The organism is Bradyrhizobium sp. CCBAU 53421 (genome assembly GCF_015291625.1).
Taxonomy (GTDB): domain Bacteria; phylum Pseudomonadota; class Alphaproteobacteria; order Rhizobiales; family Xanthobacteraceae; genus Bradyrhizobium.
Window position 1 is genome coordinate 7,664,423 of the sequence record NZ_CP030047.1, and the last position, 57,671, is coordinate 7,722,093.

Sequence of the window (57,671 nt, forward strand, 5' to 3'; positions counted from 1 at the left end):
CTGCGAAGGCCTTGTCGATGCCGTTCCCAAACAGGTTGTTGCAGGCTGAACAGTCGACGGTCCTGGTCGTCATCCGCCCGCCCACCGCGTCGAGCAGAATATGTTCCGGCTTCGTATCGGGACCGAGGGGTTCGCCGCAGAATATGCAGGAAGGCATTCGCATTCTTTCGTTAAGGCAATCGCCTCTCATATAGGCACCTATCGCAAATTAGCTACCGCCGACTTGAATCAAACGAACCGCAACGCTCGCCACCTTGGCGTGCCTATCGAAGGCGGCTCCATGCGCGAGGCCGACGAGCCGCCGGCTGCTGTTCACGCCGCGAGCAAGATAGCCGGTGACGGGGACAACGACCACGCAGGTGCTGCCCGCCCCCAACGACTGTTCACCCAGCTGACCGCGCAGCGGGCGGTTGCGTTGCGCGAGGCGGTCGCCACTACCAGGCCCGACGTTGCCTTCGTGGCGGTGGTCCATGTCTCGGCTAGGTCGTCCTTCTATGTTGTGCAGCGTTGTTTTGTGTCTGGATATCAACACCTGGCGCCAGTATCTTTCGGGCTTTGCATACGGTATCGACGACAGCCCGAAGGTTAGGCGCCATGGCAGCCTGCCAAGCCGCACTTGCGGCGCTGTCGTCCCCGATGTGATGGACTTGTTGGATGTGTTGTGGCTGCTGACCCGCGACCACTTGAACGACCCGCTGGCGATTGCGCGGCGCTGACGATCGATAGCCTCGTCCGGAAAGCTGGAAGTCGTCGCCAGCCCTGCAACACGCCGAGCGCTCGCCCTGGCGGTCTCGCTGGATATGACGCAGCACTGGGTACCCACCAGGGCCACCTACCTCGGACAAGTCGCCAAGGCGGTGATCATGGACGCCGTCCGCGACGGCGTATCGCCGCGGGCGGCGGACAACATCGTCAACCTGAAGAAGCCCGCGATGGCCGAGGCTGCCGAGCGGCGCTCGCCGAGAGCTAGCTACCGAACGTGCTGCGATTGCCGATCAGCTGCGGACGAACGGCGCGGTCAGACGTCCATACGGACAAATTTGCCGGGCCGTTTTGCGCCCGTCGCTTTGTTCTCTGGCGGCGCCAACCTATCCCGGAATGTAAACGCAGCCGGGATCATCGGGCGGGCAATCACAGTCACTGATCGTCTCGGCCAGATCGGAGAGCTCGGGCTTCTTCTTCACAAAATTCTTGATCGCGGTCAGGCTCTTTCGGCTGACCTTGACGAATTGTCCGGAATCCTCGAGGTGAGCGTTGAGCTCATCACCCAGACCCGCATTGTGGACCGCCGCCATGATTTTTCCCAAGCCGTGGACACCGAAATCGACGTGGGTGCCGCCTGGCCGGGCGGGCTTCGGCGCAGCGGCCTTGTTGGTGACTTTTCGCGCTCTCCGGGTTGGCGATGCTTTGCCCGTTTTCGCTTTCTTAGCTTTTGCCATATCTAGGCTCCCCCTCAAATTGCCGGTTTGAAAATCTTCAGTGCTAGAAACTGCTGAACCGCCATTGCCGCGCCCAGTTCAGCCCTCCCGCCTGACGCGGTGATAAGCGATCCCTCATAGATCGGGCCTCGCGCCGCATCGAGCAGCTTGGCCTCGCCCTTATCCAGATAAAGCCCTACCGTGAGTTGGTGGGTATCCTTGCGCGACGCGGTCACCGGAAAGCTCACGTTGGTGGCCTGCAAATTCGGGCCCGTCGGCGCAAAGACGATCGTGGGCGTAGCGCCCCCACCGATGGTTGTCGTGAACTGGAGCTGCTGCACCATGCTCGGCGGCCCTTTCTTGACCGTCGTTACGTCCTTGTTGAGCTCGTCGAGGTTCTCGAAAAGGCTCATCAAGGTGAACTCCTTGATCAGTTTCGCGATGCCGACCTTGCCCGCGATCGGATAGGCATAGTCTTCGGTTCGCGCCAAGTGGTTCTCGCAGTAGCTCTCACTGGTCTTCTGAACGAGGTTTCCGAAGTTGTCGGTGATCGTGAACGACCATTCGTTTTGCCTCTGCCGATCGAAATTGCCCGAGAGGCCAAGGGTCACCAGTGACGTGATCGGCGTCGGCCTGATAAGGTTCGCCGTCGGATCGACATTGTTCGTTTCCAGGCCGGTCAGATCGTAGTAGTAGGCGATGCCGGTGCCGTAGAGGAGTTTGGTCACCGTGCGGGCAAAACCGGTCACCTGCGACGGATCAAAGGCCCTTATCGACTCGGGATCGTCGCGATAGGCCTGTTTCAGTGCATTGCCGATGGCAAAGGAATAGTCGTCGAGTTTCTTCTTATTCCGGTTGTTGTCGGGGCTCGCCAGATAGCCGATCAAAGCCTCGATGACGGCATGCCGCGTCTCACAGCGGACCTGGCGTGCAATATTCGACGCTGAGATGTGCGCAACGTCATCCGTGACGGGCGCGATGGCGCATCCGCCCAATACAAATACTGCACTAACTAAAGCAAGGTGACTGCCTTTCGCAAACGTTCGCATTATGTTTTTCCCCATAAGACATCATCGAAAACTCGTCACTCCTGAACAAGCGCCTGCCTCGAATCAGAGCTAAAGAACTCGACCACGTGGCGCTGGATCGATCCTCTGGCAGGGAAGCCGCAGGCTGAATGTGACGTTCTGCAAAACTTCAATCCGGTCCGCAACGGGTGGATGGGTCGAAGACCAATCGCTGCGGTATGGCTGAGGGACGCGCCCGACGACCCGGCGCGTCCAAGTCCTTTGGATTTGGGCGGATCATCAACCTTGCATAGGCGAGCTTGGAACGGCGGAGGCTCAACGGGGTCGCCGTCAAGCCCGCGCCGCGTTTCAATCACGGACTCGCGTCCCAGCAAGGCGGCGGCCGCCGCATCCGCCCAGAATTCCCGCTTACGGGGCTGCTTCAGGACGGGGAGCTCGGCAGCCCAGCTGACGGTCCAGCGCGTGAAGGCAAGCGCCCGCTCGAAGAGCATGTACCGGGTCAGCGCGTCCTTGAATGACCACGCGTACTGTGTGCGCCGGATGTCATTGTTGGCGATATGGGCGACCTCGTGGGCCGCGATGGCCATGAGCTTCCGACTGATCGCCTGCTCGACATAATCCTGGCTGAAGCTGACGATCGCCTTCCAACGCCGCGATCCTTCCGCGAGCGCGTTCATGTCCTGGTCGCGGTAATTGCCAACCTTGGGCATCGCCAACAGCTGAAGCTCCTGTGCCAGCATGTGCACCATCCGTATGATCGACATTGCTCCCGGTGCGCAACAGAGCCGTCAGCAGAGGCGCTGAGGAACGGCGAAAATGGCGAGGTCGCCAACCTAACTGCTGTTGGATGTCGCTTTCCCAGCTTCGTGACTGCAAATCGCGCCCCCGCGGGAGGCCTCGATGCAATTACACAGATAGTTAAACAAGGCCGCCTCCAAAGAAGAAAGATAAACAAATTCAATCGGCTTACCTAAATATGGAAGGGCTCTCTTTTCTCGTCTCACTCGACACTAACGGCCAACTTCAACGGCAGCCCTGCCGTGGCAACCGTCCACCGGTGGTGTCCGGCTTTCTTCCATTTCACAGCCGTGCAATGAATGCGTTCATGCCCCGTGGAAGCGCCATTCGCCTGGATTCCTTTCTCGTCCCGGTCGTTCTCGCCGTCCGCCAGCGCTCGAACGTTGGCGGTCCAGCTGCTTGTCGCGCCGTCAAACGATAACCGGCGCTGTCCCTGCGGCAACTCGACGTCGACATCAACGTCGAAAGAAACCGTGCTCCAGTTTTCGACCTCCACGAGGTGGCGGGACGAACCGGAATTCGATCCGATGTAGACGTGCGACACTTCGTTGCCATTTGCGTCCACGATGAGCGACCGGACGACAAGCTTGCCATACTGTTCCTGGGTGGCCATCCTGACCTCACTATGCAGCCATGATCTTGGCTTGCGGCCTCGGCAATAGATATTCGTGCAGCGAGCGCAATGCGATGCGGATTGCGCCTATATCAAACTCAGCTTGATGCGATTGCGCGATAAGGGTTGAGAGTTCGTCCTGCAGCGTCAAGAGCCGCGATAGAGGCAAATTGACGCCGACGTTCTCGTCCTCGTCCGGCTTGTCTTCGCCCATTCCGGCTAAAGGCAATCGGGTCTCTAACGCGGCCCACACGATGACACGCTCCGTGACCTCCGGTGATGTCGGAAGCCTCTGCTGCGGCGTTGCCGAGCACTCGTACCTCACGAGTTTCGTCTCCGGCTCCGCGCCAGCCTGAAGCCAGGACTGCCCCTCGTAAATGTTCTTAAGCCCCTTCCTGAACTCTCGACCGACCAGGGACATCGTGCCTTCGCCGTGAACGTCGAGTTGTTCAGCCACCTTCGCGCAGAAAGACACCAGTGAATGATGCAGCGGCAGCCCCACCCACATGACCGTGATCTGACCATATTGATCGACTTTGTCGGATGCCGAGTGAGCTCCCAGGAGGGGCTCGCCATTTTCACTGAGCTGGAGCCAAAGCCCTGATTCTCTGGAATCCGCGAAAATATCGACCATCTTCTGCTTTCCTGACTATACCGAAGGCTCAATCGGAGGGTCCGAGCCGCGGTCTCCCGGTGCAATTTCCTGTCCTGCAGTGCGAACAGCGCCTCGTTCGGCTTCTCTTCGCTGCCGGATCTGACGGCCGGCAAGATAGTCAAGCTGCCCACGATCCTCGTTTCGCAATGCGGTGATAGCGGCTGCAATATCGGCAGGAACACATTTATCCGGTCCCAGAAGGTATCGCGTTTCGATCGCGTCGCCGAGCGACGATGCAACAGAAAACGTGTGGCCGTCGCCAGTCACTCCAACAGCAAAGACCCGAAAATCGCCGATGACCGACCACGACTTGCTCTCATCGGCCCACATGACGCTCCGAACCGGCGTGCCGCGCGCGACGATACACAAATCGCTTTCGAGGTTTTCCTTTTCGCCAACAAACCTTTGCTCGTCGGTGAAAAAGATGATCTGCACCGTATTGGCGGGGCACCCGACCATGCCAAAACTGATCGGGAACTCTCCGCTCGTCGAGCTGGGATCTCCCCCTCGGAAGTCCGCGATGAGCCTTGGCACGCGATGCAGCACCTCTTTATTCGGATCGACACCCGCACGCGCGTGGATTTCGGAGCTTGACTGCTGATCTTGCAGCATTTCAATCATGTGTTTGACGACCTGAAATGCTTGTCCGACCGATGAGCCAGACAAAATCCGCTCATAGAACGCGACCGCGCCGGCGCGAGCCGCCCGGTTTGTTATAGGGGCAGTCGTACCAATGGCCATGCTGACGCTTCGCGTGAGTTGCCGCGCGATCACCTCCGAGTCACAAGCGTTCAAGTAGATCAATCGAGGCGGATATGACGGCGGCAAAAAAGCATCAAGAGCCTCTGCACTCAGCGCAACCTTCTTGCCTGCCTCGTTGCTGAGCGAGAGCTGTTCGGCTGAGCCGTGCGCCGAGATGTGCAAGACATCCGGCCGGTGCTTGGCAAGCTCAGCCGGCAGATCCTCAGCGCGAAGACCGGGGAGAAATGTGAACGAAACAGGATCACCAGGCGCTTCCGCGAAGCGCCGCTGCAACTCGGTCACCTCTCGTTCTAGATTAAGCGTTACCCCATCGGACGGGTTTGACGCCACAAACAACACCTTCAAGACTGGCCTCTAAGGTTTGTCTTTCAGTGCTTCTCCCCAGGCGGAGCACACTTCTTTGATCGTCGGCGCGACAATAATCTTGACCAGCAGAGCTGCGACCACGGCTGCGACCGCGGGCGAAAGACCAAACGCAGTCACTAATCCACCCGCTAACAGCGCAATGCCGCCGCCTTCCTTCGAGAAGATTGCGTTCAACATCTGGTCTCTCAATTTGCGATCTTGATCACCCGGAGAGCAGCAGAACTCATGTGCGGCCTGCGAGCATCGGAAGAAAATCCGTTTCCCAAGATCGATGGCCGGACCGCGCTCGAGATCGTCAGGATCGAATTGGGTACGAAAGCGATCGTCCGCAGCACCCATCCCGGCGCCCGGCGTTGACACGCGGGACGCCAACAGCGCGTAGAGGTCGTTCTCGGACTTGTCCACCAAGGAGGCGACTTGGCGCGCCTCACCCTTATGCTGATCGACAAAGGAACGCAGCAGGTCGTCGCTGGACATGGCAAACCTCAAAGTCTTATGCACAATGATCAGAATATGCATTTTAAGGTTGCGACAGGCTACTCGAACAATTCCCTTCGTGCAACGCCGTTTCTGCGCAAAATGCAGTGAAATACTGCGTCTGCCTCGACGATTCTGACCGGCAACTCAAGGCAGAAAAGAGGCGTTAGGCCCATTACTTGGACAACATCTAGCGCGCTTCCTTGAGCGCGCTAGCGAGCGGCTCGGCTCGCAAAGCAAGGCTTCTGGATCGACCATTTGCGGTATCGCGCATGGGCCATACAGCGTTCATGTCCGCGGTCCATGCTCGGTCCGTGGCCATCGGATCGCCGATTCCAAATATCGCTGAACGCTAAGGTCCGAAGGACAGGCAACTTGCCTGTTCGCATTCAGCTCAATGATTCACAGCTCGTATGCCTTAAGCACGGCCATTAACGAGCCGTAGACGACCCTAAGGGTCGCAAGCTCCTGCTCGGACAGCTCTTTCGGATGTGCGTCCTGCCGATTTGCGTTGACATATCCAACAAGAATTTCGACCTGCGCCTTTGTTAGACGTGCATTTCCGACGTTCTTCTCGAGATGAGAAAACGAAGACCAATTCTTGACCAGCGTGTTCAACAGGTCCGGCATAAAGAGATGCTTCTGCAGGATTTCGTCTTTGTCGACACCTTGGAGCTTGGAGCGACGCTCCTCAGGGACCGCGCTTAATACCGGGACAATCCACTTGTCCACGCCGTGATAGGTCATCAAGTTCATCTTGATGAATCTGCGAAGGCTGGGTTCAAAGGTAATCCTGAGCTGTGAAAGCTCAAGAAGGCGATTGTCCCAAGCGACTTGCTCAGTAATCTGAACGACCGTCTCGGACGGAACAGGCGGCGCCGGTCGCGGTTTCAGGAAGTTCGTCAAGAAAGACATCGCAAGGCTCGGCGGCTGCCCGACGACTAGCTCATAGTTCCGCAGGTGCTCAGTGTATTCCGGCACCGCTGCTTCAAATTCACGAAACGCCTCGATATCGCCGTTGGCCAGATGCTGAAGCATCTGGAATTCCTCGGGGTACCAGTCCGCCAAGACGCCGAGAGTGTACCGCGCATAGGTGTTAAGCTGCAGATGCCGCGCCGCTTCGGTTTTCTTGAGATATTCCTCTGTGACCACATATGGGCGGCGCGCAGTCTCGCCGATGGACCGATTCACCAGACTGCACGCCTGCCTGGTCAGCAATGGGTGACCGCCGTACATCGCCTTCAGGTAACCGAAGCACTTCTCTTCGAATTGAAGGCCCATGAAGCGTCCCAAGGTCCGAATCATGTTGCCGATTTCATCGGCCGAGAACATCGGCACGTAACGCTTCTGCGCCATGCTGAAGACCGGATTGTCATGCCCCTGGTATGTGGGAGTCTCGATAACTGTCCCATTGACTCCGCATATGAGGAATGACACGTGTCGTTGCTGATTTTGGATAGCGCGTAGCGTCTTCCACAGTTCAATGAAGTCGCTGTCCCAGTGGGCCCGCATCCGCAGCCGATCGCCAGGGCTTATGTGCTCGATCTCATCAAGCGCAACAATCACTTTTCGCTTCGGGCTTGCCCGATAGCAGCGAGCCAGGACATCGCTGAAGAGCTGTGAGGCGTTCCTTTCGGTAAACGTCTCCTTGATCTGATTTCGCAACAGCTGTTTGGCAATGTGCTCTAGGAGCTCCCACCAGCGCATTTGATAGAGGTTCTGGTCTTCCAAGTCGAAGTAGGCGAGTGTCGCAGCACCCTCAGCTTCAATCAGACGCTTGATTTTGAATAGCAGGGACGTCTTTCCCGCCTTGCGAAGGCCAAATATTCCTACATTGTCCCCTCTCTTGATCGAGTCGAGGATCGACAGCGTGAAGGACTGCCTCCCGAAATAATAGACGTCAGATTTGATCGGCTGAGCGAAGTCGAACAGATCACGCGTAAACAGGTACTTTTGGAACCGAAACAGAAGATCCGTGGTCAACGCTTGGGTCTCGGCATACTCGAACGGAATGATGAGCCGCAACGCCGAGTTATCTGCCAGCAATCCTCTCACCGCCTTCTCGAGCCCCGGCGTACGACTGACCAACACGAAAAGCAGTGGTTCCACGCGACCTTCTGCGGGCGCTTCGGAAAGGATCTGAGTCGCAATGTGCAGGATTCGAGCCTGAAGCGTTGAGTACGGGTGAAAGATCAGCAGTATCTCCCGCTCGAACCCAAACATCTCCGCAACGTGGCGCTTCGGATGAAGAAAGAAAGCGACGACATCGGTGCCGTGAAGCCGGATTTCCCGTCCCCAAGTGACGTCAAAGCTTTTCGCGAAGTTGCTCAGAAATGGAGTCAGGTCAGGACGGCCAGAAAGAACACTTTCAACAACATCTTGCTTAATCGACATCGAACGCCTCTCAGTGGCCACACGGACCGCGCAGCTCATTGCTCGGCGTAGTTGTTTCCGGTAAACCCTTCCCGTGCAACACAATTCCCTCAAACAGACGTTCGCCTTTGGTCGAACAATCCCGGGCCGGACGGCGCAGCTAGCACCTGCTCCCGGCCGTGAAACCCGCAGCGGTGCACTGCGGAGCAGAATCGGACGAAAATGACCGAGCAAGTGAAAGTAGAACTGGACGAACAAGAGCTCCTGACGCTCATCTTGCGCCACTTTAGCTGGAGCAACGCGGACGTCTTCGCTTTCGGAAAGCGCGACAGCATCTCCCGCCTCGGCGAAATCGCGGGCTACATGTACATGATGTCCGACCGGGCCGACAGACCCAGTCCCGTATCCGTCAAAATCGTGTTGCCGCCGGCAGGAGGTCGCGATCCCCATCGTATGTTGCAGGAGGTCCAAGAGGGCGTCCGGCGCGCCTATCGCCGCTTCGAGCAGGACGACGAGATAACGGTCCCGTTCGTGAAGGACACGATCGACAAGCTCGAGGTCGAGCATGCCACTGACTTTGCCTCCTCATCGCTGGCTCAAATCATCGGCAAGGTCGCGCGCCATCAGGCGGTAATTGTCGGTGAAGCGGCTCACTATCGGTCCGAATTGCCGGAATCATCCGCAGGACCACGTTTGCAGGAAGATATCTGGTGTACGCACCTCCACCACACGATGTTGATGGCGGAGCAAGCGGCACGTGCCAGCGGCAGCTACATCCTGCTCGATATCGGTAAGCACCTCCCCTACCGGCCTTCCAACATCGAACTCCTGAGGTCGGCCGGTGACGTCGGCCTGTGCGGACAATCGCATTCCGACGAATTCTCACCGGAAAGCATGCTCGCCATGGTGAACGACGTATACGAGCGCGCGGCGGCGGGTGGCATCGGTCAAGCATTAGCCTTGATCGAGGATAACCACACTGTATCAGCGCTCACCAAGTGGACCATGCGCCTGGTCGCCTTCGAACGCGCGGGCATGCGCGATGAAGTACACCGGATCCTGGAGAGCTCGGCCGACACGATCGCGAGCCTTCGAGGCGGACACCTCCTGCTCGTCGCCCGGGTCGCGGCTGATGTCGATAATGATGATCTGGCTCAGCATCTCATCGAGCGCGCCCTCCCGGACCTCATTGCACCAAACGAACTGGAAGCCGCGCTCCAGATAGCCCGCGACATGCATCGCCACGAATTGGCGGTCAAAACCCGTGAACAGCTAAGAACGCTTCATCCCGGATCCCAGCTGCTGCGGTCCGTCGATGGGCGCGACGCAGCCCAAGAGGGGAACTACGCCAGAGCCGCAGAGTTGCTGGCTGGGTCCGCAGCCCCTAGCGAGCAAGTGGTCGGTGAGGTTTTCCGCGTGCTCGCCGAGGGCACCGCCAGTCCGCGATTTGCCGATCCGGTGGCGCTCGCGCGCGAGCTCGCTGCAGCAATGCCCGACTTTAAGATCGATTTCCAGCGGGAGATCATGCGATCGCTGGAGCGCGCCGGAAGGCGTGATGAGGCCGTGGCGATGCTGTTCGCGAGCGACATCGCCTGGGATCGGAGCAGGTTCCTCATGGCGCGGCCCCTGATAGAGTGCTCGCTGGCATCTGGAAGCCCGGCGATAGGGCCGGCGACAATAATCCAGTTGATCGAACTCGCCGCCAGCTACCTCGCCGATCATCCGGACGATGGTCACGTCAGGACCGGCGTCGCCGACCTACTCGACGTGGAGCGCCTTGGACTCAGCGGTGTTGCGCTGCTGGCGATGGAAGCCATCAAACGCACGGAACGGCAGCCGACCATCTACAAGGACCGTCATTCTGCTGGCAAGCCGCTGGATGACATCACTCAGTTGCCCGGCATCATGAGACGCGTCCTGACGTGGTTAACTGAGAAGGCAGATGGTGTGATCATCGCTGGCCATGACGCGATCCCCGCCGACATACTCGAGGCGGATCCGGACGCGGTTCTGGCCGGCCTTCTCGAGGCGGTTGCTATTCACGCACCCGATGCTCGAGATCCCGCCGATGAGCAGCTGATGCGGCACTTCGTGACTGTCGCTCTCGCCGTTGCGCCTATCGCGAACAATCCCGATGAGGACCTGGAAATCCTCCGCGGCGTAGCCGTACAGGCCGGGGCCAGCGGACGGCCCCAGATGGCTCGTGATCTTGCCGAGCAAGTGCTGGTCAGCGCCGGTGACCGGCCCGGTCGCCGAAGAAAGGCGCTTGCGGCATTTGCCGATATCTACACGAGGGTTGGAAGGATTCGCGAGGCGTTACTGACGTTGATCGCCGCTTCGGATCTGCCTTCCGAGGGCACCTGGCACGAGATCTGGACCGAACAAGGCACCCTGCTTCGGGCACTGCGTGACCTCGGACTTGCAGACGACGCGATCGGCCTCATCGGGCGCCTGCGCGGGATGGTGGCGACCGTGTCCAACGCCGAGGTCTACAATTCGCGGCTCGACACCCTCGAGCTCCATGCTCAGCTGCTCAAGCACCAGAGGCGCAACCCAGACAGATGGCCGCTGTCGCAGCTTCTTCGTGCCGCCGCCGACAACGCCGCGTTGGTACTGAACTCTGGCGATGATGCTCTGCCGATCACCATCATGCTGCGGCAGCTCGTCGACAAATCCCACGCTGAGGGGGCACCGGCCCCCGCCACGACCCTCGATCTCCTCGACCGCCTGATCGCAACTCTCAGTGCGCCACAGCGGGCATTGGTCCAGGCCGCGGCAAGGTTACCCGATGCGTCAGCCATCGCTTCGGTTGCTGGCCCGCTGCAAGCGGCACGATACAATGACGATATCAGCTACGATCTCCGAATGGCCCGCACAATGGGCCGAAGACTGGCCAGGGCGGCGACCGCGTGCGCCGACCCGGCCGCCTTCGCTTATTCGCTTGAACTGCTCGCCGAGCAGGGCGTGCGCATCCGGGACGCGATCGGAGAGGCAAAAGCCGCCCCAAAGATCCTTGACGAGGTGAGTTCCCCGCTGGACGCCGCGATTGCGATCGCCGGCCTTGGACTGCCGGTGGTCGGAATGGTTCTCGACAGTCTTGGCCTCATGGTCATGACAGTGACCGCGGCCGGTCCAAGCTCGTCCCTCGCCGTCGCGCCTACGGTCTTCGATCCCGTGCAGTTCAACGAATGGAGCAAACTCTTTCCCTACGAGTACCGCGAGGTTGAACTCTCTTCCGATAAATTCCGAGCCGCGACCGCGCGGCTCGGCGTGCCCGAACTGCCGGAGCGCGCGGTTCTCATCGCAGGTGATCTCTCCCGCTTGCCGCCAAATGTTCTGACCGTCAACGGCGATCTCGCGGGAGTGACCAAGTCGTTGGCGACAACGCCGTCGCTTGCATGGCTGCAGAGGTCCCTCGCCAGAAACCACCAGGGAAACGGGACTGCGGCAGCGTGGATACCAGTAGCCCAGGACGCATCCTATCTGGACGTCCTCAGCATGATGGTGGGTGAGATCGAAGATGTACTGCGTGATGCAAATATCTCGCTCTCCACCAATCCCGCGCCCGGCGCGCTCGCGTCGGCCGATCTCGCGATTGTAGGTGCCCACGGCGGCCTCGCCGAGACCAATCGGTATTTCAGGGGACTAAGCGATGACCAGCATGAGCCGACTGAGTTACGACAGTTGATTGATGCCTTGCGGGGCAGTCGCGTCGCAATCCTATTCGTCTGCTCCGGCGGCCGGATGGATAAGCATCCGGAGAGCGGTGGAGTGCTTGGCATCGCTCATCGCCTGCTCGACAATGGGCTGGATGCGGTGATTGCTCCCTCGTGGCCGATTCCGTTTACGATGGTTCGCCCCTGGCTCGACGCTTTCCTGAAATCGTGGGTCGGGAGCACACAGATCGTTGATGCGTGCGGCGCCGCAAACCGTGCGGTGGCGGCGGCGACGAGCCATGACCTCTCACGGTCTCTTGCCATGACGTTGTACGGAAATCCGTTCATAACACGCTGACCGCGACCCAGTCCCTGCTCGAGGACTCCTCATCGCGCTGGCGTTTCGCCAAACGACCAGCGGCACCACGTCGTTGCTCGCCATCAGCGCTTCCGTCCTCCCGCTCCCGCGCGCAAGCGCCCTGACGCACCGCCGCGACAATCCCGTTGCTGCCTGACTTTCAAGCGTGATCGTCCTGCGGCGGATAAGCCAATTTGGTTCCAAAACGACTCCGCTGGCGAGCGGAGTCTCTTGGATTTGTAGTTCGGCCACGAGCCCATCAGGCGTCGCCCGGAAGCTCGCGGAGCGTTTTACGCTGTCCCCTTCCTACGCCTGTCGCAAAAGATCACCAATTTCGCTGAGCCCGGAGCAGCATGGTGACCGTGCTCTGATCCTTGAGCTCGTATAGAGCGCTGGGCTTGGCGATGCTCGATTGCAGCGGCAGTGTCACGACGCTGCCGTTCGCATATTTCTGATCGAGCATCGTGTAGGCTATGTCGGCTGAGAACGTCAGGTTCTTGACCGGCGTCCAACGTGTGATGAGGCCGACGGCTCCGTAGTTGAAATCCGGATTACAGCCAGCAAGACCGCTCGAGAGCGACAGGCCCGCAACGAAGGCTCCGCAGATGTATGCTTTGGCCGTGCCGTTGTACCGAACCGCCGCCCACCCGCCATAGAGCCCCGTATTCCAGTATGCATCCCAATTATGGGTGTAACCGGCTCGGAAGCCGTAGGTCGTGGTCAGCTCAAGTTCACTGCCGGCCACAAAGACAGAGTCCGACAGACCCGCTAGACCGAGGCTCTGATAAGCGCCGCCGATCGCCGTACCGCCATACATGGCGTAGGTGGTCGACATGTTCTCATTGAAGTCATAGCGGCTCGCACCTCTGGTATACACGCCCGACATGTTGATTGTGTCACCTGGTCCGGTCGGAATGTTCTTGATGGAGAGGGCCAGTTGGGCCGCCCAGCCCCATTTGTCGCTGGGATGGCCGGTCGTTTCGTCAGCGCCATAATAGGCAGCATGGTTATCATGCGCCGCAACGGACGCCTGGAACAGCCCCCAAGCCTGGTCGACGCGCAGCATCGCGATAAAGTCGGGGGTGGCCGTGCCGGCGATATCGCTACCGCCATATGCGCCCGTCGCAAGACCTGCGGCGCTCGCAGCACTCACGTTCCAGACATTCGTTGTGGCATGGGCGACCTGATCCTGAGCCGAGATGGATGCGGTCACGCCTTGGCCGAAATCTGCCGTGTAAGTGAACTGGTTTACGCCCGTGACCCAGCCGGTGCCGCCGGGCAGGTCATCGTAATTGTTGGCAGGATAGTTCGTCCACGGCACCGAGAACTGCGAGATCGCCTTTCCCATAGTGAAGCCGGCGAACTGGATGAATGCGGAGTAGACGCCGATTGTACCGGCCGCGACGGCGCCCGGGTTGGCGTTATTTGGTGCCTGAACCCCGCCAATCGATGAGTAAACGGTCGCACCTGTCCCGGCGCCGCTATAGGTCGCATCGGTCCAGGTCATCCCTGTCTCGAAGAAGGTACGAAGCACACCATATTCGGTTGCGGTGCGCGTATCGATATTGAGGTCTCCGCGGGAGCGGGAAGTATATGCATTGCCGAGGCGGGTCCGGGCGCCGGCGACCCCGTTATAGGCCGGGTCGAAATCACTGTTGCTGTTCACGACCAGGTCGGTGCGCAGGTAACCGCCCAGTTTGACGCAGGTGTCCGTGCCTGGGATGTAGTAGAAGCCGGCGCCATAGAGCGAGCAGACCTTCACATACTCGACCGCCTTGGCCTTCAGTGGCAGATCCGCCGCTTGTGTGCCGCTGCACGCCATCAATCCTGCGGCAAAACCTAGAACGCCCCACCCAATCCTGCGCTTAAAATCAAAACAAGTAGCTCCGAATGTCATTGCCCCTCTCCTTGCCGGCCCTTGTGCGGCGGGGCGGAAGTAGCGGCAGGCAACAACCATTCGGTGACACACATCGAATAATTCGATCGAAACTTCCAGTTTAGTGATGCTTTATACCTTGGCTATAGCCAGTGGTTTGATGCCCATCGAAATGGCTGGCTTCGCGCATGAAAGCTCGTGCGCGTGTGGCCTACAATGTGCGCCGGATCCGTGTTGAGCGCGGCATTCCGCAAGAGCAATTGGCCTATGATGCCGGGATTGATCGCTCCTATATGAGCGGTCTTGAGCGCCAACAAGCCAATCCGACAATCGATCTCCTCGACCGCCTCGCTGAGACCCTGGACGTCGATCTGTCCCAGCTGTTCGTGAAGCCGTCCAAAGGTGCGCCGCCCCCTGGTAGTTTACCGAAAGGCCGAAAACCCAAGCCGTCACGCCGCAAGAGGTCCTAGCACCTCCTTGCGGAAGCAAGGTTTTGACGCAGTCCCAGTTTTGGGTCCGACCGCATATCTAGGCGGCCGGCACGCGCATTTTGTGCACAGCAGAGCCTTGATACGCGGCAACCCCGCTATGGACATCGAATAATGTGATGGATGTTCATTCCGGCGGCCGGAGCAGAAGATGGCGGCTCAAGACGATGAAGTCCCTTTGAATGCCATCCGCGCTTTTGTCACCGTCGCACGCGAAGGCAGCGTGACGCGCGCCGCCGGCACATTGGGAACAACGCAGAGCTCGGTCAGCCGCTATTTGTCCGTCTTGCGGGACTATCTTGGTGCCGACCTCATCGAGCGGCGCGGCCGGCGGAGTGACTTGACCGAGTTCGGACGGCTGTTTGCAAACGCGGTCTCAGAACCGCTCGAGACGATCAGCTTCACCGCGAAAAGAATGCGGCGGCGTGCCGGCATAGGCACTAACCGGATTGTCGTCCGCACCTCGCTATCGACCTTTGCTTTCTCGCTTCTGATTCCAAATCTGCAGGCGTTTTCTGCTGAGACGGGTGGCGTCATCGTGGACGTCATCAGTTCGCTGGCACCACCGACATCTTCGGATGATTTCGACATCTTGATTACACGAGATCTCTCTGTCATCGAGCCCGCCGACAGCTGGGAAATCTACAATGAGGAGCTGGTATGCGTGGGTCCGCCAAATCTCGTTGACGGCAGAGAGCTCTCCATCGTCCGCTCGACACCGATCCTGAACATCACATCTCGGCCCGACATTCTGCCGACATGGCTGAGGGCGATGAACCTGTCCTCAAACGACATCAAAGCGGGCGCTCGGTATGATCACAACTATCTTGCCCTACCGGCGGTCATGACAGGAAAATGCCTTCTCGTCGCGCCCGAAATCATCGTCAGCGATCTCGTGCGTGGAGGCGTTCTGCAGATCCTACCGGGATCGCGCACGCCAAGTGGCATGCAATATCGCGCCTATGCGGTGGACCGCAGCGAGCATCCGGAAATTGCACGTTCCTTTTGCCGATGGGTCGCTCGTCTTTGCAAGAAGGCGGCGATCGCGCAGGCCGCCTAGCATGTCCTCCTCCCTCAACCAGCCAGCGGGAGATCGATGCATTTTCCGCCATTCAAATCGAGCGCATGCAGCCGAGAAACAACCGAGCAACTTGGCCGGTCACTTCTTCGGGCAATGATAGTACCTCCAGTGCCGCGGTCAACCGACGACAAAGTATGCTTGAAGAGGATCGACCGCATAGACCGGACCCAACTCCAATCGTTTGATGCCGGAACGCGTCTAACGAGCACGCGGCCTCGCTGCCCCAAAAGACGGCAGTGAATATTAAGTCCATAGCCATATCACCGACTCGTCAGCCGAGACCTCAGGACCTGTCACCCCTGCCTTTGCCCTTGTGAAGCAATGCGCGGCAGCGAAGGCGCATGAGGCGTCGCCCCATCTTGACAAGTCTGATCGTTCGGCTGCGCAGATCATGTGTTTTCCAGCCTCGCCCGGAAATACGATCCCTTCCAAACAGGACTTGCGCGATCTGCCGATAGCTATGTCCTTCCTGCCATCCATCCAGAGCACGCAGTGCGAGAATGAGCTGCCGCCGCCGAAAAGCCGGTAGCGCCAGAGGCGATGCTCCGAGCGGCCGATGCTCAAGCGCGAGCCAAAATCGTTGCGCGGCTCGCACGCGAATCTCGAAACCAGCGTCGAGCGGCAGATCGAGGGCAATGGCAGACCCGCGCGCCGGAAGCTCGCTTAGCCACAAGCGATGCTTCGCGCCGCCGAGCGGCACGATGGCATGCCATCCGTCCGGCGCGCGACGAACCTCGCTATGCGGCAGGTTTACGAAATCAAGCTGGTGCCGTTTGGGCGCAGCGCTGCCAGTCGTCCGAACAGGTATTACGGTGGACAGCACTTCGGGTGCCCAAAACACCACTTCCTGGTCGAACGACTTTTCCGGATCAGCTGGAAAACGATAGCCCCCACTTCCGTCGAAAGCGCTCCGTTGTTGCACTGGAGCGTCCGCGGCGGGACAGTATCGCATAGTCTTTTTGGTAATCGGGATCCCGCCGGAGCCACTCCCAGGCCAGATCGGCAGCTTCTGCATTCTTAAGGCCGCTATAGGCTTCCTCGGATCTCCAGTCATAACCTGGCATTGCACTTCTTCCCCGCGAGTTCTTCAATGCGAGGAATTGCAGCCAATGATTGTGACGATTTCCGGTTGCGCGCGTGCACAGCGCGCGGGGTCCATGCAGTTAGTCGATGGAACGATCACCTTTTTCGATTGCAGGGAGCCCTCACGCCGATGCCGGATATCGCCCTATTCATTTCTTCGGCCAACCGTGACGCAGCAGATCACGATAGCCGCGACCTGCTAGCCATTTGGCGCGAGCCAGATGACTATCGAAGGTGCGGCGTGCACGATCCGGTTCAAGGGCCGGATCAAGCCCAAGCACAATGCGCGCGACCTCACGCCAATCGGCCTTGTCAGCCTCGGCATCCAGAAGCCTCATGTAGGTAATTGCGTGCTCCTCGTCATATGACGTGAGCTCGTCCGCGCTGGGCGCCAAATCTGCTATCTTCGGACCGGTCGGCACTGATTGACGCTCCTACAAAGCTGAAAACTCTATCGAAATCTGAACAATGGTAACGAATTCGGGAGCATTTTAGTACCGCTCGAAATGTCGCGGTGCCAGGCCCTTTTTGCCCAATTGCCATAACTGCGATTGTCTATCCACGAGGGGATGACGACGTTGCTCCATTGGGCGGATCTGCCATTTCGTTGATGCGAACTTGCTCGCACTGAGGATGGAACTGATCGGCAGTCTGCGGTCCCAATAATCTCTTCTTGCCTTGAACATGCCAGAACAAGAGACCTGTGGTTTGACTGGACCGCCCGCTGAAAGGACCGACCAGGATCCAGCCCAGGGATTGAGATTTCGAGCCCCAGCCGAATAGTTCCCCAATCTGGCCCGCTGGAAAGGACCGCGACATGTGTGGCTCGTGATCACGGCTCGTACGAGTGGCTGACGATCGCGCCGCGAGTAGGCTCATCACAGGTCGACGGCACTCGAAGCTAGCAAACCTGGCAACCTCTGCGTCCAACGTCTGCGATCTCGTTGAAGCGACCGCGCAGCAAACCCCATCTGGATGGGCGGCGAGCTTATCGCAATAGTCTGGCTATAACCAGTGGTTTGATAACCGTCGGAATGGCTGCCTCGGCGCATGAACGCTCGTGCGCTTGTGGCCTGGAATGTGCGCCGGATCCGTGTACATCGCGGCATTCCGCAAGACCAGTTGGCTTATGATGCAGGAATTGACCGCTCGTATATGGGCCGCATAGAGCAGCAAAAAGAGAATCCCACGATTGATCTTCTCGACCGTATCGCCGGAACCTTAGGTGTACATTTGTCCGAATTGTTCCTTGAGCCGGCCAAGGGCACGGTCCCTCCCAAGCCTTTGTCCAAAGGACGCAAGCCGGCCCGCCCTAATCCGAACAAGCGGTAGTGCAACGAGACGGCTGGCGTCCTAAGACACTCATCTCGACGGATCGCGCGAGAGCAAACACACTGCGCATCACACCGCTGCGGCTTGTCTATCTAAGAGCACGCTTAGAGAAAACCTTAGTCTCAAGCAGCCACTTAATGGTTTGCGCGTGCGGCGTAAGTGTCGTTCCGGAGATGCTCTACTTAACTTGGGCTTCAAAGTACGCCGCTTTTGGCGGGCTTAGAGCGAAAGCCTAGGCACGGTTCATTCGCCAGAGCGCATCTTCTTGAGCGGTGAGGTCGGAATAGCGATCGGGCCATGCAAGCGGTACGCGAAGCACCGAGCTCCGATCGAGCAATCGGCATCTGACAACGAAACGCGGGCGGCCACGGCAAATGAGTGCTCGTCGGACCCTCCCATCTAGAGGGGATGACATTTTGCGTCTCGAAGCTATCAATGCCCTGCTCGAAAGGAGGCCGCTGGCACAGGTGAAGCAACTCGTCTGTCCGTTCTTTCCGCTCCGCAGCGCATGCTAGTCTGAAATGATTCGGAGCATAAGCCGTGACTCGGGTTCTCACGAATGGCACGAAATGGTGAAATGGCGCTCCGGACTATGGTTGTTCACGCCAATTCATTCGCGTGCGCACGAGTTCGAATGATTGCGCTAGATCCCAATGCGGCTTAACTGCTGCAGTCATCGCACAATCAAGGCTCCTCGTTACCTGGCACAACAATCAGTTCTCTTGGTGGCCAATGCAGGAAGAAAATCGGACTTCGACCAACATCCGTCGATCACGCGCAAACGCAAGCTACACCATCGAGGTTTCTAGAGGGCGCCGTCTTTCTTTCTGTTCCGCTTCCGAGAGCATTCTCGTGCCAATGATGCCCTTGCTCGCCAGATCTGCGATTTCGGCCTCACAGAGCCCAAGAAGGCCTGACAGGACCTCTCGGTTATGCTCTCCGAGGGTCGGCGCCGCCCGGCGAATCGAATGGGGATGCTCACCCTCGCGAATCGGAATCGATGGTTGCGGATGCGGGCCTATGAAAGCACGTTCGATCTCTTGGAAGAATCCACGAGATATCAATTGCGGGTCCTTTAGCAGGTCAATTGGCAGGCGGACCACGCCGGCTGCAACCCCGGCGGTCTGCAGCTCAGACATCGCCTGATCTGCCTCACGCGCGCGCGTCCAGGACTCGATGCCGCTCTCGATTGTATCCTCTATCGTGCGGCGACGTTCCGCAAGCTTTAGCATGGGGTCCATCGCCCAGTCTGCTCGGCCGATAGCCGTCGCAAGTCTTTGCCACATGCTCGTATCGGTAGCGGCCAGCGCGATCCAGCTGTCCTCCCCGGCACACCGGAAGCAGCCGTGCGGCACGAATTGCGGATGCCGATTGCCATACCTTGTCGATGTGCCACAAAGCGAGTGAATGATGATCCATGGAGCGGCGAACGGCATCATGCATTCGATCTGCGCGAGATCAATGAGCTGTCCCTGCCCCGTCTCGCGCGCGTGGATCAATGCCACAAGAACTGCAGCGCAGCCATTCAAACCGCCTACAGCATCCCCGAAAGCGACATGGCTCATCACCGGCGGCCCATTTGCGGCTCCCACCACGCTCGGCAGCCCCGACCCTTGCTCCAGGGTCGAGCCGTAGGCTCGGCAATCGCGATAAGCGCTTTTCGCGCCAAAGCCTGACATCGACATCACCACCAGGCGCGGGTTGAGCGATCTGAGTACCTCGGAGCCAAGCCCAAGTTTTGGCAGCACGTCGACGGAATAATTGTCAACGACGATGTCGGCGCCTGCTATTAGGCGCTTGGCAAGCGTGAGGCCTTGGGGGCTGGTCAGATCGAGCGTGACGCCGCGCTTATTGCGATTCATCATGCAAAAGCGCAGCGTCTTTTCGTGCATTTGGTTGTTTACGTAGTCCGGGCGCCGATCAACACCGCGCCACCAGTCCGGATACTGGATAGCCTCAATCTTGATAACATCCGCGCCCAGGTCAGCAAGCGTTCGGGTACACAGTGGGCCCGCCCAGCCCATCGAAAAGTCGATGACGCTAATTCCTTGCAAAGGCTGTTCGGGTGGCACGTTGCAGCCGGGCAGCGACTTCGGTGCTGGGCTTGTGGAGCTCGCTCTGGCGTTAGCGAAAGCCTGCCGCTCGCCGACAGACGGAACCTTTCCGCCACGCCGCGGCGGTGTCAATGTCAGCCGCTGCATCGAGCCGGCCGTTAGCCCTCTCTCTTTACCAAGCAGGAGGGGTACAATTGCACCACGCTCGAACTTCTCCTTGTCCTCCAGGAGATCCGAAATTTCCGGTACGGGAACTATCGGGATTTTGCGCCGTAGTCCTTCCGCAAACCACTGCTGTGCCGTCCGATCCTTAAGCCTTGGGATGAACAGTCGTTCGATCCGCTCTGTATGGTTCAGACGATCGGCGCCGAGCACCAGAGCTGGATCATCACGCAGCTGCGGAAGGTCGAGCATATCGCAGAACGCACGCCATTGTGCCGGAGTGATTGTCGTGACGCCGAGCCAACCTTTCTTTGTTTCGTAGATGCCGGCCGGAAAGTTAGGCCAGAATCGATTAACGCCGATCCGGCGCGTCCCTTCGCCTCGCGCAAATGCTTCGAACAGTTGATATTCGCTGAGCGTGACACATGCTTCGAATGTGCTGAGCAAGTATGACCGACCTGCTCCGCTCCGCATTCGCGCAATGAGCGACGAGGCTGCGGCGATAAAGCCCCACAGGCCGGCCAGGATACCGGTCTGGAAATCCGGCGCGTGCAGAGGCGGCCCTTCGACCGGCCCAGCCAGCTTGATCAGTCCGGCGAGGGCGCGGACGATCGTATCGCTCGCCGCGAACCTAGCATAAGGACCCTCCCGCCCGAACCAGCTCGCTTTGAGGTAGATCAAGCCTCGATGGCGCTTTTGGATTGTAGCGACATCAATGGATGGGCACTCCGCGCAACCAATCTCGCGGCCATCGAGCAGAATGTCGCTATCTTCAATCAAGACCGTCAATCGCTTAATCGCCTCCGCATCGGCAGGATCAATGATAACGCTTGACTTGTTGAAGTTCAGGAACGCGAACCACGCACTCTGTCCCCCCGCGGTCAGCGGAGCACTACCACGAAGAGGATCGCCAGCCGGCGGCTCGATCTTCCACACCTCGGCGCCAAAATCAGCAAACAGCCGCGCGCAATAGCTTGATGCAGCTGAGCTACCAATCTCGACGACCCGCAGCTGCGACAACGCCTCGCAGGACGTCTCCCTCTCTTCTGCCATACCGATACTCTGGACCTTTCTCAGCCGGCGGCGCGTCGGGCTCCAAGGGACCACATCGCTCAGGAATCTCCCGCACACTGACCCTAGGTGGGGACGGCGGTGCTTGCATGATGAATGCTTTCTGCTCTCATCTACTTTGCTTCACCGATGATCCCTCGACCGACGTGCTGCTGCGAACAGGAAGCTCCCACAGATAAAGCAAGGACCGTGCCGGTGAGGACTGAGGCGAACGGAGTCCTCTTCGGAATGACAACACAAAGATTTTGCTTTTCGGAGAATACTATCTCACGCACTCGCGACGGCGCAGCTGCGCTGTATGCGCTGATTCTGCCTGACGCAAAATAACGATCTGACCGGCCTACGCCTTTACAAGTTCAGCATCTGTGGCCCACGCACGACTCTGCATCTTCTTCGCAGCATTCCTGTTTCGAAGACTACATGAGTAGGAATCACGACGAGGAATGCTCCGTTTCAACAGACGCCCAATGCTGCTCTACTTCAAGCCGGGAGGTCGCATACCAGCCAAAGCAGCCGCGCGTTCACACCTGACGGGTGTCGTAGAACGTCTAACTCGGCTGATCGGACCAAGCCTAAGCTGCCGCAAAAAGAGCAGACTACCGCGTCAAAATCGCCCCTTCGGCTAGGCGCCAAACTCGCCACCCGTGATATCGATCGTCGCTCCAGTAATGAAGCTTGCCATCGGCGAGGCCAGAAAGGCAGCGAGGTGCGCGACTTCTTCGCCCCTTCCGAAACGACCGAGTGGAATTCGGCTGAGGGCCGAACGATTGGCCGCGGATTCTGCTGGTCCAGTTAGGTCACTGAGAACTCGCCCCGGGGCAATACAATTGACCGTCACTCCGTAAGGAGCGAGGTCTCGCGCGGCAGCGCGGGTCAATCCGATCAGTCCCGCTTTCGAAGCAGCATAATGCGGCCCTGCGATCAACGGCACCGCACGACCCGCTAGAGAGCCGACGTTGATGATGCGTCCATAGCCGTTTGCCATCATCGATGGCGCCAGGAGACGTATAAGATTGAATGGGCCACCGAGGTTGACGTCTATGACTCTTGTCCATTCTTGTGTCGACATCTGCGAGAACCAGGGGACCTTATCATCCACCCGCTTCGGAGAGATGCCCGCATTGTTCACCAGCGCCGTAATTTCGCCCCAGCATCTTCGGACCTGATCAACAAATAGGTTCACGTCGTTTTGCCGAGTGACGTCGACGACGCCTGCGCAAAGCTGTTCTTCTGGACAGCCGAGGATCTCGAGCGCCCGCTGCACATGCTTGGCTTGCGTCGCCACGAAGGCCACCCGATAGCCATCCGCCAAGAACCGGCGTACAATCTCAAGTCCGATCCCGCGTGCTCCTCCGGTCACCAATATGACGCGCTGATCCCATTTGGTCTTCGGCTCACCGATTACCATGGCTCAAGACGACCGAAAGGAGTACCATCCGTCCCCTATTAGCGCGCCGAGAGTCGCTTTCGACCTGGAACAGGGCTCCAGCGATAAACAAATTCTCATTTTCATTACCTATTCGCTTCTGATACCGTTACGCGGCCGTTATGCTCAATCGCCTTATCGGTGAATGGCCGTCACTGAGCCGACGGCTCGGGCGCTTCCTTGGAGTCAACTATGGCCCGGGGGACCCTTTCCAAAATGTAATCACACAACCGTTCTATGTCGCGAACTTCATGATCGGCCGTAATACACACCCGAACGCCCGCCTTTCCTTGCGCAACGGTGGGAAAGAAGATGACGGAGGTGTAAAAGCCCGCATCGAGGAGCTCTCGTGCGAGTTCAATTGCCTTCGCTTCCGATCCCATAGCAACCATTCTGATCGGAAGCGAATTGGCTTTCTCTGGGGTCTGTACACGACGATCAAACACCTCGATACGTTGTGTCAGCCGCATCTGACGTTCGGCAAGCTCTGCTGAGCGATGAATTTTGCAAGAGCCAATCGCCGCGCCAACCGCTGCCAAATTCGGTCCCACCGAAAACGCGTAGGGAATAGCGAACCGCCGAAACAACGCTTCCTGCTCGGCCGTTCCCAGCATCAACATGCCGCCTGAGGCACCAAACCCCTTGGCCAGCGAGGCTGCTATGATCGTACGGTCCCCCAAGGTTCCAGGGAACTGAGTGCGCGCGAAGCCTTCACCCCGGCGTCCGAACAGCGAAATGCCGTGAGCATCGTCAATGTAGAGAAACAGCCCAAAACGCTCCTGGAGGTCACGAAGCTCCTTGATGGGCGCGTTTCCTCCCATCGAATAAACACCGTCGCAGACATAGGCGACTAATTGGTGCTCACGGCACAAGCGTTCGAGAGCGTCAATATCGTTATGTGCGATTGTTTCCACTCGCGTTTCATCAGCAACCACGGGCTTGTGATATGCGAGCGAGACATGCGCGATCCGATCGAACACAACCACCGGTTTCACGCCATCGGTCAAGAGGCCAGAAGCCAGAATAGGCATCGCTCCCAGGTTGGCGAGCATAACAGTTGAAAAGGCTAGCACCCGTGCACCGAACATCTCCGACATAGTTGCCTCCAGCTCAGCCAGCAGATCGAAATTGAGCCGTGTTCGCGCACACGACCAGTGCAATGACCCATGAGCCTCGATGGCCTCGATCGCGGCAGCCACGATTGCAGGATGATTATCCAATCCCAGGTACGAACACCGCACGAAATCGACTACCTCGGGTCGGCCGTCAAGTGGACCGATACCTAACGCAAAGGTGCGTCCGATCGTCGACCGGCCTTGAACAGCCATCAGACCAGCGCTGTGCGCTGCATCAAAATATGACCTGCTCTTGTTGATGACGTAAGCAGTGTTCCGAAAGTGCCCGCTTGGACGATCATCATCCGAGCCCGCGCTCTGCCGTCCCATTTAGTTCTCCATTCCATCTGTCAAGCGTGTGCACCAAACCAATCATTAGGCGCGGATAAGCGTTGACGAATTCGGGCTGCGTCCACGATTTTTACATCTCGAGGAACAGCCCGAGCGGCTCTTATTAGCTCAAGCGAACTAACACCAAGCCGTTCGCTTTTGGCAGCTACCAAATCAAACGGGCCGACCACGCGGCCGCGCTGTTGTCGATGTCGTTAAGTATCGACCGGATACCTTCAACGAAGATCCTGCGGACCAGCGCTCGATCGAACGCAGGTGTCGCGCGTCATCGAGATCTGCCACTGCGTCGCCAAGGATGCTCCCTCCTTGGATAGACGAGGAAAAGCGAATGCGGCAGTAACGCATCACCGAAGACTTGCTGTGCAGTGATCCACAGGGCAAGAGATAAAGAAACTGGGCGAGGTGACTGAGATGTTTCGCCTGAGAACGGGCGGGTGGGGCCTTACGCGGATTCCGCGACAGCATGGCTGGAGCCATCGCACGGGATAGGATTAAGTGGCGGTGCGTGGGGTGAAGCCATACAGGTCGCGGGGGTAATAGCGTCTCGACGCCCTCAAGGGTTGGTCGCGCGAGAGGCTCACTCGGCAGCGCGGCAATGCCGACATGGTACGGTAATAGGTTCTGGCCGAGACAGAGCGACAATCAGCTGGCGAACGCCGCACGTGCAGTGCAGCCCAATCGTCAGGCGCTGAAAACGGAAGCACCGATCCCCAACCTGGTTTGAGACGCCACCGGGCCGGCAGCTGCAGATCGCTTCATTGCGCGCCTTGTCGATATCGGAGGAACGACGGTCAGACCAATCGTTCGTTGCGACGGATGTACACTAGCGACTGCTCTATGTGCGTGCGTTCCGGGACATGAGGCAGAAGCATTGGTCGCGGGCCTCGAGAGCGCCTTCAACGGTGTGCTGGTGAAAGTGCCGCTGGATATGGCTCAAGCGCTAGTGGTGAGCACGACGCAGCGAGATGGGCGGTTCAAGTCAACTGAAAGCTGATTACATTCGTAAAACATTGAGCTTCCGTCCTGGCGCCTGCGCAGCAACAACTGATCCGCTCGATGAAATGCTGGTGCGATTTCCACTCTCCTGCATCCGCGATCAGCTCGACAGCCTGCTGGACGAGCCGGCGGACGCAAGCCTACCGAACCTGCCGTACGAGCGTACGATCGCAGAGAAGGAGTATCGTTGCATCGAAATGCTTCCCTTGGCGGAGCTTGCTGGCTTCGCCTTCGAGGTGTGGCCGCCGATCGATCCAAAGCGGCGCCGTGATCTTGCCGCCTCGCGTTGGAGAGCCAACTAGTCTCCGCCCGTCGGCAAAACGGTCCTGTACATTGCACTCAGGCGAGAGGTAATCTTGGCAGAGTACACGGTGCAGTTCACCCCAGCGATGACCCTAGTCGCTAGTGTCGCCAAGGCACACGGCGAGCCACGTCTGGACGAGAAACTACTCGCCTGCCAAAGCCAAAGCTGCTGATCGGCGACAGACTCGGCCACTTGTCGCGGGAACCCGACGGAGCGCATTTGTTCTTCCAGAAGAGTAGTCAGCGCTTTCAAATGACTCCATGCTGATCACGTCAACCGCAGCGTTGCCGGATGGGGCAGTGTTCGCCAATCGACCGCCTCGTCAAGCGGCCGCCTGAAACAACCGTCAAACTAGATCATAATGGTGGAAGCAGTTCTTCATGACGCGAAGGGAGGTAGTTCGAGATGGCATTGACGGGCAGACCTTAATATGACAGCTGGGAGGCCTGCAAATTCCACCTTTCTCGAACTCTTTCGACGAGAATTGCCTACATTAGCGTTCAAAATTCCAGCAACTGACAACAACCGTGCAACCATGCCCCAGCAATCCCAACTCCTTTGACGAGTGCGGAATAATGCGTGGCTAGATCTTCCCGGTTGAAGTAAACCTGCGCCGGCCGCTTTCACGACCGCATCAACACTCGCGATTAATCTGAGCCCGTGAAGCGTCCGGCATTCGATTTCTATATGCTCGCACGCTCTGGTCGCCGCACTTTCGATTAGCGAAAACGCCGAGCTTAACCCATTTGCAGTCTAGTAGACGAACGGGTCAATGGATTCTCAGACCCCAGGCGCACGAATCATGCTACCTCACGTCCATGATATTCGATGGCTGTCGAGAAAGCCTGCAAACACATCGATGATGAACTCAGCATCGGCACGATTCATCGGTGTTGACATCGAAGCGGCAGCTCCATAGGGCAAGATAACGCCGCTGCGAGCAAAAAAGTTCACAAGCTGCTTCATTTGCTTCGACGCATCCGGCGCAAGATAGGCCTCACGATAGTCATTCGGTGCTCGGGCCATCGGGTGAACGCGAAACAGCGAAGCGGCCCCCGTGACGCAAAACGGCGCCCCAAATTTTGAGATAGCCCGCGCAATCCCTTCCCGGACCATATTCCCAAGACCGTCCAGATGGACGAAGGCCGCACGGTCGAGATGCCGCATGGCGGCAAGGCCTGCCGTCATCGAAAGAGGATTGGCGGAAAACGTGCCGCCTTGTGGGAGCAATGGTCGCCCCGCCGATGCATCAAACACGCTCATCACATCCTGCCGACCGCCAATTGCTCCAATTGGCAGACCACCACCGATGATCTTCCCCATCGTAATCAGATCTGGAACGAGGCCATAGAGAACGGAAGCTCCCGCAAAACTTTGTCTGAGATTTAGAACCTCATCAGCAATCACCAAGACGCCATTCATACGAGCGGCTTCCTGAAGCGCCGCGATGAATTCCGGTTTTGGTGCAACAAGCCCTCCCCGGCTCGGCATCGGATCCACAATAACCGCGGCTAGGCTGTGCCCGTGGACGGACATTAAGTGGCGCGCGGCATCAGCATCATTGAACCTAAGGACGACAACTTCTTCCAGCACGCTCGCAGGCATGCCGCGGTAGAAAGGTGTGGACTCGGGGGCATTCGGATTCCCCCAGTTTTCCGGTGTCGCCGCAAGACCTACCTCTGCCCAATCATAGGCGCCATGATAGGCGCCTTCGAACTTTGCGATCTTCGAACGACCTGTGAAGGCCCGCGCAGCCTTGACCGCAAATAGCACGGCTTCCGTTCCGCTATTGACGAAGCGGACGCGTTCGACACGCGGTATGCGTTCGCAAAGCAATTCTGCGAGCGCTATCTCGCTATCTGTTGGATTTGCGAAGCAGCTGCCAAGCTGCAGTTGTCGGGTCAACGCTTCCACCACTGGCTCGAAGGCGTGGCCGTGGATTAACGACGTAAAATTCGCGTTTAAGTCGAGAAATTGGTTTCCGTCGACGTCGACAAGATAGCTACCTGATCCACGCTCGATATAAAGAGGAACGGGATTCCGCTCAATGGTTACACGCGACGTTCCATCAGGAAACACCAACTGCGCGCGAGCGAAGCTGCCCTTCGATCTATTCCCGAAATGCGACGCTCTCATCATCCTTGAGAAAATGCCCTCGTGTGCTATTCCAAGATCAAATATTGCGAGCCGCTATCAAAATTCAGACTATCTTGTCGGTGTTTCGATTTGATGGCCGCATCAGCGCTCAGCGCGATCAATGGAAACTGACGCTCACACCCCATTATTCGTATCGTAACGATCAACGAGGTGTTGCAGCTCCTCGCCGGTTAGCCAAATAAGTAGATCATCGTCTACAATTTTCTCTTCGACTAAATTCAGGATCGATCCACCTGGCTCGTGATGCACGTGTCCGTATTGAGCGAGCACCCCCTTCGCCGCCGTCCAACGCCCTGCGAGCCCGACCATAAAATCCGGCGCCCACATGGCTAACGACGCACCACGTAGTAATGCAGCCATCATCTCGGGCATGCCCTGCCCTCTAAAATCTCTGCGCAACCAGAAATCCCCGTGATAAGCCACCTTTCCAGTAATTTTCCTCGCGCTTGGCGCGGTACAACTGCAACGATCCTGAGGATGGGCGTGTGTTGCAGGATTAGCGTAGAATGCCTTGAGAGACTCAAGATGTTCGGCAAAATTGCTATCAGACAGGTCATACAGCCGAGCGGCCTCTACAAGCGCCACATCGTTATTCTTATCGAAACCTATCAGCCAATATCCATCACCTGATTTGATCGGCGAGCGATCTGGTCGGAAATTTGGGTATGTCGGCTTCTTAGTCGGAAGAGCTCTTGTAATTGAGACATACTTATGAAAATCGAATCCAATCGAAAGCTTGATACCTTTCTGAGCGGCTATATCGTCGTACACTCTAAGAAATCGCGAGACGTTCAACGGATTGACTACACTTTTCATAGTTGCAACTTGTCCTGTCCTGATCAATTGTGATTGGCTATACTGATGGTCAGCGTACAGCGTTGCAATGGATTGAGCTACTACCTACTTCGGTTAGGGTCGAGCGATGCTGTTGGGAGCGGCAACGAATGGGGTACCGCGCGACCTGCCACTAAACTCCATCCAGTGGCAGTTCTCGTCCTATCATTCGGCCCCAGCGAGGTCGGCGGCGTCGTTCGCAGGGCGAGGTGATTTAGCAACGCTTGGGCCGCCTGATATTGTAGTTGGCGAACTTGTCGCGGGGGTTCTTCGAGATCGGCGAGCAAGGTCTTGAGCAGCTCATCGCATTCGTCATTGATGATGCCAGCATCCGTTTTCAGGCGATGACGTATCCTTGCAAGTTAGCGTGGGTTTCAGCTGAATTCGGTGTATGGTCAGACGCGATCATTCTTGCCTAGCGTGCGACGATCGCCGTCGATGCTCGTTCCAAAGTCGACGATCTGGAACGACAACAATGCATTGCGGTGACTTCATATGACGCCGGGATGTGGAACTGCCGTCCGCTGACGAGCTGGTAACGCACAAGTTTTAGCTCGCTCAATAAGGAGCAGTTGAAGCGTTAATTCTTTTCCGTAGATTTAGTCCGCAACCTCATACTTGTTTTCTCGTAGGCCCATTTTTTACTAGGTTTTCTTTGACGTCACCACGACTTGATCTCCTTAAGAGCCTGATCCAATGCCTGCTCGAACAATTCAAGGCCTTGATCGAGCGTCTCACGATGGATCGTGAGCGCAGGCAGGAATTTCACGACCTGATCGACGGGCCCACATCGTTCGACGATCAGACCCTTTTCGAAGGCGCGGCGTGTCGTTGCTGCTGCGATTTCAGGCATTTGGCAGTCAAATCCGAAGGCCATGCCCCGGCCCCGAACCTTAAAACTGTTCCCGTGCTTGACTGCGATGGCCTCGAGCCGGCGTCGCATAACTTCTCCCAAGCGCAGCACCTCCTGCGCGAGGATCTCGTCTCGCCAGTAAAGATCTATAGCGGCCCTTGCAGATACAAGCGCAAGGTTATTGCCTCGAAACGTGCCCGTGTGCTCTCCGGGCCGCCACGCGTCGAACTCCTCTTTTATCAAAACCATTGATAGTGGCAGGCCATATCCGCTCAGGGATTTCGACATTACAACGAGATCTGGCGACAGGTCTGCAAAGTCGAAACTAAAAAACTGGCCCGTCCGGCCGCAGCCCATTTGGACATCGTCAATTATGAATAGCGCGCCAGCGCTCTTCGCTATTGCTTGAATTGACTGTAACCATTCCTTGCTGGCGACGTTTATGCCGCCTTCTCCTTGTACGGTCTCGACGAGAATGGCAGCCGGGCGATCGATGCCGCTACTCTCGTCCGTCAACACCTTTTGCAAGTAGTCCGCTCTATCAACACCAGGACCAAGGTAGCCATCGTAAGGCATGAATGTTGCGCCCGACAAAGCAACGCCGCTGGCTGAGCGATAAGCGCGATTACCGCTGGCGGCAATGGCGCCTAAGCTCATGCCATGATATCCATTCGTGAATGAGATAATATTTTGGCGTCCTGTGACCTTACGTGCGAGCTTGATTGCCGCCTCGATAGCATTGGCTCCAGTTGGCCCCGTGAATTGAAATCGGTACTTCAGTTTTCGCTTCGCAAGTATGACCGCGTTGAAGGTCTCCATAAACCGGAGCTTAGCGGGAGTTGCCAGGTCAAGACCATGGACGACAGCGTCTGATGCCAGGTAGTCGGAAATGGCTTCTTTGAGTTGATGATTGTTGTGGCCGTAGTTCAGCGCTCCAGCTCCGGATAGGAAGTCCACGACGCTTCGACCATCCTCCGTTAACATGATCGAGCCGCGAGCTCGACTGAACACGGCCGGGAATGAACGCGAATACGTTCGTACGTTTGATTCTAGCGCATCTAACGCTTGCATCTTGTGCGATGTACTAATCGCTCTAGCCATATATCACCTCTGCCAAAGCAAGTGACGAGAGCAAGCAAGGACTCGTCTGGGTACGCGATCTTCCTGACAACCCAAAGTACCCGAGACTCGGCGGCAAGGAAGCTATCAAGATACGTAGGGCTTTGCCCACCACAGTCATGCGCAAGTTGCGTTCTTGATCAATGAAATGCCGTTTGCAGGCTACAGACTTGGGATTCGCGGGTGATCGCTAGAATACACCCGCTAGATCGGCGTTGAGCGGCATCCGGCTAGCATGGGTTCGGGCCTGCTTCGCTAGTTCCCGCGCGTCACATTCATCACACTGGAGCGGTTGATTTACCACCTGCTCAAGCTTGCCAGCTCTTAAAAGAGTGTCAGCGGCTGAGGACGATAATGTTGTTTGAGAAAGCGCGATCCTGGAGGAGCGAAGATGGACCTTCGAGTATGCCCGATTCATGCGCCCCCAAGGCATCCGCCCTAGTTCGCGGATAGGTTCTTTTCCTTGGCGAGCTCTGCTTCGGACAACATCGATGTACCAATAACGCGATCTTTTACCAATTGCGCGATCTCATCGTCAGAAAGCCCGAGAAGCTCTGATAATACATCTCTGTTATGTTGTCCGAGAGTTGGCGCAGCTGTACGGACTAGATAAGGACCTGCGTTCTCCCGAATTGGCATCGATGGCTGGGGATGGACTCCGATGAAGGGGCGTTCAATCTCCTGCAGAAATGCACGCGAGCGAAGATGCCGATCCTTTAGTAGATCAATTGGCAAGCGGGCCACACCCGATGCGACTTTCGCCGCCTGCAACTCCGCCATGGCATCATCCTCATCGCGGGCGATGGTCCAGGCTTCGATGCTTCTCTCAATGTCATCTTCAATGGCTCGACGAGGCCCTGCAGATCTCAGCGATGCGTTCGTCGCCCAGTCTGTCCGACCAATGACCTTGGCAAGTCTCTGCCACATGTCCTCGTCAGTCGCAGCGACTATTATCCATTTGTCCTCCCCTGCACACCGAAAACAGCCATGCGGCACGAACTCCGGATGTCGATTGCCATATCTGCGCGGTGGCAAGCCGCCGATCGACTGAAGGGTGATCCATGGCGCAGCGAACGGCATCAGACATTCGATTTGCGCCAGATCAACGAACTGGCCTTGTCCGGTCCTGCGGGCGTGAATCAATGCAACTAGGACTGCCGCGCAGCCGTTCACCCCACCAACGGGATCGCCAAGAGCGATGTGAGTCATAACAGGTGGCCCATCAGCGCTTCCGATTACGCTGGGAAGTCCTGAACCCTGCTCGAGAGTTGAGCCGTAAGCTCGGCAATCGCGATAGACGCTGTTCGTCCCAAATGCTGACATCGACATCATCACCAGCCGAGGGTTAAGAGCCTTGAGTACATCGAAACCAAGTCCGAGTTTGCTCAGTACACCGACTGAAAAATTGTCGACCGAAATATCGGCGCCTGCCAGTAACCGTTTAGCAAGAGCGGTCCCCTGCGGATGCTTCAGGTCAAGTGTGATTCCACGCTTGTTTCGATTGATTATGCTGAAGCATGATGCCTTTTCGTACATTTTGTCCGTTACATAACCAGGACGTCGATCAAGGCCGCGCCACCAATCCGGATACTGGACGGCCTCGATCTTGATCACATCTGCTCCGAGATCGGCCAGTGTGCGCGTACATAAGGGGCCGGCCCAGCCCATTGTGAAGTCGATGACACGAACGCCCTGCAAAGGTTTTCGATCAGCATCGATACAGTTCGGCGCCTCTAATGCGAACGATGCATCTGTTCGATTAGGTACGTACGCCTGCTGTTCACCAGCGGCTGGCACTTTTCCTCCCCTGCGCGGTGGGGTCGATGTCAAGTGCAGCGCCGAACCGACAGTCAGTCCCGCTTCCTCGGCAGTTCGGACGGGCACGATTGCGCCGCGAGCCAGTCGCTCCGGGTCCTGAAGTAGATCGGATGTTTCCGGCACCGGCACGATCGGGATTTTGCGTGCCAATCCTTCCGCAAACCATTGCAATGCAGTCCGCGCTTCAAGCTTCGGGATTAACTGCCGTTCGATCTGTTCGATATTCTGCAGCCGACCTTCGTTGAAGGTTAGCGCCGGATCATCACGTAGTTCGGGCAGATCGAGCATGTCGCAGAATGCCCGCCATTGCTCCGGCTTGGCCGTGGTGACGCCGAGCCAACCGCACTTTGTCTGGTATATGCCTGTCGGAAAGTTAGGCCAAAAGCGGTTGATTCCGATCCGGCGCATGACGTCGCCCTGCGCAAAGGCCTCGAACATGAGATACTCGGTCAGGGTGATATTCGATTCGAAGATGCTGACCGACCACGACCGCCCGCCTCCACCCTGCGTTTGCGAAACCGCCGAGCTAGCCGCGGCGATAAAGCCCCAGAGACCCGCAACAATACCAGCCTGGAAATCTGGAGCGTGCAAAGGCGGGCCTTCGGCAGGTCCGGCCAACTTCACTAGGCCGGCTAGGGCTCGCACAGTGGAATCGGTCGCGGCGAATCCTGCATAGTGTCCCTCGGCGCCGAACCAACTAGCTTCGAGATGGATCAATCCCGGCCGACGCTGGCGGATTGGACCGATCTCCATGGACGGGCAACCAGCGGGATCAACGTCGCGACCATCGACCAAAATGTCGCAATCCTCGATTAGGGACGTAAGTAGCTGGAGCGAATTCGGCTCGGCAGGATCGATGATAGTGCTTGATTTGTTGACGTTGAGAAACGCAAACCATGCACTCTGGCCACCGCGCGTGAGTGGTTCGCTGCGCCGTATGGGATCACCGCTCGGCGGCTCGACCTTCTGCACATCGGCGCCGAAATCGGCAAACAGTCGCGCACAATAGCTGGTCGCGGCGGAGCTACCGATCTCGACGACCCGCAGATGCGACAAGGCTCCGACTGTGGTCATGTGCCGAACCGCAATTGACGGCGCGACCTGTACGGCCTGGATAGCCGTGCGCCGCCCGTTGACGTAGCAAGGAAGCGATATCTGGCATTGGCAATGTCTTCAGAGCGGCCACCAGCGTACTGACGACATTGCCGTTCTGAAACATAACCGAAAGCCGGACAGCACTGCGGTTGGTGCAGATCTCCGCGGCCCATCTTACATCCTATGCTTCGAAATTGCGACGTTCACTCGCTCACCCACTCCGAGGTAAACCACTAAGTTTAGCAAGACACCTACCAAATCAGAGAGGATCCCCGGGGGGGGCGCGCGTCCCGCCCAAGACGCACTGATGCAGGATCTCGTCTCGCATTCACGACTCGCTCCTTGTCCGAAACCAAGCCGAAATACTTTTCGAAGCTGCACTTATGCCAGCCCGTGACGCCAGCCATCATCAGCTCGGGGCTGCGGCCGTACCGTAATCAAAGGAGTGAGCGCCCATGCCCTCGACAACGACTCGCGAGAGCGAGACTATGCAGCTCCGCCTTTGGCCGCGCTCAGCTGTCGCGCGCCACGGAAACTGTCCCCTTATGTTGCCTCAGATGACAATGTTATCGAAGTACACCTTAGTGTCTCCCGAATCAGCCGCCGCGAGTCCGAACAAGCCGCTTGGGGAGCGCGCCCTCAAGAGCGCCGTAGAGGGCGAGCGGCTTGCTCGGATTGGGCGAATGAGTTTGTCGGGCTTAGGTACTAAGATACGGAGCTTGATCCGATAGTGTGGTTTCTGTGCTGCTGACCAGCTATCTAGCGGCCTTTGATCACCAATTCTTCACCCATGCCTGCACCGCCTTGGCCGCTGAACCGACCAGGCGCATGCGCTTCCAGCCGGGAGAAAGATCGACCGCGGACAATTGGGAGCCGCGGCGAGCCGTTCATACATGGGGGGAAGATGTGGGGTCGAGCATCGATGGCCGGTGTGGCACAGGCCTGCGCCGCACATAGTGGCCCCGATGAGTGCCCCGCTGATCACGCTCTTTCCGACTACCGCCGAGCTCTCGGGCAAAGGCCATCAAGTCGCATTGCACTGGCGCGATAGTCATCGCCGGCTTTGAGTCCCGCTGATCAACGCGCTTGCGGAGCCTCACTTTGAGCGTCTCGGTAATGTCTTCTCCGAGCTTGGACAACTTCGCTCCGGCGCAGCAGGCGCACGCCGCAGGTCCCGGCATGAGACGTGCTCGCGAGGCAGACGGTCCGGGAACGGTTGCGCGACCGCCTCTTGTGCGTGAGCCTACCTTCGTCGCCTTGGCCACGGCCATTTCGGCAGCGACTTCGTCCTTGGTTGCTGAGGCCTCGAGATACTCCAGCATCAGTTCGAGCTAATTTAGCAGCTTTGCGGTACGCTCCGAGCGAGGACTATAACTATCACGGTTCAGCTTTTCGATTTGCAGCTTTAGGTGAGCGATCAGCGTATGGTTGTCAGGACTGTTGGGCGCGAAAGCTGGCTAGTTTGGCGCGCGTCGCCAGCAACGCCGCTTGCAGCGCCTTAAGATCTTCCGGCAGCTTCTCGGGATCTCCACCCATTCAATGGTGGACTCGCAAAGCCTCGATTTTGGCGGCACGCTTTTTGCAATCACACGGGGATATTGCGCAACAATCCTGCGCTCTGCCATCGCCAACTGCGTTGGAGGTTGCGCCAGTCAGTCGCCTCGAAAATACTCCGTCTGAGTTGCCAGACATACTACACCGTCCAACGTCGCCGGCCGAATGACTTGGACTTTTCTTGTGCGGGATCGCATCCTGCGCGTTGCCGGGTGATAGAACCGGCAAGGAAGGAGATTGCTATGCAAGGGGTTTGTACCTTCGTTGGTCTCGGCGTACACAAGGAGACAATTTCTGTCGCGATGTGGATGCTGGACAGCGGGTGAGGTTCGGCATGCACGATCAAGAACGATCCGGCGGCAATTGGCGAACTCGCTCGGGTCTGGCGCGTCGACATGGAGTCTTCGTCTACGAGGCCGGATCATGCGGCTACAACGTTCAGCGTCAACTCTCGGTGTAGGGAATGATCTGCAGAGTGTGCGCTCCTTCGCTCACGCCCCGCAAGCCGGGCGTGCGGATTAAGAACGACAGGCACTGACGCCATTGCTTTGGCTCGTCTGCACCGGGCCGGTGCGTTCACCTATGTCTGGGTATCAGACGCGCTTCATGAAGCACTACGCGACCTGCTACCGCGCGACGCGCGGCCGGTCAGGATGCGCGCCGAGACCGCATCCGCATCCAGTCGTTCAGTGCTCTGTTGCGACTTGCGAAGGTAAGGCCTGGAGTCGGTAGTCGCCGACACCGGATGTGGCTCTGAAACAGAACGTTCGCTCATCCGACGCAACAGATTGCGTTCCAGAACTACCTCAACGAGCTCGAGCATAATGAGGCCGCAAGCAGGAATTGAGCATCAAATCTGAGAAGTGATCATCGGCTGCGCCTGGGCCAAGCAGATGCAGCCTCTGCAAGCATTGAAGGGCGTCAGTCCAATTGTCGCCGCTACCGTGCTCGCCGAGATCGGAGACCTCTCCCGCTTCGCGCATCCGCGGCAGCTCGCTGCCTACTTTGGCCTCGCTCCCGGCCAGCACAGCTGCGGCGGCACGGTAAGGTCGCGCGGCATTACCAAGGCCGGCAGCTCGATGGCCGGGCGGTGCCGTGTGAAATCGCCCGGAGCTATCGCACCACACCGAGGGTCGGCAGCGGATGAAAGAGCGCTGCCCGCCAGTTTCACAAGATATCGGTGCTCTGGCCTGGAAGGCTCAGCTACGCCTTCACAACAGCTATCGGAAGCTGACCACGCGCGGAAAACGCTCGGTCGCCGCGACCGCTGCAGTTGCGCGTGAGCTGCTCGGCTTCATTTGGTCGATCGGCCAACGAGCCCGCTAGGCGCGTGATCGACCATGTATCCTACGATCCGCATCAGAGAGGACGCCGAGCGCGGTAGAGGGAATCCTCGAGTTTATCTTAGACAGGCGTGTTGCCAACCTCCGTGGCCAGAGCGAGGCAGCCCTCCGAAGCACCAATCATGGGATAATCGATCCCCGCATAGGAGCCTGAGCGACCGTCGAGCACACTCGGCGTCCTCACCCATGCGGATCGTATGCATCAAATATCCCCGTCCCCAAAGAGACAGTCGGGAAGCTGTGTTCAAAACGGTTGAAAAAGGCCATAGGAGATGAAGCGGCCACGATCCAATCGCTTGGCTTAGATCGACAGCCCGACCCGTCGTACCACCGCGCTTTGATCAGGGTGCCAGCACGACCAGGGAACACAAAGGCGTCGTCGGCAAAAGGATCTCGCCCCAGCCCCCTCCTGCACCAGCCACGCCAGAGCCTGCACGCCTTTGCGCACGTCAGTGTGACCGGCTGCGATCCAGATCCTCGCTCCTGCCGCGAGCGGGATCATCGCCGCTCCAGCAGATCCATTATGCAGACAACGCGGTCATATCAACGACCGCGTCCACGATCATGCGACAGGTCCTTGCCTACGACAATCTCCATGCGTCCGCTCGCTGCCCCCGCTAAAACTACTGGCGCACCGGCGGTTGGTCCAGCATCATGAGCGGCGCGAGATGCGTCGATGAGACCGCGCGCGGTGTCTGCAAACTCTGCAGAACGATCTTGAGCTTCTCATTATCGGTCCAGCGACGGCGACGGGCAGTATTGACAACCTTAAGCCGTACATTTTGAGCTGCGAACTTATGGGCTATTACACAGCACTCACGTTAACCCGGCAAGGCGGCCCTCACCGGAGGGAGACAAAGAAAATATAAGCGGCAAGCTGAAGAGGCCGTTCAGGCGACGTGGTTCCATGGCATAAGCCGCGTCGATTTAGCTGCTCGGCTAGCCGTTGGCGATACGCTGAAGCGTTAGGGCGAGGCGGACGGGTAGATCGACGTTGGTCATTTTCGCCGTCTGCAGCAGCTTTGCGATTGTGATCGGCCGCCGTCGCCGCCCCGAAGAGGCTGTTCTTTCTCGTGATTGTTTGTGCGCTCGTGGCGAGTTCGACGATGTTGAAGTCGAGCTCGATGCGGCCATCGGTGAGGATTCGTTCGAAGATTGCACGGCGCCAGACGGCATGGCGGATCACTTCAGCGAGTCTTGATTTGCCGAGATCCGCCGTACGGTCTGCTGCCAAAGATCGAAGAGATCTTCTACCACCGCCGAAGAGGTCCGCTGGCGCGCGGCAACGCGAGCGGGACTTTCCAGGGCGTCTTGATGGGTGCGCATACGATGAAGATCACCTGATTGACGCAAGCGCGCGAGCACGGCGAGGTCCATCACGGTCTTGCGTGAAGGTCCGGCAGCCTACTGACCAGCGGACTCGTCTCCTTGGCGCAGGAGCTTCCATTCGCAGGGCAAGCGCCAAGGTGACAGGGAAGTGAATCCACTGCTAATCCACGTAATGAGCAGGAAAACGCCATGGCTAGAGGTCCCCTCACAACCTCGAGCTGGCTGGATAAATTCTAATCAGAAGTTCCGGTTGCGCTGGCGGCACTCCCGTATTCCGGTCCTCAACAATCCAATGTCTCACCAGAATAGGTAGTATCCCGATTTATTGTTGGAGATGTACTATTAGCGAACAACACGCTGTGGAAGAGAAGAACACGGCTTGTCACACGGCCAGCAGGGGCAGCATGGTTAGCTTAGTGAATCCGTTGCAAGTTTCACGGTTCCTTCAAGTGTATGACGTCGCCGCCGCGCAAAAGGGTATCAAGCTTTCGATTGGATTCGATTTCCATGAATATGTGGCGATCACACGGACGCTTGCAACAAAGAAGCCGACTTATCCAATTTTTCGGCCCGACCGCTCGCCAATTAGACTTGGCGAGGGTTACTGGCTAATCGGCGTCGATAAGAATAACGAGATTGCACTTGTAGAGGCTGCTCGACTGTATCACCTTTCGGACAGCAACCTCGCACATCATCTCGAATCTCTGAAGATATTTTACGCTGACCCGATCAAACATGCGCATCCTCAGGACCGCTGCATTTGTACGGCACCAAGCGCGCGCAGCATCACTGGGAAAGTCGTCTATCACGGAGATGTTTGGGTGCGCAATGACTTTAGAGGACAGGGGATACCCAAGATCATGACGGGAATAGTACGCGGCGTATCTTTTGCAATGTGGGCCCCTGATTTTGTTTTTGGACTTGCGCCGCGGTGGTCAAGGGACAAGAACGTCTATCTCACAGCGCACTATGAACCTGGCGGATCGGCGTTGCGCCTAGTGGAGGAGGATATCGTCGATGAGGATTGGCTTATGTGGATAACCAGCGAGGAGCTGAGGCACCATGTTGATTATCCCAATGGATTGACCGCCTGAGTGTCGGCGGCATGACTGGCATGACAATCGGGCGAGTCATGCTCGGAGCCGTAATTGAATTCTACAGGAATGCCTCGCCACCTGCTACTTCAACTGGGCACGCGAGGTGTGTCTGCACAGAAGCGCACCTGCGCCAACTAGGTGCGCGGCTCAGTCGTCAAATGACTACTAGATCGTTGAGACTCCCCTGAATCATGAAAATAGGCTGAGCCGGTGGTCACAGGCTCAAAAACAGGGATTGGTGCGTGTCGGGGAGAGATCAAATGAAAGCTTCGCGCGCGGTTTTCCTGATGGTACATCACGAGTCATCATCAAGCAGGTTCCGGAGACTTGCTGCCGTCGTTCTGGATCCGTCGCCAAGCCGCCGTGGTCCAACTCGGCCTTAAACCTGGGTTTATTGCTGCGGTTCAGGAAACGGCTCGTAGCAACGGCATTCTAAGTGGTTTCTGATGAAGTCCTGAACGTGAGATAGAGTTTCCAAGGGTCTTCTACACGCTACGTGTCTTATCCAGACCTTACCGCGATAGGCAAGACTATCGGTGACAGTTTGCCAATCGGAGCCGTCGCGAGGACGTGATGAAAGTGTTTGATACCTTAGTGGGCCGACCACCGATACCGCAGGGCGGGACGTTTTCTGCCAGCCTCTGCCCATGACAGCGAGGTCTTGTCGCAATGCGACACATTCATCACGCGGCACTTGCACATCTCGAGATACTCGGAAACTTTGTCCCGGATGGATTGGTCGGGCAAATCTCGACACGGGGCGCGCTCTCTGTGCGTGACCGGAGCCGCCTCACTCTTTCGCATCCAGCTGATGGCGCAAATCCCTAATGACTCCCGTGAGGCCTCCCCTCGCCAGCCGGCTCAATGCTAATGAAGTAGCTCACGCGCTTCTTTGCAGGGAAGGGCATTATCATGCCGTATGGCATTGTCGGTTCGACGTCCACGTCCGATGACACGCGTCAACACCAGGTTGTTCGTTGAGGGTTTTCTAGACTACCATTAAGGTATGCCTCCGCTGACGGCACCTCCTTGTTTGACGGAGTCGAGCGCTGCAGGTCCTAGGGGTAATCCTAGGACAAAGCGCTATGACGATTTTGCCGGCAGTAGCGTCGGTGGTTGCAGGACGAGAAACGCCGGCTGATTGCAGCATCGCTTAAGCCCGGCCTTCATGTGAGCCAGCTGTTCAGGTGGGATGTTGCCGAGGCGCCATAGACGTCGGCGCCGGCGCGTCGAAGAGCCTGGGCATCATCGAGATCGATCTTGGTACGATGCGTCGTAAATTTCCAAGCCGTCGCCAAAATCAGGGGCGCGTACCATCATTGCGATCAATCCGTGGGACGCTTGGATTGCTGCGCGGATGGCGACCGGCGTTTAGGGGACGCGATCTGAATACAGGATATTGTGGAGAATTGTAGGAACCAGTCGTTGTGATGCCAAGGGAGAAAGTCAAGCGGCAAACACCACGAGACGCGAGTACTGAAGCACAACACTGGGGCGGATCGGCTCGTAGTAATGATGAAGGTGCTGAAATGGAACTGGGCGAAGGGACCGAAACGGGCGGTTGCTCCATATGCAACTGTGACGCGCAGGAGGACATGTGAGTGTAACCGAACGTAAGCAGTACGATATCGACAAGCAGACGGGTGATGAAGGGCTACAACTGGTCAGAACCAATGCGGCTCGGCCGGCCTGGATTTGGTGTCGCGCGAAGCTTTTGAGAGGACTGAAGGGCAACCTTTACAAGGCCTGGAATCGAATGTCTTTTGGCAGCTACTTTCCACCGGCAGTTCGGGCTGTGTTGCCCAAGAAGAACGGCGGACAACGTATTCTAGGCTGCCGACAGTAGCAGATCGCGTGGCGCAGACGGTCATCAAGCTGCAGATTGAACAAGCACTCGAAGAAATCTTCCTTCCCGATTCCGGCGGCTACCGGCCCGGCGGACTCCGCGTTGGGCGCCATTGGCGTCACTCGGCAACGGTGCGGAAAGATGGACTGGGTGCTGGAGTTCGACATCAACGGCCGGTTCGACCATATCAGTCACTAGTTGCTTATGAAGGCCCTCAGAAAGCATTTGCAAGACGAATGCGCCCTGCTCCACATCGAACGCAGGCTAATTGCGCCGATGCAAGGCAAAGACGAAGCGATCACCGCGCGACCGGGCACGCCCGAGGGGCGTGATCGGTCCGTCCTTGCCAGAACACGCCAAGCGAATGGCAGATCACTGTGCCCCAAGTTCAAGTTGTCACCAACGGGGCCACAGCAGCCCGCCGCTCTCACTAACACGCCGCAGGTGGTATTCGGAATCGCCAAACGTGTTTTCGATCATGGTCAGACGCTTGAAATAGTGACCTATCCTAGCCTCCATGGTCATGCCAATGCCGCCATGCAGCTGGATGGACTGCTGACCGATGAACTTGCCTGATTTGCCGATTTGGTACTTCGCAGCTGCCACCGCGCTGGCGCGCTCTCGCGCGTCGTCGATATCGACGGCTATGGTTGCAAACATCGACATCGAACGCGCCTGCTCCAGAGCGACGAACATGTCAGCGGCGCGGTGCTGCAGGGTCTGGAAACTGCCGATTGGGACGTCGAACTGCTTTCGCGTTTTCAAATATTCGACCGTGTTCTTCAGCGATTCATCCATCGCGCCGACCGCTTCCGCGCAGAGCGCAACGCGTCGGCGGCAAGCGCGGCTATGGCCTGCCCGTCGCCACCTCCGACCATCTCGGCCGCATTGCCGACTGGGCTGAGATGACCGCGGAAGGCCCATCGTGTGATCTGCGTCCCGTCGATATCTGCTGAAAAGATGGGCCTCGAACGTGTGGAACAAACGGAAGGTCGTAATCGATGCACCTTCGCTTGCAGTACATCGCGGAGACTTCCTTCTGGCGGGGACCCAACCAAAGCTGAGGAGTCTACGAGCGGAGTTGCTTCAAGAATAGTCACGGCGATCTCAGCGACGGTTGGGCTGCTTAGACTGTCTGGATTTGCAGCAGGAGGACGCTCAGGACGTCTCGGATTCGAACGGCGCAAAGATTGATTGACGCCACTCGAGCGCTGCCGCAAGGCCTTCAGATCGAATGAGCTCACCGAAGCGCTTAAATTCGGAGTGCGAATTTTCCATGATCAAATTGGCTTCAGCCCCATACTGCAGAGCAGAGTCGAATCCAGCTGCGAGAAGTGCGTGGTTGAGCGCCTTCTTGTTCCAAACCAATGTTGGCATGGCAACGCGTGATATACGTTTCGCGATGCGGACAACTTCCTCCTCGAACCGATCTTTAGGGAAGACGCGGTTCACTAGCCCGAGTCGATACGCCTCTTGAGAATTGAACATGTCTCCCGTGTAAATCAGTTCGCGACAACGCTGACCGATTACCCATGGCATCGCCAGAGTGTTCACGCCGGCGGCAAACCGCGTCTCAGTGACAGCGAACCGCGAATCGTCAGAGCAGTAGCGAAGATCACACATTGTTGCGAACTCCAAGGCCCCCGCCAAGCAGTAGCCTTCGATCATCGCGATAACTGGTTTAGGGCATTTGAACGGAGAATAGTTGAACTGAAAGTCTTTACTATTCCGCCTATCAAAATGTTCGATAGTTCGTGGCTCCCCGAACGGTACCTCGTTATCTGGGTCGTCAAGGTCATAGCCGGCTGAAAACGCGCGTCCCCCGGCGCCGGTAACCACAATAACACGAACTTCCGGATCGTGCTCAGCTTGCGTGAGTGCATCCTGGAATTCATCGCAGAGCTTAAGAGAGAGAGCATTCATTTTGTTCGGTCGATTTAACGTGATCCGCGCAACGCGGTCGTCTGCCTCATAAAGAATAGTGCTGTACGCCATTAGACGCGGCTCCTAGACCTTGATTGCCGATACTACGCCGATCACTTCATTCATTCTGAAAACCGTGGCGACGAAATCGGAAGCTTAAAGTCGAAAACCTAGACGTAATCCGGAAGCTGCGCTGCCATTCCACCGCCTCTCGAACAGACTCCTACAACGATTTCGCTGCGGTCCTGCAAAATCCGTCCTTATCCGTGACCGATTGTCTTCAGACGCGGGGACGATGCTGGTCGGGCCGCCTCACAGCACCATCTCGATCCATCTCGAAATGTAATGGTTGCGAGATGTATGGTTGAATGATGATGAGCTCTGAGCCTGCTGCGAAGAGCTTTTTCGCGCGTGCGCTGGATGACTGGGGCGGTCACCGGAAGCGGGCCTGTCAAAGCGGCCGCAATCACGAGGCGCGTTCCTGCGCGCGTAAACGACCTCGCTCACGCACCGAGCCCTCCTGGGCGACGGACGCCACCAGCGTGCCGTCTGGCTTGAAGATCAGGCCACGCGTGAGACCACGTCCGCCCTGCGCGCTCGGTGAATCCTTGGCATAGAGCAGCCATTCGTCGGCGCGGAACGGGCGGTGAAACCACATTGCGTGGTCGAGGCTAGCCGACATCACGCGCTCATCGAACAGCGTGCGGCCATAGCGCGCCATCACCGCATCCAGCAGCGAGAGATCGGAGGCATAGGCCAGCGCGCACATATGCAGGGCGGGATCGTCGGGCAATTTCGCGGCGGCTTTCATCCAAATATGAATGCGACCGTCGTCAATCTTCTCACCGACATAACGGCCGAGCTCGACTGGGCGGAGCTCGATCGGCCGATCGGATTCGTAGTAGCGGCGGATGAAGTCCGGGAGTTCGCGAAACATCGGCTGTCTGGAGAATTCCTCCGCCGTAAGTCTTTCCGGCCGGGGCACGTCGGGCATTTTGTCCCCATGGTCCAAGGCGCCGACCTCCTCGGCGTGGAACGACACCATGATCGAGAAGATCGCATTGCCGTGCTGGATTGCGGTGACGTGGCGGGTCGAGTAGCTCTTGCCGTCGCGCAGGCGTTCGACCTGATAGATGATCGGCACCTGCGGATCGCCGCCCTTGAGAAAATAGCAGTGCAGCGAATGGGGCAGCCGGCCTACTACCGTGCGGCAGGCCGCCACCATCGCTTGCCCAATTACCTGGCCGCCGAACACCCGTTGCGAGCTGGTGTTCGGATTGTTGCCGCGAAACAGGTTTACCTCCATCGGTTCGAGGTCGAAAATGGCGAGCAGGTTGATCAGGCTTTTCGACATCTGACGCGCCTTCAGTTTCTTTGTCGTCATTCCAGGGAATGGCACAGCCATCAATCGGAACGCCCCCCCCAAGCAATCGGCGTGCCAAAAAACAGGGTGCAAGTGTTGCTTGAAGATATCTAAATCCATGTGCTTTACCGCGGGTCGGCGGGATACTTGAAGCCTCGTGTCGGGATCCGAACATGAGACGTCTTCAACCAGACACGACCTCAACACGAAGGCAGTACGCGTGAAACGACGATGGTCGCCTCGTGCCGAACATTTGGCGGCGGGGGTGCTCCTTCCGAATTAGAACAAGACACGCTCGCTCGAAAAGTTGATGTTATGCGCACAGCCCCCCTTCGATCGCAACTGCGTGACGGCCTCCGCCTTCGTGAGCAAGTTTCGCCCGATCGTGAAGAGGCGCGTGGTCGTTCCGGACGCGCACCGTTTTTGGGCGTCGGCCTTTCGCCCATTGTCTGTTGGGTCGCCCACCCGGCTATGATGCGAAGCGAGCCTCGGAAGCCATGCCCACACTCAGCGCCATAGAGCTCCGCACGATTTAGGCAGGCCACCGCACCGATCCTTGAGCCATAGCAGATGCTGATCTACGGAACTTTGCCGAGTCCGGAAAACGTTCGTGCGTTCGCCAAGGATTACCTTGGCCGCACAATTTCTACTGCGGTCAATCTGACACACGATCAGCTTCATCGTATGCCATCCTTCGAAAGGCTCAGAATGGCGGCATTGATCTCCTCGCTCATTGCCGATGACCTTGCTGGTCACAATATTGAGGGCCGGGAACGCCCAGCTGGTCACTTCAAATTCCTCCGGGTGTGGTCAGTCAAATTCCTCCACCAGCGAGGCAGGACAGAAGGGATTGTTATTTTGAGTTTGTTTCACGGGCAAGAGTTTCAGCGGGCTCTTTGAGCCGATAGCTGCGTCCGTCGAACTCAAGCAGATGGCAGTGGTGCATCAGGCGATCGAGGATCGTCGTGCTCATGGTGCTGTCCCCCAGATATGCCCCAAATCCTGGTACGACGCGATTGGAGGTGACGATGACGCTGCGGTGCAGTTTGTAGCGCTGATGGATCAGGGTCTGCAGCAATGCGCCGGCGTCGTCGGCGATGGCGCGGAACAGATCGTCGAGTCACGTTGAGCTCAACGTGACTCGATTTATGTGGAGCGCACAGTGATGTGGAGCCGTATCGATCTCCCCGCTATTAACAGCCGTTTCGACCGTTCCTACTCAACATAGCTGACGACGGTAGCGTGGTTCTCCCAACCATCCAACGGGGGCAACCATGCTCGAACACTTATTTCGGAAGGTTCACGCGTGCTACACGGGATCGCCCAATGGCGCTTTGTTGGAAGATTTCGCCGCTTGGCTCATCTCGGCTGGATACGCCCGACCCACAGCCTGCCGCCACGTACGAGGGCTAAAGGAAGCCCTCGATCGGATGGGCGCGGCGCGGCTTGATTGCGAGACCGGCGTTTCAGAGAGGTTTTTCTCGCAAGCATTTTCTTCTACGTCATTGCAAGGCACTCGATGCGCCGTTGTACGCTTTCTCACCGTGAGAAGACTGCTCGTCAGGGAACCGGCGCCAGACCCGTTCTCATCGCTTCTTGATCGCTACAGACGGCATCTATCGGAGGTGCGTGGCCTTTCCAGCGCGACGCTGGAACAGCACATCGCAACCGCGAAAAGCTTGCTCGCGCACGCTTTGCCAGCTGACGCCCCGCTGCAGGCGTTATCAGCCGCCGCAGTCGAGCGGTTCGTAATCACCGAAGCCCGGCGGATCAAACGACAGACACTACAGCACGTTGCCGCTCGCATTCGTGCTTTTCTTCGGCTTTGCTTCGACCAGGGCGAGGTCCAAGAGCGGCTCGACGTAATTGACGTGCCGCGCGCCTACCGAGGTGAACTGCCGCCTCGAGCGCTGGCATGGCCGCTCGTCCAGCGGCTGCTGCGTTCTATCGATCGATCAAGCCGGCTTGGCTGGCGAGACTATGCGATCCTCCATTTGATGGCGCACTACGGCCTGCGTCCCTCAGAGATCATCACGTTGACGCTTGGCTCCATCGATTGGGAGAAACAAGACGCTCCACGTCAAGCAGTGCAAAACCAGATCGGATCTGGTCCTTCCCCTAGCCGACCAAACGCTGCGGATTCTCAGACACTATCTGCGCCGCGGCCGGCCTGGCGGGAAGCACCCTGAACTGTTCCTCCGCGCCAGCACCCCGGTCGGTCCTCTCACGCACTACGCCATCGGCGATCTCTACCAGAAGCGCGCGGGTCAGAGCGGGCTGCCGCTCCAAGGTACGTCCTCCTACTGCCTGCGCCATTCATTTGCGATGCGTCTGCTCGATCGCGGGATCGGCGTAAAGGTGATCGGTGATCTGCTGGGTCACCATACCCTGGAGAGCACCTGCGTCTATCTCCGGCTGGAGACCGGAGCCTTTGCGAGAGGTCGCGCTTGCTCTGCCGACGGCGACCATTGGCCTCGAGGAGGACGCCAGATGAGCGCGACATTACAATGCAGCGCGTTCGACCAGTTGGCCGACCGATATTTGCGGAGGCAACGTTCACTCGGCCGCGCCTACGTCAATGAGGAGCGCATAATCGACGGTCTGCGTCGGTTTCTTGAGAAGACCAGCCGTTCCGACCTCGATCAAGCACTCTTCGATGCATGGTGCGCGGCGCAAGGTCATCTCTCTGCAAACAGGCGACGTAATCGCCAGCGCATCGTGCGCGACTTTTGCCTCTCGACGGCGTACCGAGCCAACCTGCTTCGTTCCGGATCAACCGTCTCCCACATCGCAGGCCGGATGCACCGCCGGTCATCTTTGGGGCGGCCGAGGTCGCCAGGATGTTGGCCGCGGCCGATCGTTTGGCCCCGACGTCGACCTCGCCGCTTCGGCCAGCCGTGATGCGACTTGCCGTGGTCCTGCTCTACACGGCAGGGCTCCGTCGGGGCGAACTCCTGCACCTCACATTGGCCGACGTCGATCCCCGCCACGGCATTTTGCAGATTCGGGCATCGAAGTTCCACAAGTCGCGGATCGTCCCGTTGTCGCCAGACGCCGCTCGGGAGCTGAGGTCGTACCTCAGGAAGCGGCTTCGGCCACCGCTGAGCCGTTCAGCGGGTTCACCCTTGCTGTGCAACAGCAAGGGGCGGGTGCGCGGCTACACGGGTACCGGTCTGCGCCAAGGAATCCAAGCGCTATTCCGAGCAGCCAACATTTGCGGCACCGACGGACGAACCCCGCGGGTGCACGATTTTCGTCACAGCTTCGCGGTCGGGTCGCTGTTGCGATGGTATCAGCAAGGTGCGGATGTCCAATCCAATCTGCCAAAGCTTGCGATGTACATGGGGCACTTCTCAATTGTTTCGACTGCCTATTACCTGCGCTGGATTCCGCAACTCGCTGCTGCAGCCAGCGATCGGCTCGAGACGCACTTCGGCCATCTCATCGCCGGAGGTGCCGCATGAGATCCCAAAGACCTAACGAACTCGGCAAGGGCACGGTTCTTCCGCGAGTATCTGCCGACGCTCCGGGGTACCAGCCGACACACCATACGCAATTACCGGGATGCCATCGTGCTGTTCTTGCGTTTTACTTCGTCGCAAACAGCCAAGGCTATCGAGGATCTCGACCTCGTCGATTTCACCGCCAGGCAGGTCCAGGACTTCCTGGCCTTTCTGGAGGCCGAGCGTCACAATGGCGTCGCCACCCGCAATGCGCGGCTGGCGGCACTGCGTACATTTGCTCGCTTTCTTGCAACCGAACGGCCCGCCCATCTAGCCGAGCTGCAGCGCGTGCTAGGCGTACCGTTCAAACGCGGCGCGCGTAGCAAGCCGATCGAATACCTTGAGCCGCAGGAAGTCGAAGCGTTGCTCAAATCGATCGATCGCTCCACGGAACGGGGTAAGCGCGACTATGCCCTGTTCGCACTAATGCTCAATACGGGTGCCCGTGTTCAGGAGATACTCGATCTGCGCCTGTGCGACATCCGCACTGATCCTCCTCATCAAGTCCGGCTACGCGGCAAGGGCGGCAAAATGCGATTGTGTCCAATTTGGCCGCAAACCGCACGGCTTCTGCAGGACCTCTCGAACAGTGCGGCTCATTCAGGAGGCGGCGACTCTCCGCTGTTCGTGAACCGCCAGGCCAACAAGTTGACCCGCTTTGGCGTTCGTTACCTGCTCAAGAAGCACATCACGGCCGGAACCAGTGCAACCCGCACGCTGCAGGAGAAGCGGATCCATCCCCATTCCTTGCGGCATACGACCGCCATCTTTCTCCTGAAGGCGGGAGTCGACTTCGCGACCATCAGCCAATGGCTCGCGCATTCGTCGCTGAACACAACCATGACCTATGCAAGGGCGGACATCGATCTAAAACGCCAGGCGCTAATGCAGGTGTTCCCTGAGATCCTCGCACCGCCTCGTGCCGGGCACGTCTCCTCTGCGGCGATCAACATCGTTGATTGGCTGAAGAGGCTATGACCTACAGGTAAATTATGTGGAGTTGGCGGCTGTCAAAAGCCGGACCGGCGCCGATGTCGACCCTCAACTCCACATCACTTGTGCGCTCCACATAAGTCGAGTCACATAGAGCTCAACGTGACTCGATGACTGGGGGCTTAAGCCGCTCGACGCCGGTGCCCGTCACGATCTTCTGGAAATCCTCGAAGATCGCTACGGTCATCGTTCCACGATCGTCACCAGCCAGCTCCCCCTGGACCAGTGGCATGTGCTCATTGAAGGTAAGCGCCAAGCTGAGGCCGTTCAGGCTTTGAAGTGCCAGGGCATGAGAGCATCGATCTGAGAGATCGGCCAGCCCTGCGCGACCCGTTCGAGAGTTTGCGTGAGCCAGGCGTGCGGATCGACATCGTTCATCTTCGCGGTCTGCAGAAGCGCGGTGATGGTCGCTAGGTCCGGCCGCCGCCATGGCTACCCGCTAAGAGCGAATCTTTTCTTGTGATGGTTTGCGGCCGGATTGCCCGCTCGACGGTGTTGGAGTCGATCTCGATACGGCCGTCGCTTAGAAAGCGCTCGAGGGCTGCGCGTCTGGATGTGGCATAGCGGATCGCCTCGGCGAGTTTGGATTTGCCCGACAGGCGCGGCAGCTCCTTGTCCCACAGATCGAACAGCGCCGCGACAATCGCGGCGGACTTTTCCTAGCGCGCTTTCACCCGCGTCTCAGGATCCTGGCCGCGGATGTCGGCCTCGATCTCCTATAGCCCGGCCATGGTGGTGACGGTCTGGGTCGCCATTGTCCCGCGCGGCACTCGAGTTGCGAGGGTGTGGTGGTGTCTGCGGCAGGCGCAGTGATCGAAATTGCCATTGGCGAGGTGATCGTGCGCGCCGGCGTGGACGTCGACCAGGCGCAGTTGCAGCGGGTGATCCGGGCAGTGCGTTCGGCATGATCCCCTCCGGCGTGAAGGTGTTCCTGGCTAGCCATCCAGTCGACTTCCGCAAGGGTATCGATGGCCTTGTTGCGCTGGTACGCGATGCCGGCTCAGATCCGTTCGATGGTTCGCTTTATGTGTTCCGCGCCAAAAGAGCCGACCGAATAAAGATCGTATGATGGGATGGCTCTGGCGTGTGCCTTTATTTAAAACGGCTTGAGAAGGCGAGGTTCTGCTCGCCGCGGATCGGACATCATCGGGTGCAGCTGAATGCTGCGCAGTTGATGGCCCTGGTCGATGGCCGACTACATCTTCAGCGAGGTCAAGAAGGCCGAACGGGTCATTGCCGACGAAACCACTTTGCCGACGCTCGCTCCGGGCTCCGGATCGACGAAGACGGCCTATTTGTGGGCCTATGCCAGGGATGACCGAACGTTTGGCCGCGACGGTCCCCCGATGGTGGCTTATCGCTTCGAAGACAGCCGCTCCGGCGAATGCGCGGTCCGGCACCTCAATGGTTATCGCGGCATCCTGCAGGTGGATGGCTATGCCGCCTATAACAAGCTCGCGCGATCCGATCGCGGCAATGATGGCATCACATTGGCTGGCTGCTGGTCACACTGCCGGCGCAAGTTCTACGAGTTACATGTTGCAGGGAGCTCAGAAGTGGCAACGGCGACGGTCGAGCGGATGGTGAAGCTTTGGCAGGTCGAGAAGACCGTGCGCGGTCAAAGCCCCGACGCACGCGTCGCCGCGCGCCAGTAAGCCTCCGCGGCGATCGTCGCAGATCTCTTCGACCTCTGGCAGCAGACTTTGCGGCGGATCTCCGGCAAATCAAAACTGGCTGAGGCGATCCGCTATGCCGTCTCGCGCCGCGCCATCTTCGAGCGCTTCCTGGCCGACGGCCGCATCGAGCTCGACTCCAACATCGTCGAACGCGCCATCAGGCCACAAACAATTACGAGAAAGAATAGTCTCTTCGCTGGCAGCGACGGCGGCGGACAAACCTGGGCGACTATCGCAACACTGCTGCAGACGGCGAAGATGAACAACGTCGATCCGTTCGCCTGGCTCGCCGTAACACTTCAGCGTATCGCCAACGGTTGGCCGAGCAGCGAACTCGACGCGCTTATGCCATGGAACCACGCCGCCTGACGGCCTCAGCTTGCCGCTTACGTTGAAAAATGTGCCCGATAGTGAATGGCCGGAAGAAATCGATGCCTTGCCTGGCCTCCACATCACCGACCACCAGATGAGGCTGTACATGACCTACCGACAGACACTGTCCCCCGAGGCCGCCGCGGCCAAGGCGGGGTTCTCGAAGGCAAGCGCGCATCGAATCGAGGGCGATTGTCGCCCGCCATCGCAGAAGAAGACGCCGAGGGGCCGGCGCCGGTCCGATCCGCTCGCGCAGTATTGGGAGGCCGAGATCGTTCCGATCCTGAAGGCTGCGCCCGGCATCCGCGTGATCGGCGTGCTGGACGAGCTGCGCCGACGGCATCATGACCTGAACCCGAACATCCGCCGCACGCTGGAGCCGCGCATCAACGCCTGGCCGGCGCTCAACGGCCCCGAACAGGACGTGATCTTCCGCCAGCAGCACGAGCCCGGCCGCCTGGATCTGTCCGACTTCACCGACGTGAGCGCGCTCGGTATTACCATCGCGGGTGAGCCGCTCGATCACCGGCTCTATCACTTCCGGTTGGCGTTCTCCGGCTTCGAGCATGCCCATGTCGTGCTCGGCGGCGAGCTTCGTCGCCCTGGCGGAGGGCTTGCAGAACGCGCTGTGGGCGCTTGGCGGCGTGCCGCGAGAGCATCGCAGCGACAGCCTGTCGGCAGCGTTCCGCAATCTGGCCGCCGACGCACGGGAGGATCTGACGCAGCGCTACGCCGGGCTGATGGGCCAGTATGGCATGGCGCCAACGCGCAACAATGCGGGCATCGCACATGAGAACGGCTCGATCGAGAGCGCGCACGGCCGTCTCAAGCGGGCACTGGAAGATGCGCTGTTGCTGCGGGGGACGCGCGACTTCGCCAGTCTCGATGCGTACCGTGCTTTTGTCGACGAGATTGTCGGCCGGCGCAACGCCAACCTCGCCAAGCCGATCGCGCTCGAGAAGGAGGCATTGGCGCCGCTGCCAAAAGGCCGCACGACCGACTTCGAGGAGAAAGTGATCCCGGTGACGTCGTCAGGCGCCGGCACGTCATCCATGCCCTGCGGCGCAAGCCGATGGCGCTCCTCAATCTCGTTTATCGCGACCAACTCTTCCCGCGTGCAGCTTACAAACGTCTGTTCGAGACCTTGCGGGAGCATGGTGATGACCGGCGCGCCTGCAAGGTGACGGTCGAGCTTCTGGCGCTGGCTCACGAGCGCGCCTGCGAAGCAGAACTCGCCGAGGCGATCGCGATGGATCTGGACGCCGGACAGTTACCCCGATCTTGCCGCGCTGCGCGACCGCTTCCGGCCCGAGGCGGCCTCGATCCCGCGTGTCGCCGTCAAGCTGGCGCCGCTCGACGTCTACGATGAACTCGCCTCCGTCAGCGTCATGTCGGGCCACTCGAACCTGGGAGAGGCAGCATGACCGGTATCGCTACCTCCGTCGATGCTGCCCGTGTCGAGCTGCTTCTCAATGAGCTCCGCCTGCCGGGCGTCAAGGCGATCTGGCCGAAGCTCGCCGCACAGTCGGACAAGGAAGGGTGGCCTGCCGCCCGCTTCCTCGCCGCCCTTGCCGAGCACGAGGCCGCCGATCGCACCAGCCGTCGGATCGAGCGACACATGGTGGAAGCGCGTTTGCCCGCCGGCAAGACGCTCGCCACCTTCGACTTCGAAAGCGTGCCGATGCTATCAAAGGCACAGGCGATGGCGCTCGCCGCCGGCGACGCCTGGTTGAAGGCCGGCGCCAATTTGCTCTTGTTCGGTCCACCGGGCGGCGGCAAGACCCATCTCGGCGCGGCGATCGGCCTGGCTCTCGTCGAGAACGGTTGGCGCGTTCTCTTCGCGCGAACCACTGATCTGGTGCAACGGCTGCAGGTCGCGCGGCGCGAGCTGGCGCTGCAGTCCGCGATCGCCAAACTCGATCGCTATGACCTCCTGATCCTCGACGACATCACATATGTGAGCAAGGATCAGGCGGAAACCAGTGTGCTGTTCGAGTTGATCGCCGCCCGCTACGAACGACGCTCGCTGCTGATCACGGCCAATCAGCCATTTGGCGAATGGGGGCGTATCTTCCCGGACCAAGCAATGACGTTGGCTGCCATCGATCGTTTGGTCCACCACGCCACGATCCTCGAGATGAACGTCGAAAGTTACCGTCGAAAAGTTGCCCTCGATCGCAAGCGTGGTCCAGGCCGGCCGCCTGTTCACACTACCCCAAACGAACTCGAAGACTTTGATTGACGCTGGCAGCGCCGCTTGATTGTCGCGCAGCGTCAATCAACGCTTGCCAAGTCGGCGGCCAGCGTCAATTATCTCCTGACTCGGCCGCCTCGTCTCATCTTGATTGACGCGCCGCTCTCATCCTGATTGTCGCGCTATAGATCACTTCGATCTCCGTCCAACCGAGCGACGTCAGCCGGTCGCGCATGGCGTATTGCAGCGCGCTGCTCTCGCGATTGTGCAATACTTGATGGGCTGAGGATTAGCGCACGTAAAGAATCGCCTTGCGCTCCAGATGATGAGGCCGAACCTTGTTAGAGATCACGATCGACCTCCTTTGCGGGTGGCGTCGCTGTCCTCGCAGCATGGTCGAGGATCAACTGCGTCATCAGGCTCATGAGGGCGGCCCGGGCTTCCGCCGGCAGCTCCGGCCATGCGGGCGCGCCGATGGCGCCGTTCGATAGGCCGCTCCCGAACAGATCCATCTGCTGCGGCCGCGGTTGTCGATTGTGTCGGTATCCGCTCCCTGGCATTGCCATCTGCCGTGACATAGGTCTCTCCCCGATTCTGGTCGTGAGAGACCCTGGATGCGCCAGAAAGCAGGGCAGCTGATGGCGTTCGATCCTTCAACGCCAGATCGAGAAGCGCAGAGCGCTGCAAGCGCGACGATGCTGACAAACGGCTGAGCCGCCAAAAGTTCTGCGTCAGGGCATGCTGCCCGGTCGAACATCCATGCTGGAACCTCCAACCATCGATCTGCTGGCGACCCATTCAGCGAGCAGCGGAAAGCGGCATCACCAGCCTTGTCGATGCTTCCATGAACGCAAACTCGGCGACCAAACCAAGGATGATGTCGATAAAGAACCTCGCGAAGACCAGTCCTGTGGGCGTTCTCAAACCTTGTTGTATAACAAGGAACGGCCGCACGGGGCGATCGGCAATCGACCGCCGATTTTGCTGCAAAACCACGTCGGCGCAACCAGCGCGCCAACGTGACAGAGGCGCAAAGCTCTAATTCCGGGTGCTCCAAAGTTCGGTCTCGCTGCAACTTCGGGCCGGACTCTAACTCCTTCTGGAGGAAATACGCAGTGGTAGGCCGCCGGGAAGACACTTGGCGGTCCCTGGCTAGGTGCTGAGCAAGCCCGCCCTAGAATGACAGCCCACAGGACTCTCGGGGGGAAGTTAGTCTACAGACATAAGCGCCTCCATTGCCTGCCGATGGACTTGGTGTGACCTCCAAACGACCATCTCCTTCCAATCTAACCTCTGCGGATAGAAGTGCAGTTTGGAGGCATTCCGAATCTGTCGGCCCAGTTCAGAATCAGCCTCTTCCGGTCGATACATGAACAGCCAATGGTCGTTACGCAGTACGACCTTCGACACGTAAGTTCCGAACTCGAGGACGACGTAGGTGTGCCGGTCCCCCAGAACACGTTGCCAGAATTCATCTTGCGTGCCGTGCAAGACAACCGAGGAAGACGTCCCAAGATCGGGGGACGTCACGGACGGGCCAAAAATGCTTACGGCTCGCTCATAGCCGCTTGCCCCGGACGGCTGTTCGCATTGCAGCTCGCCATATCCGTAAGGACCGAGCCCAGTGTGGTAATCGATAATGATGACCTGATCACGAGCTGCGAGGTCAAAGTCTACCGCGATACGCTCCAAAGTTCGCCTTGCTTCGGTCGGCTCCGCGCCTCCGTAGTGAATGCCGCCAGGGATCGTGTACTGCCCACTAGACCGCGCTTCCCGATATTTCTGCTCACCGTGCAGCGATCGATATGCCGTGAGCACGGCCTCAGCGCGCCGCGATCCCTCCTCTGAAATGTCCGCAGGAACAATATGCTCAGCCAGCTCGTCGTATCCAGAATTTCGGGGAACCGGCTTTGAAAAGTCGATAAAATTCCGATTGAGGTCGCACCCCTCTGCAGTTACTCGGCGATCCCAGGCAAAACCGTAGCAATTCAGCGCGTGAATGAAGAGCACGGCTGTTGAGGGCGGAAGCCTCTCGTGGAACTTGGCTTTGAAGAATAAGAGTTGTGCTGCGGATCCGCAGTATCCTTCTGGACCGTGCGCGCCGGAAACGAGGACCAAGACCCTCTTGGCCTCCGAGCGGCCGAAATACACTGCATCGGTAAAGAGATCCTCACCAGACGGTCCCTCTGTGCTGCATTGGTATGCTCTCGACGCAGGCGCTGCTACCAGGAATTTATCCCTCGCCTCTAGATAATTATCAGAGAAGACGACTGGAGCAATCTGCTTTGCTCTGTCAAGATTCATTCTGCTCCACCTCCCTACAAATCGCTCGGAATCCCGGCGCTCCTATAGCGTGCCCAAGAGTTCGTCGGCCCTGCGATCATTTCAAACCCGACGCATGTTTTCTCAGCTTATTTCAGCGAATTAATGCCGGAAATCTGCGCGAGACGTTCAAGTCGTGCGTTTTGCGTTCCCATAGCGAGGCAGTCCGGTCTGGCACCTGACGGCGAGGGTCAAGGAGTTCGATGTCGCCAAGGCGGCCGTCACGCAGCAGTTGGACGAAGGCGCTTTGAAGAGATTCGAACAATACTGGCGCCTTTTTCCGCTTAGCCGATTGCGCTACACTGATGCCGATATCAATGGCTGTCGCACGATGTGAGATGCGGTCGCGCTTGACGCGAGCTCTCGGTTGATGCGCGCCCCCTTGCGATAGCGCGTGCGGCTGGGCTGGACGCGAGCACACGTCGCGCAGGAGGACATTCTCTCTCACCCCACGCCGGTCAACTTCGGCACATCATCCTCCCCTGGCCGCGCCCGCCGGCACGGTTGGAGGTCGAATGCGACGGATGCCGAAGCCGCGAGCCTGCAGCACAGACGCGAACGCATTAAGCGCGCATTTTCGTCGAAGATAAATGGCACGATCTGCGCGTCCAAGGACCGCGTGCAGCGGTCTCCGTGCGTGAACTGCGGCGCGGCGATCTAAGTGAGAAGGCGTGTCAATCATGGGGTCTTCGTATCCATCCGAGCTAAGCCGCGGACAGATCGATCCACGAGTTCATCGCTTGAGTGCATGATTGCGCTACTTGAGTGGAGGGCCCCGACGCACGAGGCGTCCAGTTCCACGGCAATAACTCATGCAGCCGGCCTTGCGGCATGTCGGCGATACGCGCGAAGACGTCGGCGAGCCAGGCTTTCGGGGCGATGTCGTTGAGACACGCAGTCATGATGAGCGTCGCCATGACGGCGGCCCGATCGGCACCATGATCGGAGCCGGCGAACAACCATGCCTTTCTTCCAAGAGCCATTGCCCGTTCATTCTGCCCATGTCGGGCAGGAATTGGAAGTCCACTACCGGTATCATCCATATTTCGGCCGCAAGATCTTGGTGCGTCGCATGGAGGAGCGAGCGACGGGCCAATTTCTTAGCGTCCAAGGGCCGGCAGGCATCGTGGTATCGATCGCCGGTTGAATGCTCGTTCGGGAGGAACGCAATGAAGTCTCTCAGATTGCCGGCGGCGGCGCCGAGCCGGCAGATGAACCTCTTATTCGACAACAGCCGGCTGGAAGGCGTGGCCTCCGTCGAGCGGGACAAGATCATCTCGGTGCTGGCCCAAATCCTCATGCAGGCGGCGGGCCTCAGCGTCGAGGAGCTTGAAGATGACTAGCGCTGAGGTGATTCCGGCGGTCGTTCTCAAGAGGAAGGCTGTCGTGTATGTGCGCCAGTCGACGCAATCCCGGGTTATGACCGACCTGGAGAGCAAGCGGCGCCAATACGATCTCGTCGATGTCGCCCGCCAACGCGGTTTCGTCGACGTTGAAATCATCGATGATGATCTCGGCCGTTCGGCAAGCGGGACGGTGGCACGCCCGGGCTTCGACCGCTTGGTCGCACGGCTGTGCGCCGGCAAGGTCGGCGCCGTTCTATGCTTCGATGCGTCCAGGCTCGCGCGAAACGGTCGCGATTGGCATCACCTGCTCGAATTATGTGGGCTTGTCGAAGCCCGCGTCATCGATCTCGACGGCGTCTATAATCCGTGTCAGCCAAATGATCGCCTGCTCCTCGGCATGAAAGGCAGTATCAGCGAGTTCGAGCTCGGCGTGCTGCGCGCGAGAATGCTGGACGCTGCCCGGTCCAAGGCCAGCCGGGGCGAGCTGCGGTTATCGGTTCCATTCGGCTACATTTGGCACCGTGAAGCGGGGCTTGGTCTCGATCCCGATCTACGTCTCCAGGAAGTGACCCGAATCATCTTCGCGCTTCCGCGAGCTGGGCAGCGCGCGCCAGGTGTTGCTCTCGAGGATAGCCGATCAGATCCACTTCCCGCGGCCCTCCGACGAAGGTCGCATGACCAGCTTCGACTGGGTGGCGATCCGCTACCGCAACGTCATCGTGGTTCTCAAGAATCCTTTTTATGTAGGCCTTTACGTCTACGGGAAAAGCGAGAAACGCACCTCCATCGTCGAAGGGAGGGCACGGTGGAGCTAGGGCATGGCAAGCCGATCGGGACATCGGAGGTGATGATCAAAGATCATCACGAAGGCTATATCGGCTGGGCCGAATATGAGCGCAACCAGAAGCAACTCGCCCTTAACAATTACGGTCGTGCCGGAGGCGCAAAGTCCGGCCGGGGTGGCAGGGCACTCCTGTCGAGGATGATGACCTGCGGGCGATGCGGGCGGCGGCTGAGCGTCACCTACACCGGCAATCCGCAGAGCCGACCGGTATATCGCTGCGAAAAACCAAACTTTATGGGTCTGCGCC

The 57,671-nt window shown here is 58.4% G+C and carries 41 protein-coding genes and 12 pseudogenes (2 of these 53 running past the window's edge); 21 read left to right on the plus strand and 32 right to left on the minus strand.

The window, feature by feature from the left end:
- Together XH92_RS35770 and XH92_RS35775 are read right to left on the minus strand one after the other, a co-directional pair.
- Positions 1–157, minus strand: partial view of an HNH endonuclease gene (locus XH92_RS35770; protein ID WP_194456307.1) — the beginning only. The gene continues 1,070 nt to the left of window position 1, outside the view; only the first 157 of its 1,227 coding nucleotides appear in the window; the start codon lies at positions 155–157; its stop codon lies beyond the left edge, outside the window.
- A 51-nt stretch (positions 158–208) separates the two neighbouring features.
- Complete coding sequence (locus XH92_RS35775; RefSeq protein ID WP_194456308.1) at positions 209–472, minus strand: hypothetical protein; 264 nt, start codon at positions 470–472, stop codon at positions 209–211.
- A 22-nt stretch (positions 473–494) separates the two neighbouring features.
- On the opposite strand from XH92_RS35775, the gene XH92_RS35780 reads away from it, so the two are divergent.
- Complete coding sequence (locus tag XH92_RS35780; protein WP_194456309.1) at positions 495–716, plus strand: hypothetical protein; 222 nt, start codon at positions 495–497, stop codon at positions 714–716.
- A gap of 372 nt (positions 717–1,088) precedes the next feature.
- Here the strand turns inward: XH92_RS35780 and XH92_RS35785 are convergent, their stop codons facing one another.
- From XH92_RS35785 to XH92_RS35820, 8 genes are all read right to left on the minus strand, one after another.
- Positions 1,089–1,439: a hypothetical protein gene (locus XH92_RS35785; protein WP_194456310.1), complete on the minus strand. Its 351-nt coding sequence runs from the start codon at positions 1,437–1,439 to the stop codon at positions 1,089–1,091.
- Positions 1,440–1,453: 14 nt separating this feature from the next.
- Positions 1,454–2,467 (minus strand): hypothetical protein, encoded by a 1,014-nt coding sequence (locus XH92_RS35790; protein ID WP_194456311.1) that lies wholly within the window; start codon positions 2,465–2,467, stop codon positions 1,454–1,456.
- A gap of 35 nt (positions 2,468–2,502) precedes the next feature.
- The gene (locus tag XH92_RS35795; RefSeq protein ID WP_194456312.1) at positions 2,503–3,186 is read right to left on the minus strand and encodes a M48 family metalloprotease; all 684 of its coding nucleotides are present in this window, start codon (positions 3,184–3,186) and stop codon (positions 2,503–2,505) included.
- 260 nt (positions 3,187–3,446) lie between these two features.
- Positions 3,447–3,857, minus strand: a complete 411-nt coding sequence (locus tag XH92_RS35800) for a hypothetical protein (RefSeq protein WP_194456313.1) — start codon at positions 3,855–3,857, stop codon at positions 3,447–3,449.
- Positions 3,858–3,867: 10 nt separating this feature from the next.
- The gene (locus tag XH92_RS35805; protein WP_194456314.1) at positions 3,868–4,491 is read right to left on the minus strand and encodes a hypothetical protein; all 624 of its coding nucleotides are present in this window, start codon (positions 4,489–4,491) and stop codon (positions 3,868–3,870) included.
- 15 nt (positions 4,492–4,506) lie between these two features.
- A complete protein-coding gene (locus XH92_RS35810; protein WP_246788615.1) occupies positions 4,507–5,613 on the minus strand; it encodes a CHAT domain-containing protein in 1,107 nt (368 codons plus the stop codon).
- A gap of 15 nt (positions 5,614–5,628) precedes the next feature.
- Positions 5,629–6,117, minus strand: coding sequence for a hypothetical protein (locus XH92_RS35815; protein WP_194456316.1), 489 nt, complete (start codon positions 6,115–6,117; stop codon positions 5,629–5,631).
- Positions 6,118–6,519: 402 nt separating this feature from the next.
- On the minus strand, positions 6,520–8,511 hold the full coding sequence (locus tag XH92_RS35820) for an AAA family ATPase (RefSeq protein ID WP_194456317.1): 1,992 nt from the start codon (positions 8,509–8,511) through the stop codon (positions 6,520–6,522).
- Positions 8,512–8,712: 201 nt separating this feature from the next.
- On the opposite strand from XH92_RS35820, the gene XH92_RS35825 reads away from it, so the two are divergent.
- Entirely contained in the window at positions 8,713–12,504 is a 3,792-nt protein-coding gene (locus XH92_RS35825) for a hypothetical protein (protein WP_194456318.1), read from the plus strand.
- Between the two features lie 325 nt (positions 12,505–12,829).
- Here XH92_RS35825 and XH92_RS35830 read toward each other — a convergent pair whose 3' ends face one another.
- A complete protein-coding gene (locus tag XH92_RS35830) occupies positions 12,830–14,401 on the minus strand; it encodes a porin (RefSeq protein WP_194456319.1) in 1,572 nt (523 codons plus the stop codon).
- Positions 14,402–14,568: 167 nt separating this feature from the next.
- On the opposite strand from XH92_RS35830, the gene XH92_RS35835 reads away from it, so the two are divergent.
- Positions 14,569–14,850, plus strand: coding sequence for a helix-turn-helix domain-containing protein (locus XH92_RS35835; RefSeq protein ID WP_194456320.1), 282 nt, complete (start codon positions 14,569–14,571; stop codon positions 14,848–14,850).
- Between the two features lie 169 nt (positions 14,851–15,019).
- A complete protein-coding gene (locus XH92_RS35840) occupies positions 15,020–15,928 on the plus strand; it encodes a LysR family transcriptional regulator (RefSeq protein WP_194456321.1) in 909 nt (302 codons plus the stop codon).
- 304 nt (positions 15,929–16,232) lie between these two features.
- Here the strand turns inward: XH92_RS35840 and XH92_RS35845 are convergent, their stop codons facing one another.
- The 3 genes from XH92_RS35845 to XH92_RS35850 form a co-directional block, all read right to left on the minus strand.
- A complete protein-coding gene (locus tag XH92_RS35845) occupies positions 16,233–16,871 on the minus strand; it encodes a DUF2285 domain-containing protein (protein WP_246787898.1) in 639 nt (212 codons plus the stop codon).
- On the minus strand, positions 16,819–17,013 hold the full coding sequence (locus XH92_RS43350) for a transcriptional regulator domain-containing protein (protein WP_246787900.1): 195 nt from the start codon (positions 17,011–17,013) through the stop codon (positions 16,819–16,821). Before XH92_RS43350 ends, XH92_RS35845 begins: the two co-directional genes overlap by 53 nt.
- Positions 17,014–17,181: 168 nt before the next feature.
- Positions 17,182–17,454, minus strand: a complete 273-nt coding sequence (locus XH92_RS35850; protein WP_194456322.1) for a DNA -binding domain-containing protein — start codon at positions 17,452–17,454, stop codon at positions 17,182–17,184.
- 628 nt (positions 17,455–18,082) lie between these two features.
- Between XH92_RS35850 and XH92_RS35855 the strand changes: the two genes are divergently transcribed.
- Positions 18,083–18,364, plus strand: a complete 282-nt coding sequence (locus XH92_RS35855) for a helix-turn-helix domain-containing protein (protein WP_194456323.1) — start codon at positions 18,083–18,085, stop codon at positions 18,362–18,364.
- Positions 18,365–19,152: 788 nt separating this feature from the next.
- Here XH92_RS35855 and XH92_RS35860 read toward each other — a convergent pair.
- From XH92_RS35860 to XH92_RS35870, 3 genes are all read right to left on the minus strand, one after another.
- The gene (locus tag XH92_RS35860; protein ID WP_194456324.1) at positions 19,153–21,633 is read right to left on the minus strand and encodes a CaiB/BaiF CoA-transferase family protein; all 2,481 of its coding nucleotides are present in this window, start codon (positions 21,631–21,633) and stop codon (positions 19,153–19,155) included.
- Positions 21,634–22,273: 640 nt separating this feature from the next.
- Positions 22,274–23,059: an SDR family NAD(P)-dependent oxidoreductase gene (locus tag XH92_RS35865; RefSeq protein WP_194456325.1), complete on the minus strand. Its 786-nt coding sequence runs from the start codon at positions 23,057–23,059 to the stop codon at positions 22,274–22,276.
- A gap of 170 nt (positions 23,060–23,229) precedes the next feature.
- Positions 23,230–24,522: an aminotransferase class I/II-fold pyridoxal phosphate-dependent enzyme gene (locus tag XH92_RS35870; protein ID WP_194456326.1), complete on the minus strand. Its 1,293-nt coding sequence runs from the start codon at positions 24,520–24,522 to the stop codon at positions 23,230–23,232.
- A 986-nt stretch (positions 24,523–25,508) separates the two neighbouring features.
- Here XH92_RS35870 and XH92_RS42860 point away from each other — a divergent pair.
- Complete coding sequence (locus tag XH92_RS42860) at positions 25,509–25,841, plus strand: hypothetical protein (protein ID WP_210345506.1); 333 nt, start codon at positions 25,509–25,511, stop codon at positions 25,839–25,841.
- A gap of 812 nt (positions 25,842–26,653) precedes the next feature.
- Here XH92_RS42860 and XH92_RS35880 read toward each other — a convergent pair.
- Together XH92_RS35880 and XH92_RS35885 are read right to left on the minus strand one after the other, a co-directional pair.
- Positions 26,654–27,982: an aspartate aminotransferase family protein gene (locus tag XH92_RS35880; protein WP_194456327.1), complete on the minus strand. Its 1,329-nt coding sequence runs from the start codon at positions 27,980–27,982 to the stop codon at positions 26,654–26,656.
- Between the two features lie 132 nt (positions 27,983–28,114).
- A complete protein-coding gene (locus XH92_RS35885; RefSeq protein WP_210345507.1) occupies positions 28,115–28,816 on the minus strand; it encodes a hypothetical protein in 702 nt (233 codons plus the stop codon).
- Between the two features lie 263 nt (positions 28,817–29,079).
- On the opposite strand from XH92_RS35885, the gene XH92_RS35890 reads away from it, so the two are divergent.
- Positions 29,080–29,253, plus strand: a complete 174-nt coding sequence (locus tag XH92_RS35890; protein WP_194456329.1) for a hypothetical protein — start codon at positions 29,080–29,082, stop codon at positions 29,251–29,253.
- A gap of 242 nt (positions 29,254–29,495) precedes the next feature.
- On the opposite strand, the gene ectB is transcribed toward XH92_RS35890, so the two are convergent.
- The 3 genes and pseudogenes from ectB to XH92_RS35905 form a co-directional block, all read right to left on the minus strand.
- Positions 29,496–30,758 carry a diaminobutyrate--2-oxoglutarate transaminase gene (gene ectB / locus XH92_RS35895; RefSeq protein WP_194461585.1) on the minus strand — a complete coding sequence of 421 codons (1,263 nt, stop codon included), beginning with the start codon at positions 30,756–30,758 and terminating at the stop codon, positions 29,496–29,498.
- Positions 30,759–31,244: 486 nt separating this feature from the next.
- Positions 31,245–33,698 (minus strand): CaiB/BaiF CoA-transferase family protein, encoded by a 2,454-nt coding sequence (locus tag XH92_RS35900; RefSeq protein WP_194456330.1) that lies wholly within the window; start codon positions 33,696–33,698, stop codon positions 31,245–31,247.
- A 1,118-nt stretch (positions 33,699–34,816) separates the two neighbouring features.
- A pseudogene (locus XH92_RS35905) lies at positions 34,817–35,255 on the minus strand (IS66 family transposase); the annotation flags it as partial.
- 911 nt (positions 35,256–36,166) lie between these two features.
- Between XH92_RS35905 and XH92_RS44050 the strand changes: the two are divergent.
- Positions 36,167–36,556, plus strand: a complete 390-nt coding sequence (locus tag XH92_RS44050; RefSeq protein WP_371818104.1) for a transposase — start codon at positions 36,167–36,169, stop codon at positions 36,554–36,556.
- Between the two features lie 950 nt (positions 36,557–37,506).
- Here XH92_RS44050 and XH92_RS35915 read toward each other — a convergent pair.
- Positions 37,507–37,918 (minus strand): annotated as a pseudogene (locus XH92_RS35915) (transposase); the annotation flags it as partial.
- Positions 37,919–38,349: 431 nt separating this feature from the next.
- Here XH92_RS35915 and XH92_RS35920 point away from each other — a divergent pair.
- A complete protein-coding gene (locus tag XH92_RS35920) occupies positions 38,350–39,039 on the plus strand; it encodes a hypothetical protein (RefSeq protein WP_194456332.1) in 690 nt (229 codons plus the stop codon).
- Between the two features lie 2,245 nt (positions 39,040–41,284).
- Here the strand turns inward: XH92_RS35920 and XH92_RS35925 are convergent.
- From XH92_RS35925 to XH92_RS35940, 4 genes and pseudogenes are all read right to left on the minus strand, one after another.
- Positions 41,285–41,719 (minus strand): annotated as a pseudogene (locus tag XH92_RS35925) (acyl-CoA dehydrogenase family protein); the annotation flags it as partial.
- Positions 41,720–42,046: 327 nt separating this feature from the next.
- Positions 42,047–42,883 carry an enoyl-CoA hydratase/isomerase family protein gene (locus tag XH92_RS35930; RefSeq protein WP_194456333.1) on the minus strand — a complete coding sequence of 279 codons (837 nt, stop codon included), beginning with the start codon at positions 42,881–42,883 and terminating at the stop codon, positions 42,047–42,049.
- Between the two features lie 394 nt (positions 42,884–43,277).
- Positions 43,278–44,165, minus strand: coding sequence for an acyl-CoA thioesterase II (tesB, locus tag XH92_RS35935; RefSeq protein ID WP_194461586.1), 888 nt, complete (start codon positions 44,163–44,165; stop codon positions 43,278–43,280).
- Positions 44,166–45,027: 862 nt separating this feature from the next.
- A pseudogene (locus tag XH92_RS35940) lies at positions 45,028–45,294 on the minus strand (ATP-binding protein); the annotation flags it as partial.
- Positions 45,295–45,448: 154 nt separating this feature from the next.
- Between XH92_RS35940 and XH92_RS35945 the strand changes: the two are divergent.
- The 5 genes and pseudogenes from XH92_RS35945 to XH92_RS35960 all read left to right on the plus strand — a co-directional run.
- On the plus strand, positions 45,449–46,363 hold the full coding sequence (locus tag XH92_RS35945) for a site-specific integrase (protein ID WP_210345508.1): 915 nt from the start codon (positions 45,449–45,451) through the stop codon (positions 46,361–46,363).
- Positions 46,281–47,075: a tyrosine-type recombinase/integrase gene (locus tag XH92_RS44055; RefSeq protein WP_371818105.1), complete on the plus strand. Its 795-nt coding sequence runs from the start codon at positions 46,281–46,283 to the stop codon at positions 47,073–47,075. Before XH92_RS35945 ends, XH92_RS44055 begins: the two co-directional genes overlap by 83 nt.
- Positions 47,015–47,638: a tyrosine-type recombinase/integrase gene (locus tag XH92_RS42865; protein ID WP_210345509.1), complete on the plus strand. Its 624-nt coding sequence runs from the start codon at positions 47,015–47,017 to the stop codon at positions 47,636–47,638. Before XH92_RS44055 ends, XH92_RS42865 begins: the two co-directional genes overlap by 61 nt.
- 84 nt (positions 47,639–47,722) lie before the next feature.
- Positions 47,723–48,655, plus strand: coding sequence for a tyrosine-type recombinase/integrase (locus tag XH92_RS35955; RefSeq protein WP_246788616.1), 933 nt, complete (start codon positions 47,723–47,725; stop codon positions 48,653–48,655).
- 121 nt (positions 48,656–48,776) lie between these two features.
- Positions 48,777–48,938 (plus strand): annotated as a pseudogene (locus XH92_RS35960) (ATP-binding protein); the annotation flags it as partial.
- Here XH92_RS35960 and XH92_RS35965 read toward each other — a convergent pair.
- Positions 48,938–49,422, minus strand: a pseudogene (locus XH92_RS35965) (transposase); the annotation flags it as partial. The pseudogenes XH92_RS35960 and XH92_RS35965 sit on opposite strands and share 1 nt — an antisense overlap.
- Positions 49,423–49,574: 152 nt before the next feature.
- Here XH92_RS35965 and tnpB point away from each other — a divergent pair.
- The 4 genes and pseudogenes from tnpB to istB all read left to right on the plus strand — a co-directional run.
- Positions 49,575–49,802, plus strand: a pseudogene (gene tnpB / locus XH92_RS35970) (IS66 family insertion sequence element accessory protein TnpB); the annotation flags it as partial.
- A gap of 55 nt (positions 49,803–49,857) precedes the next feature.
- Positions 49,858–50,715 (plus strand): annotated as a pseudogene (locus XH92_RS35975) (IS66 family transposase); the annotation flags it as partial.
- Between the two features lie 97 nt (positions 50,716–50,812).
- A pseudogene (gene istA, locus XH92_RS35980) lies at positions 50,813–52,142 on the plus strand (IS21 family transposase).
- On the plus strand, positions 52,139–52,960 hold the full coding sequence (istB, locus tag XH92_RS35985; RefSeq protein WP_194456335.1) for an IS21-like element helper ATPase IstB: 822 nt from the start codon (positions 52,139–52,141) through the stop codon (positions 52,958–52,960). Before istA ends, istB begins: the two are co-directional and overlap by 4 nt.
- 293 nt (positions 52,961–53,253) lie before the next feature.
- Here istB and XH92_RS35990 read toward each other — a convergent pair whose 3' ends face one another.
- Positions 53,254–53,490 (minus strand): hypothetical protein, encoded by a 237-nt coding sequence (locus XH92_RS35990; RefSeq protein WP_210345510.1) that lies wholly within the window; start codon positions 53,488–53,490, stop codon positions 53,254–53,256.
- 181 nt (positions 53,491–53,671) lie between these two features.
- Between XH92_RS35990 and XH92_RS43780 the strand changes: the two genes are divergently transcribed.
- Positions 53,672–53,935, plus strand: coding sequence for a hypothetical protein (locus XH92_RS43780; RefSeq protein WP_194461710.1), 264 nt, complete (start codon positions 53,672–53,674; stop codon positions 53,933–53,935).
- A 186-nt stretch (positions 53,936–54,121) separates the two neighbouring features.
- Here the strand turns inward: XH92_RS43780 and XH92_RS36000 are convergent, their stop codons facing one another.
- The 3 genes and pseudogenes from XH92_RS36000 to XH92_RS36005 form a co-directional block, all read right to left on the minus strand.
- Positions 54,122–55,216: a DUF2817 domain-containing protein gene (locus tag XH92_RS36000; RefSeq protein WP_194456336.1), complete on the minus strand. Its 1,095-nt coding sequence runs from the start codon at positions 55,214–55,216 to the stop codon at positions 54,122–54,124.
- 499 nt (positions 55,217–55,715) lie between these two features.
- Positions 55,716–55,840 (minus strand): annotated as a pseudogene (locus XH92_RS43360) (8-amino-7-oxononanoate synthase); the annotation flags it as partial.
- Between the two features lie 98 nt (positions 55,841–55,938).
- Positions 55,939–56,223 (minus strand): annotated as a pseudogene (locus tag XH92_RS36005) (transposase domain-containing protein); the annotation flags it as partial.
- 180 nt (positions 56,224–56,403) lie between these two features.
- On the opposite strand from XH92_RS36005, the gene XH92_RS36010 reads away from it, so the two are divergent.
- Positions 56,404–56,577 carry a hypothetical protein gene (locus XH92_RS36010; RefSeq protein ID WP_194456337.1) on the plus strand — a complete coding sequence of 58 codons (174 nt, stop codon included), beginning with the start codon at positions 56,404–56,406 and terminating at the stop codon, positions 56,575–56,577.
- Positions 56,570–57,671 (plus strand): annotated as a pseudogene (locus XH92_RS36015) (recombinase family protein); it runs 846 nt beyond the window's last position. The gene XH92_RS36010 and the pseudogene XH92_RS36015 overlap by 8 nt, the downstream one beginning before the upstream one ends.

Bases quoted from the DNA above. Each gene is read 5' to 3' on its own strand.
- istB (WP_194456335.1), top strand. From the start codon at position 52,139: ATGACCGGTATCGCTACCTCCGTCGATGCTGCCCGTGTCGAGCTGCTT.
- XH92_RS35835 (WP_194456320.1), top strand. From the start codon at position 14,569: ATGAAAGCTCGTGCGCGTGTGGCCTACAATGTGCGCCGGATCCGTGTT.
- XH92_RS35820 (WP_194456317.1), bottom strand. From the start codon at position 8,511: ATGTCGATTAAGCAAGATGTTGTTGAAAGTGTTCTTTCTGGCCGTCCT.
- XH92_RS35885 (WP_210345507.1), bottom strand. From the start codon at position 28,816: ATGAAAAGTGTAGTCAATCCGTTGAACGTCTCGCGATTTCTTAGAGTG.
- XH92_RS43780 (WP_194461710.1), top strand. From the start codon at position 53,672: ATGCTGGAACCTCCAACCATCGATCTGCTGGCGACCCATTCAGCGAGC.
- XH92_RS36010 (WP_194456337.1), top strand. From the start codon at position 56,404: ATGAAGTCTCTCAGATTGCCGGCGGCGGCGCCGAGCCGGCAGATGAAC.
- XH92_RS35805 (WP_194456314.1), bottom strand. From the start codon at position 4,491: ATGGTCGATATTTTCGCGGATTCCAGAGAATCAGGGCTTTGGCTCCAG.
- XH92_RS35880 (WP_194456327.1), bottom strand. From the start codon at position 27,982: ATGATGAGAGCGTCGCATTTCGGGAATAGATCGAAGGGCAGCTTCGCT.
- XH92_RS42860 (WP_210345506.1), top strand. From the start codon at position 25,509: ATGGGCGGTTCAAGTCAACTGAAAGCTGATTACATTCGTAAAACATTG.
- XH92_RS35865 (WP_194456325.1), bottom strand. From the start codon at position 23,059: ATGGTAATCGGTGAGCCGAAGACCAAATGGGATCAGCGCGTCATATTG.
- XH92_RS35945 (WP_210345508.1), top strand. From the start codon at position 45,449: ATGCTCGAACACTTATTTCGGAAGGTTCACGCGTGCTACACGGGATCG.
- XH92_RS35790 (WP_194456311.1), bottom strand. From the start codon at position 2,467: ATGCGAACGTTTGCGAAAGGCAGTCACCTTGCTTTAGTTAGTGCAGTA.
- XH92_RS35920 (WP_194456332.1), top strand. From the start codon at position 38,350: ATGGTTAGCTTAGTGAATCCGTTGCAAGTTTCACGGTTCCTTCAAGTG.
- XH92_RS35785 (WP_194456310.1), bottom strand. From the start codon at position 1,439: ATGGCAAAAGCTAAGAAAGCGAAAACGGGCAAAGCATCGCCAACCCGG.
- tesB (WP_194461586.1), bottom strand. From the start codon at position 44,165: ATGTCGAAAAGCCTGATCAACCTGCTCGCCATTTTCGACCTCGAACCG.
- XH92_RS35990 (WP_210345510.1), bottom strand. From the start codon at position 53,490: ATGTCACGGCAGATGGCAATGCCAGGGAGCGGATACCGACACAATCGA.
- XH92_RS35830 (WP_194456319.1), bottom strand. From the start codon at position 14,401: ATGACATTCGGAGCTACTTGTTTTGATTTTAAGCGCAGGATTGGGTGG.
- XH92_RS35780 (WP_194456309.1), top strand. From the start codon at position 495: ATGTTGTGCAGCGTTGTTTTGTGTCTGGATATCAACACCTGGCGCCAG.
- XH92_RS35900 (WP_194456330.1), bottom strand. From the start codon at position 33,698: ATGACCACAGTCGGAGCCTTGTCGCATCTGCGGGTCGTCGAGATCGGT.
- XH92_RS43350 (WP_246787900.1), bottom strand. From the start codon at position 17,013: ATGCCAGGTTATGACTGGAGATCCGAGGAAGCCTATAGCGGCCTTAAG.
- XH92_RS42865 (WP_210345509.1), top strand. From the start codon at position 47,015: ATGTTGGCCGCGGCCGATCGTTTGGCCCCGACGTCGACCTCGCCGCTT.
- ectB (WP_194461585.1), bottom strand. From the start codon at position 30,758: ATGCAAGCGTTAGATGCGCTAGAATCAAACGTACGAACGTATTCGCGT.
- XH92_RS35800 (WP_194456313.1), bottom strand. From the start codon at position 3,857: ATGGCCACCCAGGAACAGTATGGCAAGCTTGTCGTCCGGTCGCTCATC.
- XH92_RS35930 (WP_194456333.1), bottom strand. From the start codon at position 42,883: ATGGCGTACAGCACTATTCTTTATGAGGCAGACGACCGCGTTGCGCGG.
- XH92_RS35860 (WP_194456324.1), bottom strand. From the start codon at position 21,633: ATGGCAGAAGAGAGGGAGACGTCCTGCGAGGCGTTGTCGCAGCTGCGG.
- XH92_RS35825 (WP_194456318.1), top strand. From the start codon at position 8,713: ATGACCGAGCAAGTGAAAGTAGAACTGGACGAACAAGAGCTCCTGACG.
- XH92_RS35815 (WP_194456316.1), bottom strand. From the start codon at position 6,117: ATGTCCAGCGACGACCTGCTGCGTTCCTTTGTCGATCAGCATAAGGGT.
- XH92_RS36000 (WP_194456336.1), bottom strand. From the start codon at position 55,216: ATGAATCTTGACAGAGCAAAGCAGATTGCTCCAGTCGTCTTCTCTGAT.
- XH92_RS35855 (WP_194456323.1), top strand. From the start codon at position 18,083: ATGAACGCTCGTGCGCTTGTGGCCTGGAATGTGCGCCGGATCCGTGTA.
- XH92_RS35870 (WP_194456326.1), bottom strand. From the start codon at position 24,522: ATGGGACGGCAGAGCGCGGGCTCGGATGATGATCGTCCAAGCGGGCAC.
- XH92_RS35775 (WP_194456308.1), bottom strand. From the start codon at position 472: ATGGACCACCGCCACGAAGGCAACGTCGGGCCTGGTAGTGGCGACCGC.
- XH92_RS35795 (WP_194456312.1), bottom strand. From the start codon at position 3,186: ATGCTGGCACAGGAGCTTCAGCTGTTGGCGATGCCCAAGGTTGGCAAT.
- XH92_RS35840 (WP_194456321.1), top strand. From the start codon at position 15,020: ATGGCGGCTCAAGACGATGAAGTCCCTTTGAATGCCATCCGCGCTTTT.
- XH92_RS44050 (WP_371818104.1), top strand. From the start codon at position 36,167: ATGCAGCCTCTGCAAGCATTGAAGGGCGTCAGTCCAATTGTCGCCGCT.